Below are 57,017 nucleotides of genomic sequence, written 5' to 3' on the forward strand. Positions count from 1 at the left end.
CAAAAATAAAACCTCCTGGTTGTAAAGTGAAAAACAAGACCGCTTTGGTTGCTTTGAGTTTTCACATGTTAATGAGGTGTTTGGTGACATGAAACCTGCAAGAAAAATGAGTCTATCCAAAAAGCTACCGCTTTTTATTACATTGCCGGCCTTATGTTTCATTGCATTGGCAGGCTTAGTTCAATTCTGGCAGTTTTCAAAAGTTTTGAATGCCCAGAATCAGGAAACCTACACCACGGTTATCAAGGAACGCACAGCGGCACTCTCGCATTGGATGAAAACAATTGAAGACGATGTCTCTGCACTCGCGGCCAATGTTGCGATCAGAGACGCCATTACCGACTTCACTTCGGCCTGGGTTGAGCTGGGAAATGGCGGCGCAGATCGTCTAAGAGATCTCTACATTCACAGCAACCCACATCCAAATGGCGAGAAGGATGAACTGGTCATTGCTGGTGATGGCTCAAACTGGAGCAGGGTTCACCAAGAGCATCATGAGGGGTTGAGGGCCTTTCAGCGCGTGCATGGATACTATGACCTGTTCCTTTTTGATACGGCAGGGAACCTCATCTATTCGGTCTTCAAAGAAGATGACTTTGGGCTAAACTTTTTCTCCGGACAATATGCCACTTCTGGTCTTGGAGAGGTGTTTCAAAAAGGCGTCGAACTCAGCATCGACGAAGTATATGTGACCGGGATTTCCCCCTATGCGCCCAGCGCAGGGGCACCGGCCATGTTTCTGTCAAAGCCTGTCTTCAAAGACGGCACCCGTATAGGCGTTGTCGCGCTGCAGGTGCCATTTGGTGTTATAAGCGAGATCCTTTCGGATTCCATACTTCTGGGGGAAACCGGGCGCGTCATTCTTGTCGGCGAGGATGGCCGCATCCTGTCTCAGTCTGCGACAGACACAAATGTCGCCAGCGAACTAGCGGCAAATGAAACGCAACACTTCCAGGCCGCACAGGCCGGCGAAGACCGGTTCTTCACTGATGTCCCAGGACTTAATGGACCTGAGGTTGTGGCAGCCACCAGCTCGGTGATGACGCCTAGCGGCGAACGCTGGGGGCTTGTTCTGGAGAAGTCCGCACAGGAGGCCCTAGCCGAGAAGCGCGACCTACAATTCGGAGCCGCCCTTGGCCTTGTCCTGACTGCTCTTGCGCTCTGTGCGACCTGTTGGATCGTTGGGAAATGGATTGCAAAACGGTTTGTGCAGCTTGCGCGCGATACAGGCGCCATTGCCAATGAAAACTATGACATAGTCGTAGCTGGAACCGATAGTGGTGACGAAATTGGCGAGATGGCACAAACCTTGGAAGCCTTCAAAAGCCGTTTGCAGGAAGGCGCAGAAGCCCAGCTCCGAGAGGAAGAAACGCAAAAGGGAAATCGACGGGTTGTGGAATTGTTGAGCGACGCGCTTATGAGCCTAGCTCAGGGGGATTTTCGCAATCAGATAACAGAGTTTTTCCCGTTCGAGCATAAAAAGCTTCGCTATAGCATCAATGATGCCATGACCGGGTTGAATAAAGTTGTCATTGAAGTTGGAGATGCCGCATTTAGCATCCAAAAGGGGGCTGGAGAGATTTATAGCGCCGCAGAGGAGCTTTCTTCTCGGACAGAAAGTCAGGCAGCAACCTTGGAGCAAACTGCAGCTGCCATTGAGCAAATCACCGTAAGTGTGCGTTCCGCGACAGATAATGTACGCACCGTAGAAGCCGCCGCAGCGGATGCCAAAGAAGATGCAGAGGCAAGCGGTAAAGTGGTCAGTGAAACAATTGCCGCGATGCATGAGATAGAGGCCTCTTCCAAGCATATTGAACAAATTATCGGCGTCATTGATGATATCGCGTTTCAGACCAATCTTTTGGCATTGAACGCAGGTGTGGAAGCGGCCCGCGCAGGAGAAGCAGGCAAAGGGTTTGCAGTTGTGGCTTCCGAAGTGCGCGCCCTGGCGCAACGCGCTTCTGATGCGGCCCTTGAGATCAAAACACTGATCGGACAAAGCTCTCACCAGGTAGATCGTGGCGTTGATTTGGTAGATCGCACGGGTCAGGCGCTCCAGGCTATTGTCGAGCGTGTGACCAATATCTCAGACCTTGTCACACAGATTGCCCGTTCCTCCGAAGAGCAGGCCTCAGCGCTGAGCGAAATCAATACCGGTGTAACGCAGCTCGACAACGTCACCCAAGACAATGCTGCAATGGTGGAAGAAACAACAGCTTCCAGCCACCTACTCAGTACCGACGCTCTAAAGCTCAACCAGCTTGTGAGTGCTTTCAAGACTGACAATACCACTGCTGAAACAGGAGCACCGCCCAATGCCCAATTCTCGAACCCCGTATCGCCGCTCGAAGGCCTGCCAGTAGAGCCAGAACTAGACTATGCCGAGCCTGAGATGAAATTGGTCAGCAATGAAAAATGGCAAGATTTTTGATCCGCTAAATCCTCTCGCTGACGCGTAACCCTGAGCAACCGATATTGACCTAAACCTGTGGGCCGGGTCCATCGGTTGCTCAGGCTCAAGTTGGACCTAAGCGCAATCCAAACTGCCGTTTTGGGCGCGGCAGCTACGCTCAGTTCGCAGTCTCCCACGAGAGAGGACCGGCAACGCCAAGAGCGGATTAGCAAGGCTGGGCTCACAAACTGGCGAGCAACGGCAGTTCCCGCCCCGCCAGTCTTGCTTGCCCGCAGGCTTCATGCTGATATCCGGCGCAGGTGTTTCTGACAGGTTTTACAAAGGGCCGATCATGCGGGATTCAATAGAGCTATTTTACTGGCCCACGCCAAATGGCTGGAAAATCTCCATCGCGCTGGAGGAAATGGGACTGCCCTATGAGGTCACTCTGATTGATATCTCTGCAGGTGATCAATTTGCCCCGGAGTTTCTGAAGATCGCCCCCAACAACCGGATGCCTGCCATCACCGACCCCGATGGTCCGGCTGGGCAACCCGTCTCGTTGTTTGAAAGCGGTGCGATCCTGCAATATCTGGCGCGCAAGACCGGGCAGTTCTACGGGACCGATGCGCGCCAACGTCTGAGCGTCGATCAATGGCTGATGTGGCAGATGGGGGGCCTGGGCCCGATGGCCGGTCAGGCGCATCACTTTCTGAAATACGCGCCAGATCCAATCCCCTATGCCAAGGACCGTTACCGCAACGAGGTGGCGCGACTATACGGGATCTTGGACCGACAATTGGCAGAAAACGAATTTGTGGCTGGCGACAGCTTCACCATTGCCGATATGGCGATCTGGCCCTGGGCCTCGCTCTGGGAAGGTCAGGAGCAGAGCCTGGAGGACAAGCCCCATATGGCGCGCTGGCTGGATATGCTGTGGGACCGTCCTGGCGTGATCGCCGGGCGCAGCCTGGAAGCGGCGCGGCGCGGCGACCGATCCGACAGTCGCGCGCAAGAGGTTGTTTTTGGCAAGGGCACGACGGGGCACTAGCCCCGCCTCCCCTAAGTCTTCACTGAGACAGATTAAGCCTCATCCTCGTCCGGTAGCCCATGTTCCTGAAACACTTTGCCTTGAAACATGAAAAAGGCAAACATCGCCACCGGCAGGCCAAAGGTCTTGAAATAGACCCATGTATCGGTGCTCAGCAGGCGCCAGATCAGCTCATTTGCCAGCGCCAGGCCAAGGAAAAACAGGCAGATGCGCCGCGTCAGGATCATCCAGCCCTCATGCTCCAGCGGCATCAGCTCTTCCATCACCAGTTTCAGGTAGCTCTGGCCACGTATCAGTCCAACCGCCAGCGCGCCACCAAAGAGCAGATAGATCAGCGTCGGCTTCATCTTGAAAAACCGCTCATCATTGAGCCAAACAGACAGCCCCCCCATAAAGACCACCAGCACCAGCGTCGCCAGTTGCATCTTGGACAGATGGCCGGTGAGCTTCCACAGCACCAAGGTGGAGAGAACCATCAAAGGAATGAAGGCAGCGGTGATGATAATGAAGCCTTTGTATTCCTGCCCGGCGATCAGAAAGACCTCTTCACGCAGCTTGAGGTAGCCGATAAAAAACAGAACAACGGGGCCAAGCTCCAGGACCATTTTCAGGGTTGGATTGATCTTCTTGGCTGCACTTGCGTCGCGCGTCATGGGGTCTCCTGTAGATCTGTGCCGCATTGGGCGCATGGGGGGGGCGGGCTTCAGCCGCCCATCTCCACTATCACGGCGCCCAGCGCGATCAAAGCCATCAAGATGATACGTCGGGGGCCAACGGTCTCTTTCAGCACCAGCCAACCGATCAGAGCAGCAAAGACGGTGGAGGTCTCGCGCAGTACCGCGGCCTCGCCCACCTTATCGAGCCGAGTGGCCAGCATCACAGCGCCAAAGGAGGCAAAAGCAACCAGCCCGCCAAAGAGGCCCTTGAGCATCAGGGGACCCAGGTCCGGCTTTTCCGCCATGCGGCGCCAGCGCAAGTAAGCATAGGGCGGCATCGCCAACCCATCGATCATGAAGAACCAGGCAAGAAAGGTGAAGGGATCGGCGGTGGCGCGGATGCCATAGGCATCATAGGTGGTGTAAAGCGCCACAAAGAGCCCGGTGATTAGCGCCAGAAACATTGCCAGCCCCAGGGTCTCGCGGTGGGTTTCCAGGTAGCGATAGTTATAGGCAGCCAGACCAAAGATCCCGGCCATCAGCACCCCCACCCCGGCCCATTGCGCTAGCGAGAAGGTCTCGCCAAATAGGTAGTAGGATCCGATCACCGTAAACAGTGGCCCGGTGCCGCGCACCACGGGATAGACCACTGTGTAGCTGCCTTTGGTATAGGCCAGCGCCTGCAACACCTTATAGGCCACGTGAATGACCCAGACCACGGCAAAGATGACCCACATATGGGGTTCGGGCCAGGGCACCACAAAGAGCGCAATAGGCGCCGCCATCAGACCGTAGGAGGCGTCAATCGCGCCGCGTGACAGCCAGGGGTCGTGGCGCCCCTTTTGCAGCGCGCCAAAGATCGCATGCAAAAAGGCGGCCATCAGGGCCAGAACCAGGGCCGCCTGATGGCCTGCCTCCGTGCCTTCCAAGGAAATCAGCCAATCGCTCATCAGGGTTGCTCGATTCGGTTTTGAGGACAGGGCATTGGGGGTTTTCCACCCCCAAACCCCCGGAGGATATTTTTTGCCAAATGAAAGCGGGACGGCTGCCCAATCAGGATTGGTCGAGACCTGTCAGAGCAGCGGCAAATTCTTCTGGGTCAAAGGGCGCCAGATCGTCGATCTGTTCGCCGATACCGATGGCATGAATTGGCAGAGCAAATTTATCGGCCAGTGCCACCAGCACACCGCCTTTGGCCGTGCCGTCCAGCTTGGTCATCACCAAGCCAGAGACATCGGCCAGTTTCTGGAAGGTTTCAACCTGGCTGAGCGCGTTCTGACCCGTGGTGGCATCCAGCACCAACAGGGTGTTATGCGGGGCTGTTTCGTCCTTTTTACGAATGACGCGAATAATCTTGGAGAGTTCTTCCATCAGGTCAGCCCGATTTTGCAACCGGCCCGCCGTGTCGATCATCAACAGATCAGCCCCCTCTTCCTGGGCGCGGGTCATCGCGTCATAGGCCAGGCTGGCGGGGTCGGAGCCTTCAGGAGCGGTCAGCACCGGCACCCCGGCACGGTCCCCCCAAACCTGAAGCTGTTCGACGGCGGCAGCGCGAAAGGTGTCGCCGGCAGCAATCACCACGTTTTTCCCGGCCGCCTTGAACTGACTGGCCAGTTTTCCGATGGTGGTGGTCTTGCCCGAACCATTGACGCCGACCACCAGAACCACCTGCGGACGATGGGTATAGAGAGGAAGAGGTTTGGCCACGTTTTCCATCACCCGGGCAATCTCAGCAGCAAGCAACGCCTTGATTTCGCGGGCCGAGAGCTTCTTACCCAGACGTCCTTCGGCCATATTGGAGGTGACGCGCAGGGCCGTATCAACGCCCATATCCGCCGCAATCAGCAGCTCTTCGAGCTGCTCCAGCATATCGTCATCCAAGGTCCGGCGCTGTTCAGACCCGTTGCCTCGCCCCACGAGACGCCCCAGAATGCCTGCGGGTTTTGCCGTCTCAGCGCCCGGAGCGGTTTCACTGTCGGCAGGCGCGGGTGCTGAATTCGGGGTGGGTGTTTGAGCAACTTCAGGCTCCGCCGCGCCACCCTCATCAACAATTGCCTCCAGCCCCTCGTCCAGTTTTGACGAGGATTTGAACAAGCGCTCCTTGAGCTTTGAGAAAAACGCCATCAGGGCCTCCGCAACAGGGTTTCCCCTTCACCTAATGCGGATTGCACCGGGTTGCAAAGTAGATGAGGCGCCGCAGTCAGGAAAAAGACAGATAGAAGCCCGCCTGCGCCCCCCAATAGAGCGGCCAGACCAGATAGGGGGTGATGCGACGCATTGGGTGATCCTCGGGCAGGACAAAAGTTTCAAAGGCCAGGATCACATCGGAGGTCATGAAGGCCAGGGCTGCAGGCAACACCCAGAGCAACGCTGGGCTGGTCAGGCTGACGGCCGCGAGCCCCATGGCCAGGATGATCGGGATATAGAGCAGCACCGGGATTTTGAGCTCTCCGGCGCGTGGGGCCAACACATAGACCATCATTGCGCCCAGAACCGCAAAGGCACAGGCCAGGACCAGCCCCGGCATTTCCCAGATCTGCCCCAGTTCGCTGCTGAAATGTCCTAGAAACAGAACCACATAGGCCAGATGCCCCAGGGCAAAAGCACCGACACCGCCCATAAATGCCGTCTCGCCGTCCCGCGACAAACAGAAGTCACCCAAGGCGCAGAGTGCCAACCCCACAACCAGCCAGATCGGCGCGCCCTGCAGAAGCGCAGCAAGCGCCAGGAACGCCACAGATGCGGTCTTGAGCAGGCTGCGCAGGGCGCTGGGAGGGCGCGCCGTGAACCCGAGATAGGCCAAAGCGGCGAGACAGGCCAGGACCTGCAAAATGGCTACTACTGTCAACTTCCTATCTCCTGTTTTCCGCACACAAAGGCACAGCCCTGCCTATGCATGCCTCTATTGGTTGGCCCCGTCAAAGGTGACCCCAGGGGAGGTTGGATCGGGAGACGAGCCCCAGAGCGTGAAGTTCTTTGCCCACTGGCCCGGCTCTGTCACACTGCCTGACATGCGACTGGTTATGATTCTCTTTGCTATGGTGATGTCTTTGCCCCTGATAGGCCGGACGGCAGAGCCTCTGGGGGCCGAGGCCTTTGATCAATACACCAGGGGCAAAACCCTGTTCTATGGCTTTGATGGCACCGCCTATGGGGTCGAGCGCTATCTGCCCGGTCGCCGGGTCATCTGGTCCTTTCTGGATGGACAGTGTCAGGAGGGCCGCTGGTATGAGGATGCAGGGCAGATCTGTTTTGTCTATGAGGGCAACAGCACACCGCAATGCTGGAGCTTTCTGCTCAGCCCCGAGGGGCTGACGGCACGGTTTCAGAACGACCCTCAAGCCACCGAACTGTATGAATCGGGCGACATTGACGAAGAAATGCTCTGCCTCGGACCCGAGGTCGGAGTTTAGGCCCCGGATGTCCCGTCACTTGCTGCCGCCAGCAAATCCAGATCTGCAACCCCATCAGCAAATTCGATGCTAAGCGAGGATGCCTCGGCAGCCTGAACAGTGTTTGTGACGATCTTTTTGCCACTACGCACCACGGCATAGCCGCGTGCCAGTGTGGCCTTGTAGCTCAGAATGTCCAATTGACGCCCCCTCGCCTCCAGCTGCTGACGCTGGCGTTCAACCCGGAGGCCCTGAGCTGCATCTAGTCGCTGAGACAGCTGGGCCAACCGGTCCCGCTGCCGGTTTGCTTCTTGACCAATTGGTCGCAGGCTGAGCCGTGACGCAAGATTGCGCAGCCGGTCTCGACGGGTCTCAACCATTTGCCGCAGGGTGGCGGGTCGCAGGGCTGCCGAAGCCCGGCTCAGCGCGACATGGCGGTTCTGCACACCAGCAATCAACGCGCGTGGGAGGCGGTCAGCCACATGGTCCAGACGCTGACGGGGCGTGTCCAACAAGCTCTCGGCTCGCGGCATGGCGCGTGAAAGATCGTTCAGCCGTTGGCGACGTTGCTGAACCGCCTGGCCGGTGCCGCGCAGCAACCGACTGCTCTGATCCTCGATCCAGGCCATCAGCTCCAAACGCACCGGCACCGCCAATTCCGCGGCCGCCGTTGGTGTTGGGGCCCGCCGGTCCGAGACAAAATCAATCAGCGTGGTATCCGTCTCATGACCCACAGCCGAGATCAGCGGAATATCCGAGGCCGCAGCTGCGCGGGCCACGATCTCTTCATTGAAACCCCAGAGATCTTCGATCGCGCCGCCGCCCCGGGCAACAATGATCAGATCAGGACGCGGCAGCGCACCACCGGGGGTCATCCTGTTGAAGCCCTCGATGGCCCGGGCCACCTCTGGCGCGCAATTGGTGCCCTGTACCGCCACTGGCCAGACCAAAACCTTGCGCGGGAAACGCTCCCGCAGGCGGTGCAGAATATCGCGGATCACCGCCCCCGAAGGCGAGGTCACCACGCCGATGATATGCGGCAGATAGGGCAGCGCTTTCTTGCGTTCCGGCGCAAACAGACCTTCAGCTTCGAGCTGTTTCTTGCGCTTTTCCAGCAACGCCATCAAAGCGCCCTGCCCCGCGACTGCGACCTCATCCACGTTCATGTTGTATTTCGACTGCGCCCCAAAGGCCGTCAGGCGCCCGGTGACAACCACCTCCAAACCCTCTTCGGGGACCACAGACAGGCTGGAAACCTGCCCCTTCCAAGTGGTACAGGCCAGCACCGAACGATCATCCTTGATATCGTAGTACAAATGACCAGAGCGCGCCTTGAACACCCGCCCTACTTCACCGCGTACCCGGATGCGTCCAAAGGTGCCTTCCAGCGTGCGCTTCACCTCGCCTGAGATCTCAGAGACGCTGAATTCCGGCGCGTTCTGTCCCTGTGTTGCTGCGGGGGTGGGATCGTCAAAAAGGTCGGACACGTGGGCGGCTCTCCTGCGGCAAAGTTGGCGTTCTGAGCCTGCATTGAGCGCAGGTTCTTGTTTTGCGGGCTCGCGCAGCATAGAACCCGCCGCAAGCAAGGCAAGCCCCGGCGTTATGGCTTTGGGGTCCATGGGCGTATCTGATCCATTGTCCTGAGCAGCAGGCCGGATCAGCAGATCGGAGATGACGCGATGAATATTCTTATCCTTGGCAGCGGCGGGCGCGAACATGCCCTGGCCTGGGCCGTGATGCAGAACCCTAAATGTGACAAGCTGATCGTCGCTCCTGGCAATGCAGGCATTGCTCAGATCGCCGAATGCGCTGATCTGGACATTATGGATGGGGCTGCGGTCACCATCTTTGTCGAAGAAAATGCCATCGGCTTTGTCATCATTGGCCCCGAGGCCCCCCTGGCAGCAGGCGTGGCGGACCGGCTGCGCGATGCCGGAGTTCTGGTCTTTGGCCCCTCCGAAGCGGCGGCGCGGCTGGAGGCCTCCAAAAGCTTTACCAAAGAGGTCTGCGATGCGGCGCAGGCCCCCACCGCAAGCTATGGCCACTTCACAGAGGCCGAGGCCGCCAAGGCGCATATCCGCCAGCATGGTGCCCCGACAGTGGTCAAGGCCGATGGCCTGGCCGCAGGCAAGGGCGTGATCATCGCCATGACCGAAGACGAAGCCCTCGCGGCCATTGACGATATGTTTGGCGGCGCCTTTGGTGGTGCGGGCGCCGAGGTGGTCATTGAGGAGTTCATGGAAGGCGAAGAAGCCTCGCTCTTTGTACTGGTCGATGGAGAAGAGGTGCTCTCAATCGGATCCGCTCAGGATCACAAACGTGTAGGCGAGGGCGATACCGGACCAAATACCGGCGGTATGGGGGCCTATTCCCCTGCGCCTGTCCTCACCGCCGAGATCGAGACCAAGGCAATGATGGAAATCGTCAAGCCTACCATGAAGGTCATGGCAGAGCGTGGCATGCCCTATCAGGGCGTGCTCTATGCCGGATTGATGATCAAGGACGGCCAGCCTCGCCTAGTGGAATACAACGTGCGTTTTGGCGACCCAGAATGTCAGGTGCTGATGATGCGACTCGGCGCCCAGGCATTGGATCTGATGCAGGCCGCTGTAGAAGGTCGCCTGGCAGAAACACAGGTAAACTGGGCAGATGACCATGCCATCACTGTCGTTATGGCTGCCAATGGGTATCCTGGCTCCTACGAAAAGGGCACCGTGATTAACGGTTTGGAAACTCTCACCGAAGATAGCTCCAACATGGTCTTTCATGCAGGCACCACAGAACAGGGCGGCAAAATTCTGGCCACCGGGGGACGTGTTCTCAATGTGACGGCTCGGGGGAACAGCCTGAAAGAAGCCCGGGACCGCGCCTATGCTGCGGCCGATTACATCGATTGGCCCGAGGGGTTCCTGCGCCGCGACATCGGCTGGCGTGCACTGGATTAAACCACATCCAGATGTAAAACTCAAAGGGGGGGGGGCTCTGCCCCCGCCGCCTCCGGCGACTCCCCCGGGATACTTTTGGCCAAATGAAAAGGTCAGGCAGGAGCCTAATTTCATTTGGCCAAAAATATCCTGGGGGTGAGCGCTTTGCGCGAGGGGGCAAAGCCCCCTACTGACGGGTTTGCCTCTCAATTGGCCGCCTTTCGCTAGGGCAAGAACAATTTTCGAGATTTAACTCAGAAAAAAGGCAATTGCGAATAGGTAAGATATGATCATCCGCGAAAAAACCGGTTTCTTTGAATTGCTCTTCGCCACCAAGGGCTCCGTTCTTCCCCGCATCCTGCCGCGTATCACTGCTATTTCACTGCTGGCCCTGCTCATTGTTTGGATTGACAGACTTGTCATTTCCCTCCCCCATTTGGATACGGCGCCCTTTGCTGTTTTTGGTATCGCGCTCTCCTTGTTTCTCGGGTTTCGCAACAATGCCGCCTATGAACGCTGGTGGGAGGGGCGCAAGCTTTGGGGGCAATTGGTGGCAGATATGCGTGCCTTGGCAAGAGAATGTGCCGTCTTTCTGCCCAAGGCCTCCCAACGGCAAGAGGTTCTGCGAAAATCTCTCGATTTCTTACATTTACACCGGGCCAATCTGCGCAGAATCCCCCCAGCAAAGGCAATGCGGGATTCGTCCGGCGATGACTTCAGTCAAGCCCCCCACCCCCCCTGTGCGGCCCTTAATGCGGTCAGCGAAACGATCGCACAGGCGGCGCCCGACGGTTTTGCTCGCAAAGCCCTCACGGAACGTCTGAGTTCGATTGCCCTGGCACAAGCCGGTTGTGAACGCATTGCCACCACCCCGCTTCCCTACGTGTATTCGCTCTTGGTGTTTCGAACCACATATCTGTATTGCCTTCTCATTCCCTTTGCTTTGCTGGAGGATGCAGCCTGGATGACGCCGCTCTTTGTGGCCATCATCGCCTATGTTTTCTTTGGGTTGGCCGAGGTTACAGAAGAACTGGCGCATCCCTTTGGAGAAACGGTAAACGGCCTGCCGCTGGATGCGATGTGCCGCACCGTAGAGATCTCCCTAGCACCGCATCTAGGCATCTCCCCGCCGCCGCCGTTGCAGCCTCAGGACTTTTATCTGAGCTAACGCCCCGTAACATCCCCCTTTTCCACAACCCGCTGCCTGCCAAGGCTGTTTTCATGCGCGGTTTCCAAAGCTACAGTCTTCTCAAGATCTTGGAGGACCCATGGAACAACAGCCCTGTTCGGAGAGGCTAGAACAGCTTTTTGAGGCGCGGGATCTGGCCAGCTTGGCCTTTGATTTTGCACCTGTTGGCATTGTGGTCACGGAAAATCGGGTCCTGCGTGAATGCAATCAGCGATTTTGTCAGATGTTTGGCTATGCGCGCGAGGAGCTCCTGGATCAGCTCTTCGCCTTTCTCTATCCTTCGCAGGAAGAATTTCAAAATCTGCGCACCCGCGGCGACAAAATCTTAGGCCAGGGCGACCCCTATTGGGATGAACGGGTGATGCGCCGTAAGAATGGCGCGCTATTCTGGGTCAGGGTGCGTGGCCACAGCTTTACCCCGGACACACCGCTTGGGCGCGCGGTCTGGAGCTTTGCCGACCTATCGGAGCTGCGCCCCTATCTGCCCCTGACCCGACGCGAGCGGGAGGTCTATTCCCTACTGGGCGAGGGCCAGACCAGCAAGGAGATCGCCCGATCGCTGAGTCTAAGCTACCGCACGGTAGAGGTGCATCGCGCCCGGCTGCTGAAAAAGATGGGGGTGAACAACACCGCCAGCCTGTTTTCTTCGCTGGGGGATATTGGCGGCGATCATGTTGTGCGCAGCGACACACCCTAGAGCGTCGGGCTGCCTCTCTTGACGAAACTGTCTTGGCTTTCGGTTGCTGCAGAGCAGCCCTTCCTGCAGTCACCGCACCGAACCCACTGTAAAACGAAGAGCTCCCGCGCGTTTTGGCCTTCTTAGAAGACCACACCCTTGGGCCTGGCACCGCGCTCCCGCGCGGCGCGATTGCAGCTACCGCATCGCTGACAGGAGGTGCAACCTACCGACAGTCCAATGCGGCCTTCAGGCTGCCCAGTCCGGCAAAGGGGCCAACGTCATACTGGCTGATCTTTTCGTTAGCCAGGCGCACGGCGACCAGCCTTTGCCAGCGGGCATCGACCAAGATCAGCTCTGGAGTTCCCGCGCAGCGACGCAGGCCCGAGGTGATGAAATCCTCGCCAATGCGGTGATTGGTCACTCCGGACAGAGAGGTGACTTCCCTGAGCTCCCCAGCTTTGAATCGCCAGATCCGCAGGGTCTTTGCCAGATGTGGTCGGTCAACATAGGCAAGCTCAATCTGCCCATCTCCATCAAGATCAGCTGCCGCAATCGGTGCCAACCAACGAAAGCGCGTTCCTATCGGGGGAGTGGCAGCAATCTTTTCCCCACGCTGATCGTAGATCGCCAATTGTGCACCCAGAGATGTGTCACTCTCAACCACCATAATCTCGCGTTGCCCGTCGCCATCAAGATCTATCAAGCGCGGCGCCAAATCTTCAAAGACACGCGATTGCGGCAGCTGCACAACAACAGTGCCATGCCGTTCAACCGCGTCCTGGCTTAACTGTTTCTGGGCCGTATTTTTCCAGTGGATGAGAAGGCTGCCATACTCAATCTCATCCCCCAGCACACCATGTGGATAGCGGCTGGTCGGATCGGAGAATTCCGCAGCTGTGATCTCGGCCATCAGAGGTGACGCACCTGCAACCGCAGCTACAATCAACCCGCATCTCCACGCGCGGCGAGGCAGACCGAACCACAGGCGCGACATCAGACGCCGCGCCATGGTTCGCAATACCATCAGATCTGCTTTTCAGGCATCTGGACGATCAGACCATCCAATGCATCTGTCACCTTCACCTGACAAGTCAGACGCGAGCGCGCGGGATCCGGCTCAAAGGCAAAGTCCAACATGTCTTCTTCCATATCGTCCTTGGCCGGGAGTTTCTCCACCCAATCCGGATGAATATAGACATGACAGGTGGAGCAGGCACAGGCGCCGCCACAATCGGCTTCGATGCCCGGCACATTGTTGTCACGGGCGCCTTCCATCACGGTGAGGCCATTGGCTACTTCCACAACATGCTCTGTGCCGTTGTGCTCGACATAGGTAATCTTTGCCATCGTTTGCTCTTTCCCCTTCTCGGTACTTAGCTGAATGTGTAGCCAAGCCCCTGCGCCTGCACCAGCCCAATTTGCACAGATCTATGACAGGCTGGATCTCCACGCCAAATGTTCCGCATTTGTTTCAACACAGTCTCCCCTTACCCTGGCCTCACCAGTGAAAATTAAAGATGGTTCATCCCAAAACCCAAGGCCCGCCCAAGCGGGCCCGACTCACTGTCGCAGGGAACCCTCTCCCAAGGAGCAGCCCGAGGCCTGCCTCACGGCAGAGCAGCGGCTAATGCCGCCCCAAAAAGCTGGCGCCACCCAGGCCGAGTTGGTGATTCTGCGCCGCCGTCCTGGTATCGCCAAAGGGTGGTTCTTGTCAGGTCCGAGGATAAAATCGGCACCGTGAACATCATCGCCTGGCGCTAGACATACGAGCGCTTTCGCCCAGCCCTCCTTCTCGGGTGCTTAACGCGCGCGCCTAGAAGGCTGCAACATACACATTCCGTGACCCATGTGATTGCAAACTGGGTTGAAGACATCTCCCCGATGCTCGATCTTTTGGCTTTAGAACAGGAGCACGTCGGCGAAGCGCCCTTTGCGCCCGCACCGGATCTGGTCTAGTCTGCCGCCAATTGGCGGCCCTGGGGGCGGCCGCATGGATCGCAAAAGAGATCGAGCATCACAAGGCATGACCAGACCATACGCCCCTTTTGTTGCGCGCCTCTCGCTTTGTTTGAGTCTGGGGCTTGGCGCCTGCGTCGAACAGGCCCCCCTGCGCGGGCCTGACCCAACCAGGCCAGAGGCCCCTCCCGGCGCGCCACCCGGCAGCTGTTGGCATCGAAACACCAGCCCGGCCGTCATTCAGACCGTCACCGACCAGCTCCTCGTCACGCCAGCGGTGGTTGATGAGACAGGTCAGATCACCCAGCCCGCAGTGTTTCGCACGGTCACACGTCAGGAAATCGTCCAACCCCGGCGCGATACCTGGATCGAAACCCCCTGCCCCGCGCAAATGACACCAGAGTTCATTGCCTCGCTACAACGCGCCCTGGCGGCCCGCGGTCAATATCGTGGCCCGGTGACCGGCCATATCGATCGCGCGACCCGCCTGGCCATACGCCGCTACCAAAAAGAAACCGGTCAGGACAGCAGCACCCTCTCGCTGGAAACCGCGCGTCGCCTAGGGCTGATTGCCATTGCCCATTAATTCGGCGGCCCAAGGAGCGCTAAATTCAACCTCCCCTTGGAACAATTGGGGGCAATCCCCACTCCACCCCGGTTAGAGCAAAGCGCTGCGCTCCCCTTTTTTCTGCTCAAACTCCGCCCAATCGCATTCAGGGCAAGCCGCAAATGAAGTCAATTCGGCCCGCGAACTGGCCAGAAGCAGGCCAGAGTTTCACAAAGCCGCGGGCTCTGCTAAACCCTAAAACAGAGCCGGACCCATTCTGAGGTCCCCTCACACGGTGCTCTCATCTGGCACAAAACTGACGGAGACCAGAGACATCATGCGAAATGATCGCCTGCCAGAAACCGGATTTTTATCCGCAGCCTCGGCCCCGCTGCGGGACATGCTGGAAAGCCAGGCCAGCGAAGTGCGTCTCTCCAACGGAGAGGTTCTGTTTGAACAGGGCGATACGGGGGATGCCTTTTACGCCATTATCGCAGGCTCCTTGGAATTCTCTATCCTCTCGGCTTCGGGCCGCAAGCTCTCGCTGGACCTGATGCGCCCCGGCGCGGTCTTTGGTGAAATCGTTCTGTTTGATCCAGGCCCCCGTACCGCGACGGCCACAGCTGCAGAGCCCAGTCGGCTCCTGCGCCTGCGCAACCGGGACATCCTGACCCAGATCCAGAAACATCCGGAACTGGCCGGGGACCTGTTGCGTCTGGCCGGGCAACGCATGCGCTGGATGAATATGCAGCTGAACGAGCAGGTTTTTCTGCCGATGCCAGTGCGCCTGGCCCGTAAGCTGCTGTATCTGACCCCGGACAATGGCAACGGCAAACTTGCCTTGTCGCAGGCAGAACTGGCGGAATATGTCGGCGCCACCCGCGAAGCCGTCTCCAAGACCCTGTCCAATTGGAAACGCAGCCAATTGATTGAAATCAGCAGGGGCGGTTTGCAAATTCTGGACCGCACCGCCCTGGGACTGTTGGCGGAACCAGAATCAATCTGACCCCAAGCTGCTTCCCTATTCCGGAATTGCGCGGGAACCCGGCACAGCCATCAGCCAGCCGGGCGCCGCTGTTCTAGCTAGTTATGGTCCTTGCGCCACTCTGAGGGCGTCGGAGTCTCGGCCTGCCAAATGCCGCGGCTTGCGGCCTGGGCCTGGGCTGCTTCCGACAGATAGTGGCCCTGGCCCTCATCTGGCCAAGCCAGACCCTCTGCCACCAACAGCCCCCCTACATCCAGACCATCTGCCTTGCAGGAGGCCAGGTAGTGTCCATAGCTGTCTTGTTCATTGCTGAAACATTCGACCCGCTCGGCCGAGGCGAGCATATCGCGAATCCGGTCCTCTGCCTCTGCAGCGCATTCCCAGTGACCGCCCCCGGCGGAATTGCACTGCTGAGCAACCTCCGGCGCATCAATGCCTACCAAACGGATGCGCAAATTGCCCAGCGCCAGAAAATCACCCTCGATGATACGAAAGGAGCCACCTGGTACCGTCAGCAAAGGGTCCAAGACACCGGCGAGGCGCTGAATGCTGTGCAATTCCATGAATACCCTTGCAGAGGCGGAATCACCTTTGGGCAAATCAGCAGCTGAGGCTGTGCCGGCTGCAAAGGCAAGGACAGCACTTACAATGGTTCGTTTTATCATCATCAGGTGACCATTCTGGTTTTGGAGTAAAAGTAGCGTCAACCGCAACTCTGGACCGGAACTGGCCAATAATCTGTTAATTTCCGCCAATTTTCTTTTCCGACCCCATACAAAGTCGGTGCGCGGCCGGGCTATCAACAAAAATCTTCTTTCTTTCTTTGTCCTGTGAACCAGATCACAGAACCCAGCCGCACTGCCTGCCATAGTCCCCTCAAGGCAGACGATATCATCCCATCCCGATGACTGCCGGACCATACAAGAGCCATATGCCCGCCAGCATATGGCTCTTTCCTTTTGAAAAGCCCTCTTTTCGTGACCTTAGCCCATCTCTTTTGGGCACAAAAAAGGCCGGGGAAACCCCGGCCTTTGGTTTGGTCCAAAATCTTTGGACTTGTTTACTTGACCAGGTTCAAGGCGACAAACCTTGGGTCACCATTGCGCCGCACCAAAAGCAACAACGATTTACGGCCAGCTTCTTTGGCTTCGGAAATGCGGGCTTCCAAGCCGCTGATCGTCGCCACTTTCTGCTGTCCCGCTTCGGTGATGACATCGCCAGGGCGCAGACCTTTTTCCCAGGCCTCGGAAACTTCGTTGACCGAAAGCACAACCAGCCCATCAATGTCGGAAGACAGGTTCAGCTCGCCCCGGATCTTGTCTGTCAAAATTCCAACGGACAGGCCAAGCAGTTCCTTTTCAGTGACCTTTGGCTCTTCACTGTCGCCACCAGTGGCGGCACCAGCCTCACGCTCGGCGTCTTCACGACGGCCCAGGGTCACCTTCAGAGTTTCGGTCTTGCCCTCACGGTACACAACAACCCGAACTGTCTTGCCCACTTCGGTATTGCCGACGGTCCGCACCAGGCTGCGCGTGTTCTTCACGTCTTCACCATCAAAGCTGAGGATCACATCCCCCGCCTGCAGACCGGCCTCCTTAGAAGGACCATCCGGTACATCTGTGATCAGCGCGCCCTTGGCGTCTTCCAAACCCATGGCTTCGGCAACGTCATCGCTGACATCCTGAATACGCACGCCCAGCCAGCCACGACGAGTCTCGCCAAATTCTTTCAGCTGAACCACGACCTTGCTCACCACATTGGAAGCCATGGAAAAGCCAATGCCGATCGAGCCACCATTGGGCGACAGGATTGCGGTATTCACCCCAACCACATCGCCATCCATATTGAACAGAGGCCCGCCGGAGTTGCCCCGGTTGATCGCCGCATCGGTCTGGATGTAATCGTCATAGGATCCTGACAGCTCCCGATTGCGGGCGGAGACAATCCCGGCAGAGAGCGAAAACCCCTGGCCAAGCGGATTGCCCATGGCCACGACCCAATCCCCGACACGGGCTGTGTCGCTATCGCCAAAGGTGACAAACTTCAGCGGCGCCGAGGCCTCGACCTTGAGCAGGGCAATATCCGTATTGGGATCGGTGCCAATCACCTTGGCGGGCAACAGCTCTTTGGGCTGACCATCACCGGGAAAGAATTCGATTTGAATTTCATCCGCATCCGCGATCACGTGGTTATTGGTGACGATATAGCCATCTTCGGAGATCACAAATCCCGAGCCAAGCGCCGAAGAACGCTGCGGACGGTTGCCGTTGCCACCATTGTTGCCGCCGTTGCGGTCCTGAAACTCGCGGAAGAAATCTTCAAAGGGAGAGCCTTCGGGCACTATGCCCTGCGGACCAGTGCGACCTTCGATTACTGTTGTAGTCGTGATATTCACCACTGCCGGACTGATCTCATCCGCCAAGGGTGCCAGGCTTTCGGGGCGGGCCTGGGCCGATAGCATCTGCGCCATGACCATCACCAGGCTAAGCACCCCCAGCCAAAGCACGCGCCACAGGGTGGCCTGTCCGTTGTGTTCCTTTGAAACTGCAATCGCCTTGGGCTGCACCGAGCTTCTCCTTGTCATCACCATTCCTGTTTTCGTCACGTTTCTATTCTACCCTCACCGTCAATACTGACCATCAAGAGCCGCAGGTTACCGGCCAGCTCCAAACACAGGCTTTATCCTACAGTAGCTTAGTTTCAATGTAGGGGGAGAATTTCCTTTCACAACACCTGCATGCGCCAATCAATTCGTTGTGAAAAATTTGCACGGTTTTCCGCTCATCCCTGCCCCGACCTCCCGATCGCAAGAATAGCAACATTTTGGACAAGCACAGTCTAAAACCACAACTCAACCATTAAATCGCTTGAGCACAGGCCTGGACATTCCCCTGTGTCACGGCTGACCGCACGGTCCCGGGCAAAACGAAAAGGGGCCAACCCTTAGGTCAGCCCCTTTTATGTTCCAACAAGCCATAGCCGCTAGATTTGTTACTCAGCGGGTGTCCCGCGCGAGGATCTTAGATAGTTGAAGAACTCAGAGTCTGGTGACAGCACCAGCGAAGAGTTGCTGCCCTTCAACGCGCCTTCATAGGCATTCAGGCTGCGATAGAATTCAAAGAACTCAGGGTCGCGGCCATAGGCCTCGGCAAAGATGGCGTTCCGTTCGGCATCTGCCTCACCACGAATGATCTCGGCTTCGCGTTCTGCTTCAGAGACCAGCTCGACCACGGTACGATCGGCCTGAGCGCGAATGCGCTGCGCTGCCTCATTACCACGGGCGCGCTCGTCAGTGGCTTCACGCACACGTTCGGCCCGCATCCGCTCGAAGGTTGCTTCCAGGTTTTCAGAGGGCAGATCGGTACGCTTCAAACGCACGTCAATGATCGCAATCCCGAGTGATTCCGCATCCAGGCTGGCGCCATTGCGGATCCGCAGCATCAGCGCGGCGCGATCCGAGGACAGGATGTCATTGGAGCTCACTGAGCCGAGGATTTCACGGGTTTGAGCCCGCAGGATCGAATCCAGACGGTTTTCAGCGGTGGCAATACCACCGGCACCAACCGCTTGGCGGAACCGATTCACATCTACAACGCGGTAGCGCGCAAAGGCATCAACCACCAAACGGCGATCATCCGATGGAGTGATTTCCAGCGGGTCAATATCCCGGCTCAGGATCCGGTCATCATATCGAACGACTTCCTGAATAAGCGGGATTTTGAAAGCTAGACCGGGATCTTCCTTGACCGAGACCACACGACCAAATTGCAGCACCAATGCCTTTTCGCGTTCATCCACGATGAAAACGGAGGACAGGATGCCAACGAGTGCCAATACGAGAACCGGCAGGAGGAAAGTTGTCTTTTTCATCAGTTGTTTCCTCCCGAACGGCGCAGCTCATTGAGCGGCAGATATGGGACAACGCCCTGCCCACCTTCACCGGTTGACTGGTCCAGGATGACCTTGTTCACATTGCCCAGAACCTGCTCCATCGTTTCCAGATAAAGACGCTTGCGCGTCACTTCTGGTGCCTTTTGGTACTCGGTCAGAACCGCGCTAAAGCGGCTCGCCTCACCCTGGGCCTCGTTAACCACCTGGGCACGATAGCCTTCTGAGCGCTCCAGCAGTTCAGCTGCTTGCCCACGGGCCTGCGCCAGAGCGTTGTTGGCATAGGCATCAGCTTCGTTCTGACGCTGGTCGCGCTCCTGCTCAGCTGCCTGAACATCCAGGAAAGCTGCAATAACCGAGGCAGGTGGATCCGCCTTGTCAAAGTTGACCCGGATGATGTTGATACCACTGTCGTAGTCATCCAGGGTCGCCTGGATCAAGTCCTGCAAACGTGCTGTAATCGCGCCACGATCCCGGTTTAGGATCGGTGCCAGTTCAGACTGCGCAATGATTTCACGCATGGCTGATTCTGACACGGCCCGGATGGTGGGGCGCGCATCCCGCAGATTGAACAGGAACTTCGCCGGATCACTGATGTTCCAGACCACCTGGAAATCAATATCAACGATGTTTTCATCACCGGTCAGCATCAAACCAGCGTCAGAGCCACGGCCACCAACACCGATATCTTCGGTCTGTTCGCGGGTGACCGGCAGGATTTCCTTGGTCACCAGCGGCCAGGGTGCAAAGTTCAGACCCGGATTACCGGTATCCATATACTCACCAAGGAACAGTTCAATCGACTGCTCTTCTGGTTTGACCGTATAGAAACTGTTCATGCCCCAGAGCACAGCGCCAACAACCGCTGCAATCGCCAGGGTGCCCTTGGTGAACAGAGGCGAGCCGCCGCCGCCCTGACCACCGCCAGTGCCGCCGCCTTGACCATTGCCGCCACGACCGCCCATCAGAACGCGCAGCTGCTCCTGGCCTTTTTTGACCAGCTCATCAATTTCAGGGATCTGGGGGTCTTCGGGACGACGGCCACCGCCGCCTCCGCCATTGTTACCACCACCGTTGTTTCCCCGGTTACCTCCGCCGCCAGAAGAGCCTCCGCCCCCCCAGGGGCCACCGCTATTGCCCGCCATGTGTCTCCTATCCCTTTTCTGCCGCCTGTTGCGGCATCTGCACCACATTTGTGGTGGTAATCTTGTGAATTCAAGTCGTTCGACTTGGCTGCTTCATTGTGACCAATTCTTCCGACATGGTGGGGTGAACCGCAACCGTCCGATCGAAATCTTCCTTGGTTGCCCCCATTTTTATCGCAATACCGGCCAATTGGATCATCTCACCCGCGCCAGGAGCCACGATGTGGCAGCCCAGAACCTTTCGGTTTGCCTTGCTGACGATCAGTTTCATCAGCACTTTCTGAGCCCGCCCCGCAAAGCTTTGCTGCATCGGTTTAAAGCTGGCCGAATAAACCTCGATCGCTTCCTGCGCGGCCGCCTCTTCTTCAGACAGGCCCACAGTGCCCATTTCCGGCTGGGTAAAGATCGCCGTCGGGATCAGCTCGTGATCCGGGCTGGTGGGATTGCCTTTGAACACGGTCTCGACAAAGGCCATGCCTTCGCGGATCGCCACTGGCGTCAGATTGGCACGATCCGTGACATCGCCAATGGCATAGATCGAAGGCACGCCTGTCTGGCTGTATTGGTCCACCAGGATCTCCCCCTTCTTGCCGCGCTCAACGCCCAGCGCTTCCAGCCCCAGGTTATCTGCATTAGGGTGACGGCCAGTGGCATACATCACCTGATCAAACAGGGTCTCATTGCCCTTGGTGTCGGTGACGCGGATCTTGTCGCCCTCTTTCACCATCGAGACCACATTAGTCTCCAGCTGCAGATCAACGCCATTGGCCACCATGCCTTCGGCCACCACATTGCGGGCCTCTTCGTCAAAGCCGCGCAGGATCTGGGTGCCGCGATAGAACTGGGTGGTTTTGACGCCCAACCCATTCATGATGCCGGCAAATTCCGAGGCGATATAGCCGCCGCCGACGATCAGGATACTCTCGGGCAGCTTGTCCAGGTGGAACATCTCGTTCGAGGTGATCGCCAGCTCCGAGCCGGGGAACTCCGGTACGGTAGGCCAGCCACCAGTGGCAATCAGAATATGCTTGGCCGTCTTTTGCGTGCCATCTGCCAGCGCCACTGTATGGGCATCCACCAGCGTCGCGCGGCTGTCGTAATTGCTGACCGAGTTATTTTTCAGGATACCGCGATAGATACCTTCCAGACGATCCAACTCGGCATGCAGTTTGGCCTTGAAACTGTCCCAGTCAAAGGCACCGCCCTTGATATCCCAGCCATAAGCCTGGGCATCGCCCACCATGGCAGAATATTCAGATGCAAAAACCATCAACTTTTTAGGCACACAGCCGCGAATGACGCAGGTGCCGCCATAGCGATCCTCTTCGGCCAGAGCCACCTTGGCGCCCTCTTGCGCCGCCACACGTGCCGCACGCACGCCGCCGGAACCGCCGCCAATAACAAAAAGATCGTAGTCAAAGCTCATTTTCGTCCTGCCTTTTAGTCAGAGAGATCGGAAAACAGATTGTCGCTTTCGACAAAATCCAACTTTTCCCGCTCTACTGTGCCTTCGTTGATATCCCGCACTTCTGCAGTGCCATCGCCGTAGCCGATGATGACGGTGTCACAGATATCAATGAACAAGCCGTTTTCAACCACACCGGGGATCTGGTTGATCACCAGCGCCAGTTGCCGTGCATTGCCAATCCGGTTCAAGTGCAGGTCGAGAATATGGTTCCCCTCATCGGTCACAAAGGCCCGGTCCCCATTCATCCGCAAGGTCGCGGAACGCCCCAGAACATCCATGGAAACAAGGGTTTCCTCAATCAGCGCCTGGCTGGTTTGCCAGCCAAAGGGAATGACCTCCACCGGCAGGGGAAACGCCCCCAGGGTTTCGACCTCTTTTCCGGCATCTGCGATCACTACCATTTGATCAGAGGCGGTGGCGACGATCTTTTCCTGCAACAGCGCCCCGCCGCCACCCTTAATCAGGTTGAGATCATTGTCGAACTCATCCGCGCCATCAATGGTCAGGTCCAACCATTTGGCCGCATCCAGTGACGTCACCGGAATACCAACCTCCCGCGCCAGCTCTGCCGTGCGGGTCGAGGTGGGCACGGCGGTGAACTTCAGCCCCTCTTCGCGCACCATCTCGCCAAGGCAGCGCACCAGCCAGGCCGCGGTTGATCCCGTGCCAAGCCCAACCCGCATACCGTCTTCCACCAGCCCCGCCGCCTGTTTGGCCGCGACAAACTTTGCCTTGTCGATGGGGGACAGATCTCCGGTCATGGGCTTGGGCTCCGCAATAGGTCGTTGACAGCCTTATAAGCAATGCCCCGCCCAAGGGCGAGCAGCAAATCAGCGACATAGGCCCCGCAGGACCGCCCTCGCCCATAAACATGTCACTGAAAGGCGTGTTTCCTATTGGAAACGCCGGAAACGGGCACTATTTGCAGTTCTGCGCCATTTAGAACGGTTCCATGACACATAGCTATCGCCTTCACTACGCCCCCGACAACGCCTCGCTGGTGATCCGCCTGGCGCTGGAAGAGCTTGGCCTTTCATATGAGACCGCCCTGGTCGACCGAAGAGCCGGGGCACAAAACACCAAAGCCTATCGCGCGATCAACCCAAATGGGCTGATTCCCGTATTGGAAACACCGGATGGCGCGATTTTTGAAACCGCCGCCATTCTGCTCTGGCTCGCGGACCGGCATGGGGCGCTGGCCCCGGCCCCGGACAGCCCCGAGCGTGCGGCCTTCCTGAAATGGCTGTTCTTTGCTTCCAATACCCTGCATGCGGATCTCAGGATCTGCTTCTACCCTCAAAAATACATCGGCTCGGACACCGCTGATCAGGCCGCCCTGAGCAAGGTGATCAAACAGCGCTTAACAGTGCACCTTGGCCACCTAAACGACCTAGCCGCCACAAGCCGCGCTTGGTTCGGTGCATCGCAACCCTCGGTTCTGGACTTCTATCTGGCCTGCATGATGCGCTGGATGGCGCTTTATCCGGCCCAGAGTGACCGCAGCTGGTTTAATCTCCGCCAATATCCCCACCTGTTCGCCCTGTTGCAGCGCCTGCAATCTCGCCCCGCTGTTGTGGCCGCTCAAGCCGCCGAAGGTCTCGGCCCGACGCCTTTCACCCAGCCCAGTCCCGCAAATCCCCCAGAAGGATCAGCCACCTGATGTTCCTCTCCGTTTTTGACATGTTCAAAGTGGGCATTGGCCCCTCCTCCTCGCATACCATGGGCCCGATGGTGGCTGCTGCGCGCTTCCTCGACATGATGCGCGCGTCACCGTTTGAATTCCACGGGCTGCGGGCCTCATTGCATGGCTCGCTGGCCTTTACCGGTGTGGGCCATGCCACCGACCGGGCCACCATTCTGGGTCTGGGCGGCTTTGTTGCTCACGACTATGATGATGGAAAGGCTGAGGCCTTTCTGGCCGATCTGGCCAAGACCCATAGCATGCAGCCCGAAGGCCTGCCCGCGCTGCACTTTGATCCCAAAGCAGATATGATCTTTGATTATGATCACGCGCTGGAGGGCCATGCCAACGGCATGGTTCTGATGGCCACCGATGCCCAGGGCGATGTGATCCTGCGGCAGGTGTTTTATTCCATCGGCGGTGGCTTTGTCGTTACCGAAGAGGAACTGGCCCAGGGCAAGGCTACCGATGAGGGCGATCCGGTGCCTTTCCCGTTCAAATCAGCCGCCGAAATGCTGACCATGGCCAAATCCAGCGGCAAAAGCATTGCCGAAATGAAACGCTCGAATGAGATCGCCCGGGGCTGTTCAGAGAGCCTGTCAAAGGGCACGGCCCGGCTCTGGCAAGTGATGAACGATTGCATCAATCGCGGGCTGGAGCGCGACGGTATCTTGCCCGGCGGTCTGAATGTACGCCGCCGCGCCAAGGGCATCCATGATGCCCTGCAGGCCGAGCGTGGCATGAACCTGACCGCGCCCCATACCATCAATGACTGGATGAGCGTCTATGCCATGGCGGTGAACGAGGAAAACGCCGCCGGAGGTCAGGTGGTGACCGCCCCCACCAATGGTGCTGCCGGGACGATGCCTGCGGTGATCCGCTACTATCTTGACCATGTGCCCGGCGCCTCGGAAAGCCATGTCGAGGACTTCCTGCTCACCGCTGCCGCCATTGCCGGTCTGGTCAAATACAATGCCTCCATTTCCGGCGCCGAGGCCGGCTGTCAGGCAGAGGTGGGTTCGGCTTCTGCCATGTCCGCCGCGGGTCTCTGCGCGGTCATGGGCGGCACCCCCGAACAGGTGGAAAACGCCGCCGAGATCGCGCTGGAACATCACCTTGGCATGACCTGCGATCCTGTCAAAGGCCTGGTGCAGGTGCCCTGTATCGAGCGAAACGGTCTGGCAGCGATCAAAGCGGTCTCGGCAGCCTCGCTGGCGCTGCGCGGTGACGGGCAGCATTTTGTGCCACTGGATGCTTGTATTGAAACCATGCGCCAGACTGGTGCCGATATGCATGACAAATACAAAGAGACCTCGCTGGGAGGTTTGGCTGTCAATGTCCCCAATTGCTAAGGCGCGTTAACGCGGGGACAGAAAGGCAACCACAGCTTGCACCTTTTGAGCGCCACGCCTAGCGTGGCGCCATGACACAAAGCACCTCTCATGACCGGCCCCTGCTTGGCATCTCTCTGATGCTGGGTTTTTGCATTCTGATCCCGCTGGGCGACGCTATCGCCAAGCTTCTGGCCAGCCATGTCCCAGTTGGGCAGATCGTGCTGGTGCGCTTTGCCGCCCAGGCGCTGATTCTGGTGCCTGTGTCCTGGATGCTGGGTCAAAGCCTGCGCATTCCGCGCCACCTACTGCCGCCTGTCCTGCTGCGCACCATCCTGCAAATGGCCGGGATCACCGCCATGTTCAACGCCCTGCGCTATCTGCCCCTGGCAGATGCTGTTGCCATTGCCTTTGTGATGCCCTTCATCATGCTGATCCTGGGCAAGTACTTTCTGGGCGAGTCCGTCGGCTGGCATCGGTTGGGCGCCTGCATCATTGGCTTTCTGGGCACTCTATTGGTCATCCAACCCAGCTTTGCTGTGGTTGGGCTTAACGCGCTGTGGCCTCTGGCCGTGGCCTTTATCTTTGCCTTTTTTATGCTGGTCACCCGCAAGATCGCCAAACATACCCAGCCGATCCCGTTGCAGGCCGTCTCTGGCCTCATTGCATCGGGGCTGATGCTGCCCCTGTTTTGGCTGGGGGACATGGCTGGGATCAAGGATCTCAGCGCAGCCCTGCCCCCCCAGAATGTCTGGGGATTGTTGGCCGCAGCCGGAGTCGTTGGCACGCTGGCACATCTGATGATGACCTGGAGCTTGCGCTATGCGCCGGCATCGACGCTGGCAAGCATGCAATACCTGGAAATTCCTATTGCCACTCTGGTTGGCTGGATGGTTTTCAACGAGCTGCCAAACACCCTGGCCAGCCTGGGGATTTGCCTCACGGTCGCCGCCGGGCTTTATGCGATCCTGCGCGAACGCCGCGCCGCCGCCCAAGCAGCCCCAGCGTAATCCCGCTAGTCCTGCAAGGCTTGCAGGACTGCCGGCAGGTGATAGCGCGGCACCATTGCCAACAGCCCCGGCCCGTCCACGCAGATTGAGACCGGGCCCAGCGCCCGGTTGGAGGTGCCGATTTGCCCGCCCGGTTCCATCACCAGCCCCTCCAATTGCCACTGCAACCCGGTGGAGTGAGCCCTCACTCTGCGCATCGGAAACAAGGAAACGGTCTCCTGCGCTGCAAGTGGCAGGGTGACCTGCTGTGGCAGGTGAAAGATCACCTCCTGCTCGCCCAGCACGATACAAGGGGGGCCGATATCCTGCACCAAGGTATTGAGCACAGCCAATTGGTGATCGACCCGCCCGCCCAGAAACCCCACCGCAATCACCACAGGTGCCCGGATCGAGCGCAGAGCCTTTTCGAAATCGGTGCTGTCCTGTTCCGATACCCGAAACTGGCGTTCTGGCGGGATCTGCGCCATAATCTGCGGAGAAATTGAGTCAAAGTCTCCGATCACAGCCTTTGGCAGGTGATTCTGTGCAAGGGCATGGGCTGCCCCCCCATCCGCAGCGACCAGACAATCTGTCATGGACAACGCCCACTGCAGGTCATCTTTGCACAGGTCCCCGCCACCAACCAGCGTGACTGGCTCCATTTCATCTACAATAAGCTTGTTCATGCCGAGATTATTCGCAGATCTAGAAACCGGCCACAATCTAAACACAAAATGATACGATCAATTGCACGGATTCGAGCAGAATTTGACGAGCTAGCCCATATTGTAAATTGCAATTACTTTGGTGAGGACGAGCAAACCGATGGTACATAACAACAAAGTTCTGACGGTTTCCTATGGAACCTTTTCCTGCACGCTTGAGGGATTTGAAGATTCCTTTGGCACGATGAAGGCCATTGCCGAGTATTTCCGGGATCTGGCGTCAGATGACCGCTATTTTGGCGCAGAGCCGCCCCAGCCAGATGCCGATATGCTGGCCCGCATTGCCCAGCGCGAGGTTGCCCGTCAGGTCGAAGCCCGCACCAGCAGCGAAGGTATCCATCTGCGCACCTCTGCCCCGGAAGATGCAACAGCGCCGTCTGTCTCTTCAGCCACGGACCGCGCGGCCACAGCGGCCCCCGCAACCGCACCAGCACCCGCAGTGATCGAGGCCGAGGCTCCCGCAGAAGAGAAACCCGAAGACAATCCCCAGCTGCAGCAGCTGTCTGAGGACACAACAGAGGTAGATCCCAGCGAGGTTGAGCTGTTTGACCACCCGGCGGAACGGCCCGAACCAGCAGGCCTCGACAAGCCACAGGAGCCTGTCGGCGAGGAAGCGGAACAAGAGGACGAGTCCATCGCCGCAAACCCTGCCGCGACAGTTGATCTGGACACCATTGCTGCCATTTCCGCAGCCGTCTCCAAAGTGCCGGTTGCTGAGCACACAGCGGCTGATGACAGCGATGCTGTCAATGTAGAGTTCTTTGAAGCAGAGGAGGCCGAAGCCTCTCTGATTGCCGACCGCGGCACAGACAGCACACCAGCCGCCGACAGTATTGCTGCCAAACTGCAACGCATTCGCGCTGTGGTGTCGCAGACGTCGGAAGAGGAATTCTCCGAGGACCAACACGCCGAAGCCTTTGTCGAATCCGCCCGCGCCGAAATGGTACAGGAGGACGACCTTGATGGCCTCTCTGTGGATATGGAAGTGGATGCCGAGGACGATGAAATCTCGCGCGTACTGGATCGTCTTGACCTGACCGCAGATCTGGCCGTTGCAGAGCCCGAGGCGCAGGAGGACATCGCAGCCGAAGGTGGAGACGACCAAGACGCCGCCTCCAGCGATTCGCTGATTTCCTCGATCCTGCAAGTGCCTGGCACGCAGCAGGAAGAGGCCGACACTGTCGCTGATGCCTCCGCGGTTGCGGTGGAAGACACAGAGGAGGCGCATGCCCGCCCCAGACGTGGAATTCGCCTGAGCCGCCGCAACAAACCGGCCGCCGCCGAACCTGCGATCACAGAGCCGACTGCTCAATCTCCCGTAGCGGCACGCCAGGCTCCGGTAGATGACGCTCCTGATGAGCAGGACAAGATCGCGGCCGAAGACACCCCCCCTGCTCCGGAGACCACAGGTACCGCTCAGCCATTGCGCGCCCGTATCATCAAGATGAAACGGGAAGATCTGGCAAAGGCCATGGCCTCCGGAACTTTGGAAGAGGTTACCGAAGACGACAGCGCACAAGAAAATGCAGAGGATAACGTCTTTTCCGCCGACAGTTCGCTGAACGCGGAAGAAGAGGCCGAGCTGCTGCGTGAATTGGCAGAAGTTGAAGCTGAGCTTTTGGCCAGCAATCAAACAAAAACAGAGGCGCAGCCCGCCACTTCGTCCCCCGCCGAGGACAGCGCCGCGCAAGATGCCCCTACGTCTTCCGAAGTCAAGCCGCCCCCCAGCGCGGCGCAGGCGGTGTCTTCTCCCGATAGCGACGTGACACGGCTGATGGAGGCTGCGGAAAGCAAGCTTGGCGACCCCGACAATGCCACCTCTCGCGAGACCTACAGTCATCTGCGCGCGGCCGTTGCAGCGGCCGAGGCGGACCGCTCAGCCGGGGATAACAGCGCCCAGGCCGATGAGGCCGAACCCTACCGCGAAGATCTGGCCAATGTGGTACGCCCCCGTCGCCCAGGCGCGGATGGTGCCGCCAAGGGGCAGCGCCCGCGTGGCAAGGGCAGCCGCCCTGCACCTTTGAAGCTGGTCGCCGAGCAACGTATCGACCCGCAGCCCGCCGCTCCGGAAAAACCCGTGCGTCCGCGCCGCATTGCGCGCCCCACGGAAGAAACCTCTCCGGCCCAGACCCAGGCCGTGGGCAGCTTTACGGATTATGTTCAGGATGTGGGGGCTGCAGAATTGCACGAGCTGCTGGAGGCTGCCGCCTCCTACCTCAGCTTTGTCGAAGAGCGGGATCATTTCTCGCGTCCTCAGTTGATGAACAAGGTGCGCAGCGTCGGGCATGATGACTTCAACCGCGAAAACGGGTTGCGCTCCATTGGCCAGCTGCTGCGCGAGGGCAAGATCGAGCGCTCGGAAAATGGCCATTTTTCGGCCACAGACGACATCGGCTTTCGTCCCCGCAAACGCGCTGCGGGCTAAGCCCAGCCAGTGCTTCCGGGTCACAGAGGTCGCAGAGGCCACAGCCAAAAAACAAAAGCCCGACAGGAGAACATTCCTGTCGGGCTTTTGTTTTGGATCTAACGACCTGCAGCTTTATTCTTCGGCATCCGGGTCTTCTTTGCCAACACCGCGAAAGACAAACTTGAAGGGCAGAACCCAAAGCACCCCCAAAACGGCGTAGACCAAAAGCTCTACCAGGATCGAAGGGCGCTCAAACCAGCTTACCACATTCACCGCGACACCAATATAAAGCGGCATGCCGATCAACAGGATCACCAGCGCCCAACGGCGGCGCGCCTTGTAGCTCAGGCCGGGCTTATCCGACATCAGTCAGCAAAGGGGTCGGTCACCAGAATGGTGTCGTCCCGCTCCGGGCTGGTGGAAAGCAATGCCACGGGGCATTCGATCAGCTCTTCCACACGTTTCACATATTTGATGGCATTGGCAGGCAGATCGTTCCAGCTGCGCGCGCCCTCAGTTGATTCACTCCAGCCAGGCATTTCTTCATAGATCGGAGTGCAGCGAGCCTGCTGATCGGCGGCGGTCGGCAGATAGTCCAGACGCTCGCCGTCCAATTCATAGCCGGTACAGATCTTCAGGGTTTCAAAGCCATCCAGCACGTCCAGTTTGGTCAGGGAAATGCCGGTGATGCCGGAGGTAGCGCAGGTCTGGCGTACCAGGCAGGCATCAAACCAGCCACAGCGGCGCTGACGACCAGTGGTGGTGCCAAACTCATGGCCACGGGTGCCCAGACGGTCGCCATCGGCGTCAGGCTTGCCATCCGCATCCAGCAGTTCGGTTGGGAAGGGGCCTTCGCCAACGCGGGTGGTATAGGCTTTGACGATCCCCAGCACATAATCAATGGAGCCCGGCCCAATACCCACACCGGTGGCAGCCTGGCCGGCAATCACATTCGACGAGGTGACAAAGGGATAGGTGCCAAAGTCGATATCCAGCAACGCGCCCTGAGCGCCTTCAAACAGGATCCGTTTGCCGGCTTTGCGCTTTTCATTCAGCACTTTCCAAACCGGCGCGGCATATTTCAGAATCGCAGGGGCGATCTCACGCAGCTGTGCAATCAGCGCATCCCGATCGACAGGCTCAAAGCCCAGACCTTTGCGCAGCGGGTCATGGTGCTGCAGTGCCCGGTCGACGCGCGCCTCAAGCGTGGCCTCATCCGCCAGATCAGCAACCCGGATGGCGCGGCGGCCAACCTTGTCTTCATAGGCGGGGCCAATGCCGCGACCGGTGGTGCCGATCTTGGTGCCCTTGGAGGCGGCCTCTTCGCGGGCGCGGTCCAATTCGCCATGAATCGGCAGGATCAGCGGCGTGTTTTCCGCGATCATCAGGGTCTCAGGGCTGATATCAACGCCCTGAGCCTGCACGGTTTCGATCTCTTTCAGCAGGTGCCATGGGTCCAGAACCACACCATTGCCGATCACGCTCAGCTTGCCACCGCGCACAACGCCCGACGGCAGCGCGTGCAGCTTGTAGACTTTGCTGTCAATGACCAGCGTATGGCCGGCATTGTGACCGCCCTGAAAACGCGCAATCACATCGGCGCGTTCGCTGAGCCAGTCAACGATCTTGCCTTTTCCTTCATCGCCCCACTGGGCGCCGACTACCACGACATTGGCCATCTCAGGTCCTTTGTATGCTGGTTAGAATGTATGCTGGTGGAAACCAGAGCCCCGTATAGCGATGCCGCGCCCGCGAGGGAACCGCTAAATCGACGCAGAAGCGTTACATTCGAACAAGCCCCCGCCCAACAAGCGATCCAATCAGCCTGCCAGGTGCACCGGGTCGCCATGTGGGGTGCTCAGATAGGCCTCTTCCCAGTCGCGGCGTACCAAAGCCACCTCCTGCGGGCTGGCATTTCCCGCCTCGGCGAGAATCGCCTCCAGCGTTTCAAGCCAGGCATCAAAGTAGTCAGCCCCACCATCCAGCTCACGGCTCAACCCATTGCGGCGCAGCGTCTGCGAGAATCGCGCCACCCAGTCCGCCCAGCTAAAACGGCCCCCCTCGTTCAGAGAAACCGTGAGCGCAAAGACCTGAGCATGCCAGGGCTCCTGGAAAACCGGCTCGGGGGCGCTGAGATCAATACAGTCGCTCATGCTTGCGCCTCCGGCTCCAGATAGCTTTGCCACAGATCCAGAACCACCTGATCATTAGGGTGTTCCGGATGGGCCCAGAGCTCTGACGCATTAAAGGCAACAGCATAGAGCGGCTCTGGCGCCTCGCCCAATCCATGGGCATTGCTGTCCGGCAGGACATGGGCGCCGTGCAGCAAATGCACCCGCCCTCGAGCACCCGCAGCATAGTCAGGCAAACGGGTATGGCCGCCATTCATCAGTGCAGATCCCCCGGGATGGCGAGTCTTCACCCAGTCCCCTGGCGCAAAGCGGGCCGAAACGTCGCTGTCGCGATTGGCCGGGCCACCCTTGGCCAGCACCGCCGCGACGGCCTCCGCCTTGAGCGCCTTGGAGGCCAGCGCGTGTAGCTCATCTTCGCCCAGACCCATTTCGCCCTGCCCCTCCAGATCTTTGCGAGTCAGCACCCCGGTCTCAACCAGCAGATCTGCCAGAGCTGAGATCCATTTCTCATAATAGGAGTACCGGGTGTAATCCTTTGGCGACAGACGCTCGCGGGCGTGGCGCGACACATCGATATTCCATTTCCCCAGGGCGCCACAGGCCAGGGTAACGGCCAGAGCGCGGGCATGCCAATCGGTCGCAAAGACCGGCGCATCAGGGGCATCAGGCACCACAGCGCCATCTCCGAATCGCCCGCCCATATCGTGTAGCCGGCTCATGATGGGTCTCCCCCGCCAAGGGGCTTTGAGGCCAGCGCGGTGCCAATCATCGAATCGCGTGAGACCAGCGCCGCCAGTGCATCCGCATCCAGCCCGTCGCTGCCTTCGGGGCGCATGGGCAGAACCAGATAGCGCACCTCGGCGGTGGAGTCCCAAACCCTGACGGCGGTCTCAGAGGGCAGGGTCACGCCAAAATCGGCCAGCACCTTGCGGGGTTCACGCACCGCGCGGGCACGATAGGCGTCGGATTTATACCAGCCCGGCGGGATGCCCAACAGGGGCCAAGGGTAGCAGCTGCACAGGGTGCAGACGACCATGTTGTGCTGCTGCGCTGTGTTCTCGACCACAACCATATGCTCGCCCTGACGCCCATAGTAGCCGAGCTCAGCCAGGACGGGATCTGCATCCGCCAGCAGTGCCGCCTTAAAGTCCGGGTCGGCCCAGGCGCGAGCGACAACGCGGGCACCGTTTTGGGGGCCGATCTTGTTTTGATATGTATCTATGATCTCATCCAGCGCGGCCGGATCTATCAGGCCTTTACGGGTGAGAATCGTTTCCAGAGCCTTGACCCGCAGAGCAGGGTCAGAAGGCAAAACGGCATGCGGGTGGTCAGAATGATCATGAGGCATGGGCGTAGCCTGCCCCAGCCCTGCGGTCTGCGTCCAGTCACTTTTCCTGTGTTTCCCGGCGGTTTTACCCGGCTTGGCCCAATCTGCAGCTGCCTGGCTTCAAGTCTGTGCCAACAATCGAAACTGAGCCCTTGCCCCTGTCGGCATTCTTGCCTATTTACCGCCCGATAGTTTAGCCAACAGCCGCAGGAACCTATGGAAAACGTTGTTCTCATCATCCATCTTCTCTTGGCTCTTGGCCTGATTGCCGTCGTGCTCATGCAGCGCTCCGAAGGCGGAGGTCTGGGCATGGGCAGTGGCGGCGGTGGTGGCGGTGCCATGTCTGGCCGCTCCGCAGCAACCGCGCTTGGCAAGGTCACATGGATCTTGGCGATCTGCTTTATCTGCACCTCGATCACCCTGACCATTCTGGCGGCTCAAAAATCCGCGGGTTCTTCGGTTGCCGATGGGATCGTCCCTGGCGCCGTGGACAGCGGCGAAACTGCTGACGCGCCGATCGCGCCTCTGGGCAGCGATCTGTTGCCCCCAGCCGAAGGCGACAATGCGCCGCTGGTCCCAAGCGTCGACTAATACCTACAAGACCTAGAATTAAGGTAGAGAACCGTAACAGCATCTTGCGGTTCTCTTGCGCATGCTGCGCGAATCCTCTATATGTGTAGCCCCGTGGTGCAGCGGTTTTTCACAACTGCCGGGCAGCTATTTTCTGACTTCTCACGGGGGCAGCCGAACACTCATGGCGCGTTTCATCTTTATCACTGGTGGTGTGGTTTCATCGCTTGGCAAGGGCCTGGCGTCTGCCGCTCTTGGGGCTCTTTTGCAGGCGCGTGGCTATTCCGTCCGTCTGCGCAAACTTGATCCCTATCTGAACGTCGACCCCGGCACCATGAGCCCCTTTGAACATGGTGAGGTCTTTGTCACCGACGATGGCGCCGAGACCGATCTGGATCTGGGCCATTACGAACGCTTCACTGGCGTCCCCGCCCGCAAGACCGACTCGATCTCGTCCGGGCGCGTCTACACCAATGTCTTGGAAAAAGAGCGCCGTGGCGATTACCTGGGCAAGACCATCCAGGTGATTCCGCATGTGACAAACGAGATCAAGGACTTCATCTCGATTGGTGAGGATGAAGTTGATTTCATGCTCTGCGAGATCGGCGGCACCGTTGGCGACATCGAGGGTCTGCCTTTCTTTGAAGCCATCCGCCAGTTCAGCCAGGACAAGCCGCGCGGCCAGTGCCTGTTTATGCACCTGACGCTGCTGCCCTATATCAAGGCCTCCGGCGAGCTGAAGACCAAGCCAACCCAACACTCGGTCAAGGAGCTGCGCTCCATTGGCCTGGCCCCCGATATTCTGGTCTGCCGCTCGGAAGGCCCTATCCCCAAGAAAGAACGCGATAAGCTGGCGCTATTCTGCAATGTGCGCCCTGACAGCGTGATTGCCGCCCAGGATCTGAAATCCATCTATGAGGCCCCCCTGGCCTACCACCGCGAAGGTATGGATCAGGCGGTTCTGGATGCCTTTGGCATCGCCCCCGCCCCCAAGCCCAATCTGGCGCGCTGGGAAGATGTGGCCGACCGCATCTACAACCCAGAAGGCGAAGTGCGGGTGGCCATCGTTGGCAAATACACCCAGCTGGAAGACGCCTATAAATCCATCGCCGAGGCCCTGACACATGGTGGCATGTCCAACCGGGTGAAGGTGCGGATCGAATGGGTCGATGCTGAGCTGTTTGACCGCGAGGATGCCACTCCGCATCTGCAGGGTTTCCACGCCATTCTGGTGCCCGGCGGCTTTGGCGAGCGCGGCACCGAAGGTAAGATCAAAGCAGCGCAATATGCCCGCGAGCATAAAGTGCCCTATTTGGGCATCTGCCTTGGCATGCAGATGGCCGTCATTGAGGCCGCCCGCAACGTCGCGGGCATCACCGAGGCGGGTTCCGAAGAATTCGACCACGAGGCCGGTAAGAAACGCTTTGAGCCCGTTGTCTATCACCTCAAGGAATGGGTGCAGGGCAATCACAAGGTTCAGCGCAAGGCCGATGACGACAAGGGCGGCACCATGCGCCTGGGTGCCTATGACGCCACCCTGGCAGAGGGCTCCAACGTTGCCCGCGTCTATGGCAGCACCCATATCGAGGAGCGTCACCGCCATCGCTATGAGGTGGACACCAAATACAAAGACAAGCTCGAGGCCTGCGGGCTCACCTTTTCGGGCATGTCCCCGGATGGTCGCCTGCCCGAGATCGTGGAATGGCAGGATCATCCCTGGTTCATCGGCGTCCAGTTCCACCCGGAGCTGAAGTCGAAACCCTTTGCGCCGCATCCGCTGTTTGATGACTTCATCCGCGCCGCCAAGGATGCCTCGCGGCTGGTCTGATACGATCCAGAGATTTAATGAGATAGAACCGGCAGGGCCTCCTTGCCGGTTTTTCTTTTGCCGGCCGCGCCAAAATCGTGCCGCTGCTGTTCCCAGAGCCCGCCCCCCCTTTACTTGCAATCAGGTCTTGTGCTTTTGCGTAAGCCGTGGCCTGCTGCCAGCCATTGAATGACCGTTGATTGGAGCGCCAATGCTAAAGATTCTTGTTGCCCTGTCCCTGCTCGCCGCCTCTCCCGCCTTTGCTCTGGACATTGTTGATGTCGAAAGGTCCAACCTCTTGTTGCAATTGATCCGCGACAATGGCTGCTCCATGACAGAGGAACTGGCAGAGACACTCCTTCCGGAAAACGGATTTACCAAGAAAGAGGTTGGGGCGATCCTCAGGGCCTGGGAAACCGCCGATTGGATCGCGGAAATGAGCGATCGAGGCATCACTTTAAGAGAAAAATCCTGCACGGCGGGCTGAGCCCGTGCCACGGTTTTGTCCGCTGGTTTCCTTGCGGGCTTGGCCTGGACATAGCGGGATGACCAGAACCCGGCAGCAAAAAGACGCGCCGCAGCCTGCAGTGCAGCGCAATTCCTCTCCCCGTTAGCGCAAGCGTCTTCTGCCACAGCTTGTTTCTTGTGACAGGGGCGCTATAGACGGGGCCAGATATAGCAACGACATTTCGCGGAGAGACCGGATCATGGCGCAAGAGATCAACCAGGAACAGTTTGACCGTATCGCAAACGGTGGCGGCTTCATTGCAGCACTGGATCAGTCCGGCGGTTCGACCCCCAAGGCACTGGGTCTGTATGGCGTCACCGAAGACGCCTATTCCAACGATGACGAGATGTTCGGCGAAATCCAAAAGATGCGCGCCCGTATCATCTGCGCGCCTGATTTCAGCTCGGGCAAGATCCTGGGTGCGATCCTGTTTGAAAAGACCATGGACAATGCAATCGACGGCACCCCCGTTCCCAGCTACCTGTGGGAAAAATGCGGCGTTGTGCCTTTCCTGAAAGTGGACAAGGGTCTGGCCGATGAGGTGGACGGCGTTCAGATGATGAAGCCGATGCCTGAGCTCGACGCTTTGCTGTCGCGCGCCGTTGAAAAAGGCATCTTTGGCACCAAAATGCGCTCGGTGGTGAAAGAGGCCAATCCGCAGGGCATCAAAAATGTTGTGGCGCAGCAGTTCGAAGTGGGTAAACAGATCGCCGCGGCTGGTCTGGTGCCAATCATCGAACCAGAGGTCGACATCAACTCCCCCACCAAGGCAGAGGCCGAGATCTTCCTCAAGGCCGAGCTGAAAGATCAGCTGGACGCGCTGGAAGAGGGCACCAAGGTCTCGCTGAAGCTGACCATCCCAAATGAGGCCGGTCTGTACGACTCCCTGGCAGATCACCCCGCCGTGGTCCGCGTGGTCGCCCTGTCTGGCGGTTACAGCACCGATGACGCCTGCGAAAAACTGTCCAAGAACAGCAAGATGATCGCCTCTTTCAGCCGCGCGCTGACCGAAGGCCTGAATGTCGCCATGTCTGACGACGAATACAACGGTGCTCTGGGCTCCAACATCGAGAAAATCTACCAAGCTTCGCTCTAAGCAAGGCCTTAGAAACGGTAAAGCTTTCAGACCGTCCCAGTGGGGCGGTCTTTTTTCATCCTCCCCTTCGTTCTACTATAATTCGGACCAACCAACGGGGGAAACCGGATGTCATCCAAAAAAGAGCTGCTTCAAACCTTTCTCAAGGGGATCGAAACAGGCGACGCTATGGCCGCGGCTGTGGTGAACGAAGCCAAATACATCCAGCATAACCCTCAGACCCATGAAGGCAGCGAAGGCATCGCCAGCCTCTTTGCGCGGCTCTCCAAGACGGATCCCAAAGTGACTTTTCACCGGGTCTTTGAAGATGGCCATTTTGCCTTTGCCCATATCGAATATGATTTCTCCAGCCTGCGCACCGCCTTTGAGGTCTTTCGCTTTGAAGGGAGCCAAGCGGTTGAGCACTGGGACAATATCCAGCCCAGCCAGCCGCCAAACCCTTCGGGGCGGAGCATGCTGGATGGCAGCCGCGAGATCTGCGATCTCGACAAAACCGAAGCGAACCGCGCGCGGGTACGTGACTTTGTGCAAGAGGTCTGCGTCAAGCAACAGTTTGACCTGCTCCCCAGCTATGTCGCACCCGAGCTACACCAACATCACCCAGGAATTGAGGACGGCGCCGCAGCCCTAAGCCACGCCCTCCAGGATGCAGATCTGGCGCTGCGCTATAGTCAGATCCACCGGGTCCTGGCCGAGGGCAACTTTGTGCTCTGCGTCTCAGAGGGTTGGCGCGGTGAGGCGCATTCCAGCTTCTACGATCTGTTCCGCCTGTCGCAGGGCCAGATCATAGAGCAGTGGAACACCACAGAAACCGTGCCGCCGCGTGCGGAATGGAAAAACGACAACGGCAAGTTCTGAGCTACTCCCCGGTGGCCGAGCCATCAAAGATCTCGGCCAGCCAGGTTTCAAACAACTGCACCTCAGGCCGCAATGGCCCGCGTCCCTGGCGCCGGATCAGATAGTGGGACTGAGCAAAGGGCATCGGCGGCCCTGCAATCTCGAGCCCCATACCGCGCTCGATCGACAGTTCGGCAAAGCGGGTCAGGACTGTGGCATAGCCGCCGCCCCCTGCCACCAGCTGCAGCGCAGCCACCGTGGTATCCACAGAAAACCGAGCATGTTCATTGGCATAGGGCAGATCATGCGCCGCAAAATAGCGCGCCCAGTGGTCCTCGTAGCCCAGTATATGAATGAGCGGCCCCTGCAACAGCTCTGCCACTTTTTGCGGCCTGGGGGCCGTGGCGGCGCAGACCGGCACGATGGTCTCTTGCGACAGACGAACCGAGGTCACGTCCTGCCAGTCGCCATGGCCCAACCGGACCTCAACATCCGCATCCACATCGTCGCGCGGCTCGGGCTCGGTCCAGATATTGGAAACCAGGCGAATGTTGATATCGGGATGGCGTGCGGCAAACCCCGGCAGCAAATGCGCCAGCCACAAGGCCGAGGTGGAGACCGGCACCCGCACGGTCAGGGTTCGCGCCGTTTCAGCCCCAAACAGCCGGGTTGTCGAGAGCGCAATATCGCCCAGAGCCTGCCGCACCGTCAGCGCATAGGCCTGGCCGATCTCGGTCAGCTCCAGCCGCCGGGCTTGGCGGTAAAACAGCTTGCTGCCCAGCCGCGCTTCCAGCGAGCGGATATGCAGGCTGACGGCGGTCTGGGTCAGCCCAAGCTCCTGCGCAGTCTCGGTGAAATTCAGCAGCCGTGCGGCAGCCTCAAAGCTGCGCAGCCAGGTCAGATTGGCCAAGCGGTCATCCATATTACCACCAATTATTTTTGGTCATTTTTGGCAATAATTATCATTTTACTTTCCCCATGTCCCGGAGTTTCTTCGGTTTCAGAACAGATGCTCCCGCGCGCCTGCCGCCGGGAGACCAAACAGGAGGAGACTTGGCATGAAAGTTGGATTTATTGGCCTTGGCAATGTGGGCCACAAACTGTCGGGATCGCTGCTGCGTAATGGCGTTGACCTGACCGTCTATGACCTCAACCCCGACCTGGTGGAGACTTTTGTCGCCAAGGGAGCCAAGGCGGGCGACGGTCCCGCCCAGCTGATGCGCGACTGCGATGCGGTGATCACCTGCCTGCCCTCGCCTGCGGCTTCGGATGCGGTGATGCAGGACATGCTGCCCGAGGTCACGCAGGGCAAGATCTGGATGGAGATGTCCACCACCGACGAAGCCGAGGCAAAGCGTCTGGGGGGCATGGTCATCGAAGCCGGTGGTGCCGCAGTGGATTGCCCGGTCTCCGGTGGCTGTCACCGCGCGGACACCGGCAATATTGCCATCTTTGCCGGTTGTGACCGGGCCACCTTTGAGCGCATCCTGCCCTTCCTCACCACTATGGGCCGGCGCATCCTGCACACCGGCGAACTTGGCTCGGCTTCGGTCTTGAAGGTGCTGACCAACTATCTGGCCACGGTGCATCTGGTGGCCAATGCCGAAGCCCTGGTCACCGCCAAGGCCGCGGGCATGGATCTCAACACGGCCTATGAGGCGATCAAGATCAGCTCGGGCAATTCCTTTAGCCATGTCACCGAAAGCCAGGTGATCCTGAACGGCAGCCGCGATATTTCCTTTACCATGGATCTGGTGAAAAAGGACGTCGGCCTGTTCCAGGAAATTGCCGAACGCAATAATGTGCCCTTGGAGATCAGTCCGATGATGGTGCAGATCTTTGAAGATGGCATTGCCAAATACGGCGAGCGCGAGCTGTCGCCCAATATCATCCGCCGCCTCGAAGATGCCACCGGCCTGTCAATCCTGGCCCCCGGATTCCCGCCTGAAATGACCGATGACGAGCCAGAGGAGCCCGGATATGAGGTCATTCCCCAGGGCAAACTGGCGGCTGAATAGTTCGGCAAGAGCTCGGAAAATTTGTGGCGGCACCAGGGATCTGATGCCGCCAATGGCATGCTCAACCCATTGAAGGAATTGAGAAAGCGAGAGCAGCCAGGGAGGGATGGCTGCTCTAAATCATATAGGAAGCAGAAATCCTATTTAAAGACCGCCGGACGTTTTTGCATCTGGGCAGCAATCACTTCCATCTGCTCGGGCTTGCCGATCAGCTTTACCTGTTCAGCACTTTCGCGCAGCAGCACCTCAGATTGCGAGGCCCCGGATTCGGCAAATTCAATCATCCGTTTTGCGGCCTTGATGGCATTGGGACCTTTGCCCGCGATCTCCGCCGCCAGCGCCTGTGCTGCCGCCAATGGATCCTCGGCCAGCGATGTCACCAGCCCCCAGCCTTCCGCCTGTTCTGCCCCAATCGGCGTGGCGGTATAGGTGAGCTGACGCAGCACATCCGAACGCAGCAGTTTTGGCAACAGCACCATGCCGCCCATATCCGGGATGATGCCCCATTTCATCTCCATCACCGCCAGTTTGGTATCAGGTGCTGCAATGCGGATATCAGCGCCCAGCGCCAATTGCAGACCACCGCCATAGGTAGCCCCCTGCAACGCCGCAATCACCGGGATCTCTAGTCGGCGCCAAGCCATCGAGACTTCCTGCATCTCATTGGCGTCATGATGGCTGCGTTCCATGAGCCAGGACTCGGCATCGACCTTGCCCATCGCCATAAAGCTCATCAGATCCAGCCCGGCGCAAAAGCTCTGACCCTCCCCCGACAAAACCACCACTCGAGCCGCCGATGCCGCAACCTCTTGTGCGGCGCCCAGAATGCCCTTGACCATGGCGTCGTCCAAGGCGTTCATCTTATCGCCCCGTGTCAGCGTGACATGAGCAATATGGTCTTTGATCTCAACGCAAACCCGCGCCATTGTGGCACCTCCAGCCTGTTTCATTTGCCAACAGACTGCCCCGGTTGCCCCGCATGATCCAGCATAACGCCGGGGCAAATGCCCCGGCGTCCCGCCTCCTGATTGGGCTATCAAACCTCACCCAGAGCTGCCCTCACTGCCGGGTCGGCAGATCGGCAACCCGGCCGCGACCAAAGCCGGGCCCATCCAGCGACATGACATAGAAGTGCGCGCCCACCTCCAACGCACTGGTGGTGACACCAAACCGCCCCGATGGATCTTGCAAATTGCGCAGGATCCTACCGCTTTCATCGAACTGGATCACCATACCCCGATGCACCGGAGCCGGGCGCGCCAGTGCTCCCAAGCGCCAGATGACCCGGCGCAGGAATGGATAGGGCATCAGCTTCTCCGCTGGGAGGCGCGGGCTGGCAAAAGCCAGCCAGAACGTGCCATCACCCTGCGCCTCCAGATTGTCCGGATAGCCGGGGAGATTGCCCAAAAACAGCTCGGTCTCTCCGGCCTGCTCGCCAGTCAACCAATGCTTATGAACACGCGCCCGGCCGGTTTCAGCAATCAACAGGAAATCCTCCGCCTGCGACAGGGCGATCCCATTGGTATAGACAAAACCGTTGGCAATCTTTTCCACCCGCCCATCCGGCAGGCGGCGCGCCACATAGCCGCTGTTTGATTGCTCCCAAACCGCCATGACAGAGGTGGGTTTGGTGCCTCCAAGAACCTCCGGGTCAAACCGATCGGTCGAGTTGGAGAAATAGATCGTCCCGTCGCGGGCCACCTCAAGCTGATTGGCATAGATCAGCGGCGCCCCCTCGACCTCTGTTACCAGGGTCTCCAGACTGCCCGGACCAGTCCAGCGCAGAATGCCCCGATAGCTGTCGGCAATGTAAAGCGCTCCATCCGGTCCCACCTTGAGCCCCAGCGGACGCCCCCCCAGATCCTCGATGAATTCGGGAACCGCGCCGTCAATGCGATAGAGTTTGCCCGCAAGGTCGGTGGTATAGACGCGGCCATCTGGCATTACCGCCAGATCCTCCGGGCCGCGGGCTCCCTCGGGCATCAAAACCTGCTCCAGCGCAGCCATGGCATCGTTGCTTTCAAAATCACCGGTAAACCCAGGTGCCTGAAGAGGTTCATAGACCTCTGGGCGCAGGGGGATTGGCCAAAAGGCCAGATAGCCCAGCCCCAGCACAATCGCCGCCAACAAGATCTTTTTCATCACGCCCCTCCAATGGTTCGCCGCATTCTGCTTTAGGTTGCGACGACACGCAAGTCTTGCTGCAACAGGGCAAACTGCGGTATCTGCGCCGCATGAAAACGCCTCGCTACACCCCGCTTGCCCAATCCCTGCCCTCCACCGTGCCCTTTGTGGGGCCAGAAACCCAGGAGCGCAGCCGTGGCAAAGCCTATGCCGCCCGGCTGGGTGCCAATGAGAACATCTTTGGCCCCTCTCCACTGGCGATCAAAGCCATGCAGCAGGCCGCTGAGCAAATTTGGAAATATGGCGATGCCCAGAGCTATGATCTGATCCAGGCTCTGGCCGCGCATCACAATGTTCCGGCGCAAAACATCATGGTCGGCGAAGGCATCGACGGGCTGCTGGGCTATCTGGTGCGGCTGCTGGTTGGTTCCGGTGACGCGGTTGTCACCTCACAGGGGGCCTACCCCACTTTTAACTATCATGTGGCCGGATTTGGCGGTGAGCTGCATATGGTCCCCTATCGGGACGACCATGAAGACATTCAGGCGCTCATGGCCAAGGCAGGCGCGGTCAATGCCAAACTGGTCTATCTGGCCAATCCCGACAACCCAATGGGCAGCTGGCACCGAGGACAAGACATCGTTGATGCTCTGGAGGCGTTGCCCGAAGGCTGCTTGCTGTTATTGGACGAAGCCTATGTGGAATGCGCGCCCAAAGGCACCGCAGCACCGGTGGATATCCATGACCCACGCGTGATCCGCATGCGCACCTTTTCCAAAGCCTATGGCATGGCCGGGGCCCGCGTCGGTTATGCGCTGGCCCAGCAGGATCTGATCCAGGCCTTCAACAAAGTGCGCAACCATTTTGGTATGAACCGCGCAGCCCAGGCCGGGGCGCTGGCCGCTCTGACAGATCAGAAATGGCTGGCCCATGTGCAGGTTGAAATCACCACCGCGCGCAATCGCATCTCACAGATTGCGGCGGACAATGGGCTTACCGCCCTGCCCTCAGCCACCAATTTTGTGGCCATTGACTGTGGCTGCGATGGCGCCTTTGCCAAAGCGGTCCTGGACTCGCTTCTGGAGCAGAATATCTTTGTCCGCATGCCCTTTGCCGCGCCCCAAAACCGCTGCATCCGGGTGAGCTGTGGTCCCGAGGCCGATCTCGCCCTTTTTGCCAAAGCTCTGCCTGTTGCCCTTGCAGCAGCCCGCAAGACCCACAGCTAAAGCCCCTGGCACCGCCTCCGCCGACTGCAGCCGCTGACACGGGCCCCCTCCTTAGCCTCAGGAGAATTTTTGGTAGTTTTACCGGACTTTCACCATTTTCGCGCTAGGTTTTACCGGGAGTTATCCAGGAGGACAGGCCATGGACCATCAAAAGGACAACAGGAATTCCCCACAGCCCCAAGCAGCCCAATCGCAGGCGCCGATTGATCTCTTTGCCGCCGCGCTTTCCTTTGTGGGCCTGAACCTGATGTGGGTGTTCTTTGCAGGGTGGATGCTGTTTGGAATGGTCCCGGTGCTGATCTTTGCGCTGTTTCTCAACCACCTCATTGATCGTCTCGAAGACCACCTGCAACACCGCGAATCGTAAAGACTCATCCGGCAATAAGCGCTGCGCGCCCTGGCCTCTACACATCCAGAGCAGGGCTAGTAACCATTCTCGGCCTTGGGGTGCCCCTGGGAATGGGCCGCCACATAAAGGCGCGCAGTTAAATTGGCTTGTCGGGTTTAGGCGGGTGTAGTCTCGGCCAGCACCTGTGCAGCAGCCGCAAGCGCGCCTTCCCCATGCGGGATTTCCAGCGCCTGCAGCCCTGTCTCTATACCGCCCAACAGCCCCATGATCATATGACCATTCACGTGGCCCATATGGCCCAGGCGGAAATGACCGTGCCACTCCGGGCTATCCGGCGGCGCCAAGCCCAGCCCGATCCCAAGCGTCAAGCCGAGGTGTTGCTCCAACCACTGGCGCAGATCACTGGCCCGTGGCGCTGGCAGGCGCAGCGCGGTCACCGCATGCGAGCGCAGCGCGGGCTCCGCTACATTCATTTGCAGCCCCTGCTCGGGCACATCAATATGCCCCCAGGCCGCGCAGGCCGCCCAGATTGTCCTGGCCAGACGCGCGTGACGGGCCCAGACCTGCTCCAGCCCTTCCCCATGGATCAGATCCAAGGCCGCGCGCAGCCCATATAGGTGATGGGTTGGCGCGGTGCCGCCAAAATACTGATAGAACTCCTGCGGATTGGCGCGCGGGCTCCAATCCCAATAGCGGCTGATCCGCGGCAACCTGGCACGCGCCGCTGCCGCCTTGTCATTGAAAAAGACAAAGCTCACACCAGCCGGGGTCATCAGCCCCTTCTGGCTGGCCGAAACCATGACATCCACGCCCCAGGCATCCATCTCAAACCGGTCGCAGCCCAGGGAGGCAATGCAATCCGCCATCAGCAGGGCCGGATGCTGCGCCTCATTCAGCACAGCCCGCAAAGCTGCAACATCATTACGAATGGAGCTGGAGGTGTCGACATGCACGCCAAGAACGGCTTTGATCTCATGCGCGCGATCCGCCGACAAACGCTCTGACACCCGGGATAGCTCCCACCCCGCTGCGGTGCCAAAATCGATCAGTTCGACCTCAATGCCCAGAGCCTCGGCCATTTCCGACCAGCCGATGGCAAAACGCCCCGAGACCGGCACTAGCACCCTGTCCCCCGGCTGCAGGGTGTTCATCAGCGCCGCTTCCCAGGCACCATGGCCATTGGCAATATAAATCGCCACGTGATGCGCGGTTCCGGCCACCGCCTTGAGATCCGGAACCAGACTGTCCGTGAGGGTCAACAGCTCCCCGGCATAGATATTGGGCGAGGGGCGATGCATCGCCTGCAGGACCGGGTCCGGGATCACAGAAGGGCCCGGAATTGCCAGATAGGGCCGCCCGCCCGATGGGTTTGCTGGTGCACGCATCTTTTCTATCCCACATGGGATCGGGGCCGCCGCTCGCCTCTGGCAGCCCACAATCAGGTTGATCTTGCCGCAACCCTAGCCAGAGTGCAGCCGAGGTCAATTGCGGAAAATCCCCCCGCGCAACCCGGCGCCCCCTCTCAGCGCCGGGGGAATGCCCGCCATGAGGAGCAGCAGAACGCTTGCACCCCGGCCATGAGCTGCTTAAATGGCGCGATCAAGTGACGAGAAGGCGCCAGATGACAATTAAGTTTCGACGCTCTCCAGGCGAGCAATCCCACCATGAGCACTGAACATACCCCCTCTGACGCGCAACAAGAGCACACCTCCTCCCGCGAGCTGCTCGGCTGGCTTTGGCACGGCTATCTGCGCCACTATATGGGTCTATTGGGGGTCGCGGTGATCTTCATGCTCATCGAAGGTGCCACCATGGGCGCACTTGGCTACATGATGCAGCCAATGTTTGATCTGGTCTTTGTCGCAGGCAATACGAGTGCCCTGTTCTGGGTCAGTCTGGCCTTTTTGGGCATCTTCTCTATGCGTGGCATTTCCAGCGTCACCCAAAAGGTCCTGCTGAGCAAGGTTTCGCAGAGCTCAGCTGCGCGGCTGCGCAAGGACATGCTGGCGCGGCTGATCCGGCAGGATCCCTCGTTTCACCAGTCCCATGCACCTGGGCTCTTGCTGCAACGGGTGCAAACCGATGTGGGTGCCATCAATGCTGTCTGGCAGGCGATGATCACTGGCGCGGGCCGCGATCTGGTGGCTCTGGTGGCCGTGCTCAGCGTCGCCGTCAGCATTGACTGGCGCTGGACCCTGATCCTGCTCATTGGGGTGCCGGGACTGCTGCTGCCCATTTCGCTGCTACAAAAATACGTCCGCCGTAAAGCCTCTGAAGCGCGCGATCTTGGTGCTGCTCTGGCCACGCGTCTGGACGAGATCTTTCACGGCATTGTGCCAATCAAATTGAACAAGCTCGAAGACTATCAGCTGGGTCGGTTTTCCAATCATACCGACAGCTTTGTCAAGGCGGAGGTCAAAGCCGCCTTTGGCACCTCAGCGATTTCCGGCATGACCGATATCATGGCCGGCGTCGGTTTTATGGCCGTGCTGCTCTATGGTGGCTCTGAAATCATTTCAGGAGAGAAAACCGTCGGCCAGTTCATGAGCTTTTTCACCTCGATTGGCCTCTCCTTTGAACCGATGCGCCGCTTGGCCAATATCTCGGGGGTTTGGCAGGCCGCTGCTGCGGCATTGGAGCGGATCAAGGCGCTGATGGATGCGCCGATCCTGCTGACCTCGCCGCAAAACCCCCAAGCCGCCCCCAAAGGTCTGCCCAGTATTCACCTAAACGCAGTAAACCTGAACTACGGGGAGGCTGAGATCCTGCGCAGTTTGACGCTGGAAGCTGAGGCCGGGAAAACCACCGCTCTGGTTGGCGCTTCTGGCGCTGGTAAATCCACGATCTTCAACCTGCTAACCCGCATGGTCGACCCTCAATCCGGCGCGGTACAGATCAACGATACCAATGTTGCTGACCTTGATACGGACGATCTGCGCGGGTTGTTTTCTGTGGTGACCCAAGAGGGTCTTCTGTTTGATGAAACCCTGCGTGAAAACATAGTCCTAGGGCGTCAGGACGTCAGCGAAGAGGCGCTGCAAAAGGCGCTGGACGCCTCGCATGTGGCGGATTTTCTGGAAAAACTACCCCATGGGCTGGATACGCTGGTGGGTCCTCGTGGCTCCGCCCTGTCGGGCGGTCAACGCCAGCGGGTGGTCATTGCCCGCGCGCTCCTGCGTAACACGCCTATTTTGTTACTTGATGAGGCCACTTCGGCCCTGGATGCCCAATCCGAAAAGGTGGTGCAACAGGCGCTGGACAGCCTCTCAGGCGGGCGCACCACTCTGGTGATTGCCCACCGCCTCTCCACTGTCCGCAATGCCGATAAGATCATCGTCATGGAGCGGGGCCAAGTGGCGGATCAGGGCACCCACGACGAGCTGTTGGAACGTGGCGGCATCTACGCCGATCTCTACCGCCTGCAGTTTCAAGACGGCAAAACCCTGCTGGATCCCAAAGGCATCGCAGCCCAGATCCCTGCGACTATGGCCTCCGAGAAAACGGCCCCAACAGGGTGGGTCCGGCGGCTGATCACACGGCTCCTGGGTTGATCCAACACACTCGGTTCAGCCCAGCTTTCCAAGCCATCGGCCGGGGCTATTTCTGATAGTCCCGCGCCAGTTTTTGCGGATCGACGCCAAGAAAATAGCGCGCCAGAGTCCAGAGGTTGCGCACACCCCGGCGCAGCCAGCCGTCACGCTGATAGCGCACAGCGCTGGTCAGGGCGATCACCGGCAGGGATTTCAAGGGCCGCAGCCGTCGCACCAGAGCTACATCCTCCATCAGCGGCTGATCCGGGTATTCACCTGCCGCCAGATAGGCGGCGCGCGACACCAGCAACCCTTGATCCCCGTAGGGCAAACCAAAGAGGCGCGCCCGCAGATTGGCCCAGCCCGCCACCAGCGCAGGTTGGCCACCTCTCGCGCGAAATTTTAACTGAAAATAGGCAGGCTCAGCCTGCTCTTGCTGGATGTGATCTGCCACCACCGAGGCCCAGCCTGGGGCCAGCACCGTATCTGCGTGCAGCACCAATAGCCACCCACCACGCGCCGCGGCACAGCCCCGCCGCAGCTGCCCGCCGCGTGAGGCCGCTCCACAGATCACCTCCGCTCCGACCTCGTCGACCAATTTCAGTGTTGCGTCCTGTGAGCCTCCATCGCTGATCACCACCTCCCGGATCAACCCCTCGGAGAGCCCCTCCATCAGTGCTGCCAGACTGTCCGGCAGCTCAGTAGCCGCATTCAAGGTTGGGATCACAACTGAAATCGGCGCGGGCATGGTGTTTTCCTGGTTCAACTCGGGCTTCATTCCTATATCACTGAAACCGGACTTGGCCATGCCCGTGCGGCAGAGCCACATTCAGATTTCTGTCACCGCCCGCACATTCCTCAGCCGGGCCCCCTCTGGAGACCACGCCATGCGCGCGCGCAAGATCCTTCGCCTGACCGGGCCTGATACCCGCGATTTTCTGCAGGGGCTGATTACCAATGACATCACCAAGATCGATCAAGGACTGGTCTATGCTGCACTGCTGACACCCCAGGGGAAATACATCGCTGATTTCTTTCTGGCCGCCGATGGAGATGACGTGCTGCTGGATGCGGATGGGGAACAGGCCGACGCTCTGCTGAAACGTCTGACCATGTACCGCCTGCGCGCCAAGGTCGAAATCACCGAGACCGACCTCCAGATCAAACGCGGCACCGGCCCGGCCCCGGCAGGTGCACTGACAGATCCACGTCATGCCGATCTGGGCTGGCGGTTGATCGGACCCGAGGCCGGTGAGGACGGCAGCGACTGGGAGGCCCTGCATGTCGCCCACTGCATTCCCCGTAGTGGCATCGAACTGGGACCGGACAGCTACATTCTGGAAGCCGGCTTCGAGACCCTGAACGGAGTGGATTTCCGTAAGGGCTGTTATGTCGGCCAGGAGGTCACCGCCCGGATGAAGCACAAAACCGAGCTGCGCAAAGGGTTGCGCCAGGTCGAGATCACAGGCCAGGCACCCGTCGGCAGCGACATCTTGGCCGGTGACAAAGTGGTTGGCACAGTGTTTTCCCAAACCGGTGGCCGGGCGATCGCCTATCTGCGATTTGATCGCGCCAAGGGAGAAATGAGCGCCGGTGAAGCACAGATCAACTGGATGCCTGCCCCATCCTGATCCTTGCTAAGGTCTCGGTTCCTTTTGCATTTTTTCTCCGAGCTGTTATCTCTTTGTTTCCACTTTGCGGCGAAGCCTATGCCAGGTTTCGCCCTCTCCGTCACCTCGGCGGCGGCGGGAGCCCCTATCTGGACCATTCACTTCGGAGAGCCCATGCACCGTTCCTGTCTCACCCTTGCCCTGACCTTTCTGTTGCCTCTTCCCGCTGCTGCCCAATATTGGGAGTTCGGCAATTGGCGCGTTTTTGTTGAGACCCAGGAAACCAGCGAGCATAGCAGCCAGACCTGCACCGCGCTAACAGGCGGCGACGGCATCCCGTCGCTGAGCCTTTCGGTCTATAGTCTGGATGGCGGACCACCAGATGACTATCCAAAGCCAACCCTGCGCGAATCCGCCATTCGCGGCCATCCGACTTTGGCCCAGAATGGTCAGGCAGTGGGCTTTGTCTTTGATCAACAGGCTGCCTTCTATGGCATTGCCAATGGCTATTTTGATGCAGATGGCTTTGCCCATTCCGAGACCGCGCCCCGCTGGCAGGACACCGTCAATATGCTGCTGTGGATGAAGGCCGGCCAGAGCATCGACATCCGCACGGTGCAACCCTATGGCCCCGGTGTGCCGATCATGCAGGCCTCCCTGCGTGGCTTCACGGCCGCCTATGGCAAGATGATGGATGAATGCGGATTTAGTATCGAGCTTCCAAGCCCGAAACAGTAGTGCTCAACCTTTTTTGCCGCCCCTTCCTGCAGGGCAGGCAGGATATGCGGAACCACCTGTTGCGGGGTTTTGCGAGGTTTCACGCACCATAAACCAGACAAACAAAAGCCCCCGCAGGCTGCAAAGACCTGCGGGGGCTGAATTCTCGGCAAGGGTCCGGTTTAGGCGCGCTCGGAGTAGTCCATGGTATCGGTATTGACCACGATCATCTCATCCTGGCCCACAAAGGGGGGCACCATGACCTTGACGCCATTGTCCAGGATCGCCGGCTTAAAGGAGTTGGCGGCGGTTTGACCCTTCACCACCGGCTCAGTCTCAACGATCTTGCAGACCACTTTTTGTGGCACCGTGGCGTTCAGGGCCTCTTCGTCGTAAAACTCGACGACAATTGTCATCCCATCCTGCAAGAAGGGGCGGCGATCCCCCAAGAGCTCGGCGGGAAGTTCGATCTGCTCGTAGGTTTCGGTATCCATAAAGACCAACATGCCGTCGCTCTCATAGAGAAACTGCTGGTCTTTTTGCTCCAAACGCACGCGCTCAACCTTGTCGGCGCTGCGGAAACGTTCGTTCAGTTTGGAACCATTGCGCAGGTTGCGCATTTCAACCTGGGCAAAAGCACCACCTTTACCGGGCTTTACGTGATCGACCTTGACTGCGGCCCAAAGACCGTCGTTATGCTCCAGAACATTGCCGGGGCGGATCTCGTTACCATTGATCTTGGGCATCTGAAAAATCCATCTGGGAAGGTTGATGATATATTAAGCCTCCCTATATCTGTCGTACTCCCGGCTGGCAAGACAACGATATCTCGTGGATGTACCGACAAAGCTATGCATTTTTTGCATGGAAGTTATGCAGATACAGGCTACCCGAATCGTCACAGTTCCGTCATAAGGAACGCCACGCCGAGAATTGCAATAGCAAGAACAATAAAGGAAACGGGATGCGAGATTTCGTTGACGGCACCGCGTACAATAATGAGCAGGGCAACAGAGCACGCAAGCTCTTTGCTGCTGTTGTGCTGGCCGCGTTGGATGATGCCATTGCCGATGATAAAAAATATGGCAATGGTCCCGAACAGATTGCCCGCTGGGCACGCTCGCGCGATGGGCGCGAAGTGCTGAGCTGTGCTGGCATTGACCCCAATGAGCGGGTTGTTGGTGGGCTGATGGATTTTGTTGGTCGGGGTGTCCGGACCTCCGTTGCTCTGTCGCGCGAAGAAAGCGAACGTCGCAACGCAGCCCAGGCTGAAGCGGCCTGAAGCTGACCAGGCCCAAAGGGCCGGACAAAATGATCACTGATCGAAAGAAAAGCGCGTCCTGGGGGGCGCGTTTTTCTTTTGCCCCCACCTCACGAGCCTCCCCCCATAGACTGTCGCTCATAGCACGCTCAGGGGCGGATTTTGCCACGCCCTGCCCGGCGATTTTATTAGCCTGATCCAGAAAGTGCTTTTCCTCTGGACTGCAATCGGCAATCACACGGAGAAGACGTAAGCACCACGGGGAGAAGGTCATGACAGCACGCGCACTGATGATACAGGGCACTGGCAGCAATGTCGGAAAATCGCTGCTTGTGGCCGGGTTGGCACGGGCCTTTTCCCGCCGCGGGTTAAAGGTGGCGCCATTCAAGTCCCAGAACATGTCCAACAATGCGGCCGTCACCCCCCAGGGCGGCGAAATCGGCCGGGCGCAGGCGCTTCAGGCCCGCGCTGCCGGATTAGATCCGCATGTGGACATGAACCCGGTGCTGTTGAAACCCGAAACCGATACCGGCGCTCAGGTGATTGTTCAGGGCAAGCGTCGTGGCACCCAGGCGGCGGGGTCCTTTATGCGTGACAAGACCGGACTGATGGAGGCCGCGCTGGAGAGCTACCACCGGCTGGCACAGGGCATGGATCTGATCTTGATCGAAGGCGCAGGCTCTCCGGCAGAGACCAACCTGCGCAAAGGCGATATTGCCAATATGGGCTTTGCCTGCGCTGTGCAGGCCCCGGTTGTTCTGGTGGGCGACATCCATCGTGGCGGCGTCATTGCCCAGGTTGTCGGCACCAGGGAGGTGCTCGAGCAGGCAGATCTAGACCGTATTGTCGGCTTTGCCGTGAACCGGTTTCGCGGTGACGTCAGCCTGTTTGATGCTGGCCGAGATGATATCGCTCAGCGTACCGGCTGGCCCTCGCTGGGGGTGATCCCCTGGTTCTGGGAGGCCTGGAAACTGCCCGCCGAAGACATGATGGATATCGCCTCGCGCAGGGGCGGCGCCTGCAAGGTCGTGGTGCCCCAGCTGGAGCGTATGGCCAATTTTGACGACCTGGACCCGCTGGCCGCCGAACCCGAGGTCACCGTTGAAATCATCCCTCCGGGGCGCGCCCTGCCGGGAGATGCGGATCTGGTACTGATCCCGGGCAGCAAGTCCACCATTGGCGACCTTGCCTATCTGCGGGCCCAGGGTTGGGACATTGACATCCTGGCCCATCACCGGCGCGGCGGCCATGTGATGGGGCTCTGTGGGGGCTATCAGATGCTGGGCAAAACAATTGATGACCCAATGGGGGTGGAAGGGGCCGCAACCAAGGTGGCTGGCCTGGGACTGCTGGATGTGCACACCGTGATGTCCGAGGAAAAGCAGGTCACCCTGACCGATGCCACAAGCCTTGCGGATGACCTGCCGGTTCGCGGCTATGAAATCCACATGGGGCGCACAACAGGCCCGGATTGCGCCCGTGGGTGGCTCAAGATTGGCGACCGGTTGGAAGGTGCGGCCTCCGCGGATGGGCGTGTGCAGGGCTCCTATCTGCACGGGCTGTTCAGCGCAGATGCCTTTCGCGCGCAGTTTCTGTCCGGGCTAGGCTATGACAGTGCCACCCAATATGACAACAGCGTCGAAGACACTCTGGATGCGCTGGCGGATCATCTGGAACAACATATGGACCTGGATCAGCTCCTGTCCCTTGCCACCCCAATCCCTGCCAGTTCCTGACCTCTCCGCCCCGCAAACAGCGCACGTCGCCATTCGCCCTGGCATTGGCCTCCCCACTGGTCTTGCAGGACCTCGAGCCGCGCCGCGCGTCAGCGCGGCGCGGCTCCCGCCCAAATCGGTTGAAGGTCGATCTTCCCCTTTCCCCGGACGGACTTATCCTACGGGCTCTGTGATGGGTGTGCCAATAGCGGTGTAGCGATTGAGCACGTCAATGCGGATCTGGATCTCTGCGACCTGCCTATCGAAGTCTCGCGACATCAAGGATTGGCCGAGTAATTTCACACAGTGCATCCGCTGCCCGGCAGGGTTATGCAAAGCATGATCCCGAGAGGGTGGTTTCGACGCGACTTCGGCGGTGGTCGCCGCTCCACTTTCTCCAGATGGCGCGACCAAGGTATCGCGACGCATTGACTGCTTCATTCCGGGCAACGGCTCCCGCGCTGGTAGGCTGCAAATGTTGGGCATTCTTGCGTGGCGGAATGACGGCACGAGCACCACGCTTGGCAATTGCATCGTGACATTTGCGCGTATCGTACGCTCCGTCTGCGGTGACGGACCCGATGTCTTGATCGGACGGGATTTGGTTCAGCAACTCGGGCATCATGGGCGCGTCGCCGACATTACTGGTTGTCACTTCAACCGCGCGAACCTCCAGCGTTTCCTCATCGATCCCGATATGTATCTTGCGCCAAATGCGTCGCTTGGGTCCGCCATGCTTGCGGGCGTTCCACTCGCCTTCACCTTCGGTCTTGATGCCGGTGCTATCAATCAACAGGTTCAGCGGGCCGTTTCCACCGCGATAGGCCAAGTTCACATTTAACGCCTTCTGGCGGCGGCAAAGGGTTCTGAAATCGGGCACCGCCCAATCTAACCCGACCAACTTCAGCAAGCTCTCAACAAAGCCTGTCGCCTGACGGAGCGGCTGGCCAAACAACACTTTTATCGTCAGGCAAGTCTGGATTGCAGCGTCGCTGAATAGGCACTGCCGCCCGCGTTTGCCGCTTGGCGGCGGGGGCCACGTCATCTCAGGATCAAACCAGATTGAAAGGGATCCGCGGCGCTTCAATGCTTCATTGTAAGCCGACCAGTTCGTGGTCTTGTACTTTGTAGGGGCCCAACTGCTCATGGTCTCCAGCTATCATGCTGGATTCACAAAATGAATCCCCTCAGGCGATTTGTGCAACAAAGCCTCGGGAGCCCCCGCTTTCAATTGCTCAAAGGCACTGGCACTGGCACTGGCGACTTCGTCAGATCAGGTCCTGAGCCGCAAGTGCGCGGTGAATTTCACGCCGGACCAGTTTGCGCACATTGCGGGTGATGCGCTCTCCCAGAGCTCCCTGCAATTCGCTGCGGACAATGTCGGCCACCAACTCGCGCAGGCTGTCTTCATCAAGATAGCTATCCTCGCCAGTCGAGGCGCCCAGAGCCTCCAGGGCCGCATCAGTTGCGGCCTCCTGTGACACAGACTCCGCGTCCAATCCAGCATCTGAGCGGTCCTGATCCTGCTGCAACGGCGCGTCGTCGACGGCTTCAGCATCGTCATGGTCCTGCCATTCCAGGGTTTCGATATTGGTTCCAGCATAGGGATCCCTGGAATCGCCATCCGGCTCCCACTGCCCCTCCGAACGGGCCACCTTGGCCTCCAGCTCGGCCAGTTTCTGCACCACAGCCGACACTCTTTGGCTGCCCTCCAACTCCTCAGGCCCCTCGTCATGCCATTCAGGCTCAAGATCCGCCTCGACCGTCTTGGCAGCGGTATGTGACGCGTCCTCAACCAGTGCTTCTGCGGTGTTTTCTGCATCTTCCTGGGGCGGCGTGTCCACGGCGCCAAATAGGGTAGCCTCTGGATCACGCCAGGGGGCAGATTCCACCCGTTCTGCGCCCACATCCTCCGGCACGGGCACAGCCGCAGGCTCGTCAAGTGCATCCTCATGATCGCCAAGCGCGGGCGCCGTTGCGACTTCGGCGGCCTCATGGCGGCGAAAGGCCAAGACTTCAGCCGGATCCTCTGCAGGATCGACATCAAGGTCCATATTCGCTTCATCCTGAGGGTCGTACCCAGCCCCAGCGTCAAAGGAGTCTGGGTCCATATCCATTCCGACATCCTGGCCTGCGGGCTCTGCCTCAGCCAAGCTCCCCTCCGAGGTCTCATCCGCCACCCGCAAGGCAGGGGTCAGGACCAGGCGTGACGTCGACTGTGACATCACCTGCTGCGAGGCGGATGCCCCCGAAACCAGCTGTTTGTCGGGTTCACCCCCGTCCCGCGCAGCGCCAGAGCCAGGCTCTGAACGCCCGTCTTCACTCACCAAACGGCGGATGGAGGACAGCACATCTTCGATTTCAGCCTGTGTGACAGGATCGGACATTGTATTTCAACCACTCTAGCCTTTGCGGCAAGTGTAGCTCTCCCGCCGCAATCGCACAACATTTAGGAACAGTTTTAGTTTTTTATCCGACATTGTTTCCACCAGGGGCCCTGCCAGTTTCCCACCGGGCCCCTGCGGAGATTGGCTCGCGCGGATCAGTTCTTGCCCAGAGCCCGCAGAACCCGGTCAAGATCCCGGCTTTGGCGGCTGACCTGCGCAGGCGCATCCTTAACCAGATTGTAGTAGAGTGTCGGGTCATAAATTTCCACCGCAAGCCCCAGATGCTCGGCCGTCAACAGCCCCTGAGACTGCAACAGGGAATAGGCGGCAGTGGCCTGACTGGCCCGCGCCTGAACCCGCGCGGTCAGCGCATTCAACAGGTCCTGCTCGGCTTGCAATACATCCAGCGTGGTGCGGGCCCCCAAAGTTGCTTCTTCGCGAATGCCATCGAAGGCCACCTGCGCGGCCCGCACACTCTCATTTGAGGAGACAAGGCTTGCAGTTGCGGCCTCCAAAGTGACATAGGCCTCGGCGACATCCTGGGCCACTGTGCGCTGCGCCGTAATCAGCTTGCCACGCTCCACATCTCTGAGAGCCATGCTGGAGCGCAGCGCAGAGGCGAGACCGCCACCTGCATAGATTGGTTGAGAATAAGTGATGCTGCCGCCGGAGGTATCGCTATCAAGACCGCCGCTCAGATTTGCCGTGGCACTGATATCCGCCGACAGAGTCACACTTGGACCAAGCCCTTTGCGCGCTGCGTCGACACTATAATCTGCGGCTTTGACAGCATGCTGTTGCCCCAGAAGGCTAGGATGATTGCGCACTGCAATGTTTTCGGCAGATTGCAAAGAAGCCACGCGCTTGGGCAGGGGAGGCTGCCCGGCGGTTGCACCAATGGGATGACCAACGGCCTCTACATAGGAGGCTTGCGCGGCCAGGAGGTCGCCGCGGCTTTGGATCAAGGTCGCCCGAGCAGAAGCCAGGCGGCTCTGGGCCAGGGCCACATCCGTACGGGTGACCTCACCGACTTCGAAACGGTCCTGCGAGGCCTTGAGCTCTTCCTGCAGCAAACGCAGGTTGTTGCCCTGCAGTCGCACGGTCTCTTGTTGCAGCAAGACGTTCACATAGGCCTGTACCGCACCAAACAGCACCTGCTGCTCGACATTCAACAAACTTTGGCGTGTGGCCAAAACGGTTTGCTGAGCCGCAAGCTGCTTGAGACGCGTTGCGCCACCATCATAAAGCAGGAGGCTAAGCGCCAAACCTGTTTGCAACTGATCGGTGGTTGTTGTCGCCGATGCCGAGGTATCACTGTTGCGGTTCGAAGCCGTGATGGTCCAATTGATGATGGGGCGCAGACCGGCAACAGCCGCCGCCACACTTTCATCCTGAACCCGCAGCAGGGCCCGGTTCTGTTCCAGCAGGCCGCTGCTCTTATATGCGCCAATCAGCGCGTCAGACAGATTGTCTGCGCTTGCAGATTTTGGCAGCGCAAAAGCAAATGCGGCAGCACCTGCAAACACAAACGTCTTCAACAAACTTGCCGAATTCTTCTTCAACATCGGTCGCCCTATTCGTTTGCCGCGCCGCCAGCCGCGGATGATTTAGCTTTGGTTTCACCCATACCTGCTGCATGGGTCGTCAGTCTCGCTTTTCCCAACGTCACAAAGCCGTTTTCAGTCAGCAATACGAACCTCGGAAAAGTCTAGCCTGCCCCATCTGATACGGGGCAAACAGTAGTCACTCTACAGGGCTGATCTATGCAGACTATGCCCCATGGCCAAGCTTCAGAAGGTAAAAGATGCAGCCCGTTCAAAACCGGGCATGACCTCCGCACCGGCATTAAATTCAAAGCGCCAAGAGATCTGCCCGGCCTGCTTGTAGCCGATCTTCACCTCCCCCAGCGAGCCCGTCATGAAGAGAACAGCGATCCGCCCCCCATCCTTGAGCTGCGCCAGCAGAGCCTCAGGCAACGCCTCTACACCGCCCTGCACCATGATCACATCATAGGGGCCGTGTTCCGCCGCCCCCTCTGCCAGAGGGCCCACATGGACAATTGCATTGTCAGCACCCGCTTCGGAGAGCTGTGCCTGGGCATCCGCCGACATCGCCTCGTCTTCTTCGACACCGATCACCATTTCGGCCATCCGCGCGGTCACAGCCGTGGAATAGCCCAGACCACAGCCCACATCCAGCACCAGCTCATCGCGCTGAATATCCAGCGCATCCAGCATCTTTGCCAGGGTCCGCGCCTCCAGCAGAGTACGCTGCCCCCCCAGATCCATATTGCGATCGGCATAGGCGCCTTCGCGCTGCGCAACTGGGACAAAATCCTCGCGGGCAACAGCCAGCAGGGCCTCGATGATCGGATATTTGGTGACGTCCGAAGGACGCA

Annotated in this window: 53 protein-coding genes and 1 pseudogene (1 of these 54 only partly in view); 25 read left to right on the forward strand and 29 right to left on the reverse strand. The window is 59.0% G+C overall.

Features of this window, described 5'->3' with window-relative positions; all coding sequences use genetic code 11:
• The first annotated feature begins 88 nt into the window (after nt 1-88).
• A complete protein-coding gene (locus tag AN476_RS03210) occupies nt 89-2,431 on the forward strand; it encodes a methyl-accepting chemotaxis protein (protein ID WP_083464219.1) in 2,343 nt (780 codons plus the stop codon).
• A 313-nt stretch (nt 2,432-2,744) separates the two neighbouring features.
• Nucleotides 2,745-3,443 carry a glutathione S-transferase N-terminal domain-containing protein gene (locus tag AN476_RS03215; RefSeq protein ID WP_054459716.1) on the forward strand — a complete coding sequence of 233 codons (699 nt, stop codon included), beginning with the start codon at nt 2,745-2,747 and terminating at the stop codon, nt 3,441-3,443.
• A gap of 32 nt (nt 3,444-3,475) precedes the next feature.
• Here the strand turns inward: AN476_RS03215 and AN476_RS03220 are convergent, their stop codons facing one another.
• The 4 genes from AN476_RS03220 to AN476_RS03235 all read right to left on the reverse strand — a co-directional run bounded on the left by AN476_RS03220 (nt 3,476) and on the right by AN476_RS03235 (nt 6,947).
• Nucleotides 3,476-4,096: an inner membrane-spanning protein YciB gene (locus AN476_RS03220; protein WP_054459539.1), complete on the reverse strand. Its 621-nt coding sequence runs from the start codon at nt 4,094-4,096 to the stop codon at nt 3,476-3,478.
• 50 nt (nt 4,097-4,146) lie between these two features.
• Entirely contained in the window at nt 4,147-5,049 is a 903-nt protein-coding gene (locus tag AN476_RS03225; RefSeq protein WP_054459540.1) for a DMT family transporter, read from the reverse strand.
• Nucleotides 5,050-5,152: 103 nt separating this feature from the next.
• Complete coding sequence (ftsY, locus tag AN476_RS03230; protein WP_054459541.1) at nt 5,153-6,223, reverse strand: signal recognition particle-docking protein FtsY; 1,071 nt, start codon at nt 6,221-6,223, stop codon at nt 5,153-5,155.
• A gap of 76 nt (nt 6,224-6,299) precedes the next feature.
• Entirely contained in the window at nt 6,300-6,947 is a 648-nt protein-coding gene (locus tag AN476_RS03235) for a lysoplasmalogenase (RefSeq protein WP_054459542.1), read from the reverse strand.
• 163 nt (nt 6,948-7,110) lie between these two features.
• On the opposite strand from AN476_RS03235, the gene AN476_RS03240 reads away from it, so the two are divergent.
• Nucleotides 7,111-7,512 carry a hypothetical protein gene (locus AN476_RS03240; RefSeq protein ID WP_054459717.1) on the forward strand — a complete coding sequence of 134 codons (402 nt, stop codon included), beginning with the start codon at nt 7,111-7,113 and terminating at the stop codon, nt 7,510-7,512.
• Here the strand turns inward: AN476_RS03240 and xseA are convergent.
• Nucleotides 7,509-8,978, reverse strand: a complete 1,470-nt coding sequence (gene xseA, locus AN476_RS03245) for an exodeoxyribonuclease VII large subunit (RefSeq protein WP_054459718.1) — start codon at nt 8,976-8,978, stop codon at nt 7,509-7,511. The genes AN476_RS03240 and xseA overlap by 4 nt on opposite strands.
• A gap of 192 nt (nt 8,979-9,170) precedes the next feature.
• On the opposite strand from xseA, the gene purD reads away from it, so the two are divergent.
• From purD to AN476_RS03260, 3 genes are all read left to right on the forward strand, one after another.
• Entirely contained in the window at nt 9,171-10,436 is a 1,266-nt protein-coding gene (purD, locus tag AN476_RS03250; protein WP_054459543.1) for a phosphoribosylamine--glycine ligase, read from the forward strand.
• Between the two features lie 265 nt (nt 10,437-10,701).
• Nucleotides 10,702-11,583 (forward strand): bestrophin family protein, encoded by an 882-nt coding sequence (locus tag AN476_RS03255; protein ID WP_054459544.1) that lies wholly within the window; start codon nt 10,702-10,704, stop codon nt 11,581-11,583.
• 100 nt (nt 11,584-11,683) lie between these two features.
• Nucleotides 11,684-12,301 carry a LuxR C-terminal-related transcriptional regulator gene (locus tag AN476_RS03260; RefSeq protein WP_054459545.1) on the forward strand — a complete coding sequence of 206 codons (618 nt, stop codon included), beginning with the start codon at nt 11,684-11,686 and terminating at the stop codon, nt 12,299-12,301.
• A 205-nt stretch (nt 12,302-12,506) separates the two neighbouring features.
• Here AN476_RS03260 and AN476_RS03265 read toward each other — a convergent pair whose 3' ends face one another.
• Both AN476_RS03265 and AN476_RS03270 read right to left on the reverse strand, forming a co-directional pair.
• Nucleotides 12,507-13,307: a VCBS repeat-containing protein gene (locus AN476_RS03265; RefSeq protein WP_054459546.1), complete on the reverse strand. Its 801-nt coding sequence runs from the start codon at nt 13,305-13,307 to the stop codon at nt 12,507-12,509.
• Nucleotides 13,307-13,630, reverse strand: coding sequence for a 2Fe-2S iron-sulfur cluster-binding protein (locus AN476_RS03270; protein WP_054459547.1), 324 nt, complete (start codon nt 13,628-13,630; stop codon nt 13,307-13,309). The genes AN476_RS03265 and AN476_RS03270 overlap by 1 nt, the downstream gene beginning before the upstream one ends.
• A 676-nt stretch (nt 13,631-14,306) precedes the next feature.
• On the opposite strand from AN476_RS03270, the gene AN476_RS03275 reads away from it, so the two are divergent.
• Nucleotides 14,307-14,825 (forward strand): peptidoglycan-binding domain-containing protein, encoded by a 519-nt coding sequence (locus tag AN476_RS03275; protein WP_054459548.1) that lies wholly within the window; start codon nt 14,307-14,309, stop codon nt 14,823-14,825.
• A gap of 298 nt (nt 14,826-15,123) precedes the next feature.
• Complete coding sequence (locus tag AN476_RS03280) at nt 15,124-15,792, forward strand: Crp/Fnr family transcriptional regulator (RefSeq protein WP_054459549.1); 669 nt, start codon at nt 15,124-15,126, stop codon at nt 15,790-15,792.
• Nucleotides 15,793-15,869: 77 nt separating this feature from the next.
• Here the strand turns inward: AN476_RS03280 and AN476_RS23035 are convergent, their stop codons facing one another.
• From AN476_RS23035 to rpiA, 6 genes are all read right to left on the reverse strand, one after another.
• Nucleotides 15,870-16,334, reverse strand: coding sequence for a thermonuclease family protein (locus tag AN476_RS23035; RefSeq protein WP_172684786.1), 465 nt, complete (start codon nt 16,332-16,334; stop codon nt 15,870-15,872).
• Between the two features lie 497 nt (nt 16,335-16,831).
• A complete protein-coding gene (locus AN476_RS03290; protein WP_253279825.1) occupies nt 16,832-18,355 on the reverse strand; it encodes a Do family serine endopeptidase in 1,524 nt (507 codons plus the stop codon).
• Nucleotides 18,356-18,762: 407 nt separating this feature from the next.
• Complete coding sequence (gene hflC / locus AN476_RS03295; protein ID WP_054459552.1) at nt 18,763-19,641, reverse strand: protease modulator HflC; 879 nt, start codon at nt 19,639-19,641, stop codon at nt 18,763-18,765.
• Nucleotides 19,641-20,804: an FtsH protease activity modulator HflK gene (gene hflK, locus AN476_RS03300; protein ID WP_054459553.1), complete on the reverse strand. Its 1,164-nt coding sequence runs from the start codon at nt 20,802-20,804 to the stop codon at nt 19,641-19,643. The genes hflC and hflK overlap by 1 nt, the downstream gene beginning before the upstream one ends.
• 70 nt (nt 20,805-20,874) lie before the next feature.
• A complete protein-coding gene (gene gor / locus AN476_RS03305; protein WP_054459554.1) occupies nt 20,875-22,230 on the reverse strand; it encodes a glutathione-disulfide reductase in 1,356 nt (451 codons plus the stop codon).
• A 14-nt stretch (nt 22,231-22,244) separates the two neighbouring features.
• Nucleotides 22,245-23,033 (reverse strand): ribose-5-phosphate isomerase RpiA, encoded by a 789-nt coding sequence (rpiA, locus tag AN476_RS03310; RefSeq protein WP_054459555.1) that lies wholly within the window; start codon nt 23,031-23,033, stop codon nt 22,245-22,247.
• Between the two features lie 191 nt (nt 23,034-23,224).
• Here rpiA and AN476_RS03315 point away from each other — a divergent pair, with 191 nt between their 5' ends.
• From AN476_RS03315 to AN476_RS03325, 3 genes are all read left to right on the forward strand, one after another.
• Complete coding sequence (locus tag AN476_RS03315) at nt 23,225-23,932, forward strand: glutathione S-transferase family protein (RefSeq protein WP_054459556.1); 708 nt, start codon at nt 23,225-23,227, stop codon at nt 23,930-23,932.
• On the forward strand, nt 23,932-25,305 hold the full coding sequence (locus tag AN476_RS03320; protein ID WP_054459557.1) for an L-serine ammonia-lyase: 1,374 nt from the start codon (nt 23,932-23,934) through the stop codon (nt 25,303-25,305). Before AN476_RS03315 ends, AN476_RS03320 begins: the two co-directional genes overlap by 1 nt.
• A gap of 71 nt (nt 25,306-25,376) precedes the next feature.
• Nucleotides 25,377-26,294, forward strand: a complete 918-nt coding sequence (locus AN476_RS03325; RefSeq protein ID WP_054459558.1) for a DMT family transporter — start codon at nt 25,377-25,379, stop codon at nt 26,292-26,294.
• Between the two features lie 5 nt (nt 26,295-26,299).
• Here AN476_RS03325 and AN476_RS03330 read toward each other — a convergent pair whose 3' ends face one another.
• Nucleotides 26,300-26,959, reverse strand: a complete 660-nt coding sequence (locus tag AN476_RS03330; RefSeq protein WP_054459559.1) for a thiamine diphosphokinase — start codon at nt 26,957-26,959, stop codon at nt 26,300-26,302.
• A 139-nt stretch (nt 26,960-27,098) separates the two neighbouring features.
• Here AN476_RS03330 and AN476_RS03335 point away from each other — a divergent pair, with 139 nt between their 5' ends.
• On the forward strand, nt 27,099-29,423 hold the full coding sequence (locus AN476_RS03335; RefSeq protein WP_054459560.1) for a hypothetical protein: 2,325 nt from the start codon (nt 27,099-27,101) through the stop codon (nt 29,421-29,423).
• A gap of 114 nt (nt 29,424-29,537) precedes the next feature.
• On the opposite strand, the gene AN476_RS03340 is transcribed toward AN476_RS03335, so the two are convergent.
• The 5 genes from AN476_RS03340 to nthA form a co-directional block, all read right to left on the reverse strand.
• Nucleotides 29,538-29,771: a DUF2842 domain-containing protein gene (locus tag AN476_RS03340; RefSeq protein ID WP_054459561.1), complete on the reverse strand. Its 234-nt coding sequence runs from the start codon at nt 29,769-29,771 to the stop codon at nt 29,538-29,540.
• Entirely contained in the window at nt 29,771-31,084 is a 1,314-nt protein-coding gene (locus AN476_RS03345) for an adenylosuccinate synthase (protein ID WP_054459562.1), read from the reverse strand. The genes AN476_RS03340 and AN476_RS03345 overlap by 1 nt, the downstream gene beginning before the upstream one ends.
• A 141-nt stretch (nt 31,085-31,225) precedes the next feature.
• Complete coding sequence (locus tag AN476_RS03350; protein ID WP_054459563.1) at nt 31,226-31,558, reverse strand: nitrile hydratase accessory protein; 333 nt, start codon at nt 31,556-31,558, stop codon at nt 31,226-31,228.
• Nucleotides 31,555-32,256, reverse strand: a complete 702-nt coding sequence (gene nthB, locus AN476_RS03355) for a nitrile hydratase subunit beta (RefSeq protein ID WP_054459564.1) — start codon at nt 32,254-32,256, stop codon at nt 31,555-31,557. The genes AN476_RS03350 and nthB overlap by 4 nt, the downstream gene beginning before the upstream one ends.
• Entirely contained in the window at nt 32,253-32,885 is a 633-nt protein-coding gene (gene nthA / locus AN476_RS03360; protein ID WP_054459565.1) for a nitrile hydratase subunit alpha, read from the reverse strand. Before nthA ends, nthB begins: the two co-directional genes overlap by 4 nt.
• A 195-nt stretch (nt 32,886-33,080) precedes the next feature.
• Between nthA and secG the strand changes: the two genes are divergently transcribed.
• From secG to AN476_RS03385, 5 genes are all read left to right on the forward strand, one after another.
• Nucleotides 33,081-33,455, forward strand: a complete 375-nt coding sequence (gene secG, locus AN476_RS03365; protein ID WP_054459566.1) for a preprotein translocase subunit SecG — start codon at nt 33,081-33,083, stop codon at nt 33,453-33,455.
• 163 nt (nt 33,456-33,618) lie between these two features.
• Nucleotides 33,619-35,262, forward strand: coding sequence for a CTP synthase (locus AN476_RS03370; protein ID WP_054459567.1), 1,644 nt, complete (start codon nt 33,619-33,621; stop codon nt 35,260-35,262).
• 190 nt (nt 35,263-35,452) lie between these two features.
• Complete coding sequence (locus tag AN476_RS03375) at nt 35,453-35,728, forward strand: hypothetical protein (RefSeq protein WP_054459568.1); 276 nt, start codon at nt 35,453-35,455, stop codon at nt 35,726-35,728.
• A gap of 220 nt (nt 35,729-35,948) precedes the next feature.
• Nucleotides 35,949-36,845: a fructose bisphosphate aldolase gene (locus AN476_RS03380; protein WP_054459569.1), complete on the forward strand. Its 897-nt coding sequence runs from the start codon at nt 35,949-35,951 to the stop codon at nt 36,843-36,845.
• A gap of 108 nt (nt 36,846-36,953) precedes the next feature.
• Nucleotides 36,954-37,703: a nuclear transport factor 2 family protein gene (locus AN476_RS03385; RefSeq protein ID WP_054459570.1), complete on the forward strand. Its 750-nt coding sequence runs from the start codon at nt 36,954-36,956 to the stop codon at nt 37,701-37,703.
• Between the two features lies 1 nt (nt 37,704).
• Here AN476_RS03385 and AN476_RS03390 read toward each other — a convergent pair whose 3' ends face one another.
• Nucleotides 37,705-38,604: a LysR substrate-binding domain-containing protein gene (locus AN476_RS03390; RefSeq protein WP_054459571.1), complete on the reverse strand. Its 900-nt coding sequence runs from the start codon at nt 38,602-38,604 to the stop codon at nt 37,705-37,707.
• Nucleotides 38,605-38,740: 136 nt separating this feature from the next.
• On the opposite strand from AN476_RS03390, the gene AN476_RS03395 reads away from it, so the two are divergent.
• Nucleotides 38,741-39,700, forward strand: coding sequence for an NAD(P)-dependent oxidoreductase (locus AN476_RS03395; protein WP_054459572.1), 960 nt, complete (start codon nt 38,741-38,743; stop codon nt 39,698-39,700).
• Nucleotides 39,701-39,840: 140 nt separating this feature from the next.
• Here the strand turns inward: AN476_RS03395 and AN476_RS03400 are convergent, their stop codons facing one another.
• Together AN476_RS03400 and AN476_RS03405 are read right to left on the reverse strand one after the other, a co-directional pair.
• Complete coding sequence (locus AN476_RS03400) at nt 39,841-40,626, reverse strand: crotonase/enoyl-CoA hydratase family protein (protein ID WP_054459573.1); 786 nt, start codon at nt 40,624-40,626, stop codon at nt 39,841-39,843.
• 133 nt (nt 40,627-40,759) lie between these two features.
• The gene (locus tag AN476_RS03405) at nt 40,760-41,842 is read right to left on the reverse strand and encodes an SMP-30/gluconolactonase/LRE family protein (RefSeq protein WP_054459574.1); all 1,083 of its coding nucleotides are present in this window, start codon (nt 41,840-41,842) and stop codon (nt 40,760-40,762) included.
• A 92-nt stretch (nt 41,843-41,934) separates the two neighbouring features.
• Here AN476_RS03405 and AN476_RS03410 point away from each other — a divergent pair, with 92 nt between their 5' ends.
• Together AN476_RS03410 and AN476_RS03415 are read left to right on the forward strand one after the other, a co-directional pair.
• Nucleotides 41,935-43,050 (forward strand): pyridoxal phosphate-dependent aminotransferase, encoded by a 1,116-nt coding sequence (locus AN476_RS03410; RefSeq protein ID WP_054459719.1) that lies wholly within the window; start codon nt 41,935-41,937, stop codon nt 43,048-43,050.
• A 139-nt stretch (nt 43,051-43,189) separates the two neighbouring features.
• Nucleotides 43,190-43,417, forward strand: a complete 228-nt coding sequence (locus tag AN476_RS03415; RefSeq protein ID WP_054459575.1) for a hypothetical protein — start codon at nt 43,190-43,192, stop codon at nt 43,415-43,417.
• 137 nt (nt 43,418-43,554) lie between these two features.
• Here AN476_RS03415 and AN476_RS03420 read toward each other — a convergent pair whose 3' ends face one another.
• On the reverse strand, nt 43,555-44,784 hold the full coding sequence (locus AN476_RS03420; protein ID WP_054459576.1) for an alanine--glyoxylate aminotransferase family protein: 1,230 nt from the start codon (nt 44,782-44,784) through the stop codon (nt 43,555-43,557).
• 279 nt (nt 44,785-45,063) lie between these two features.
• On the opposite strand from AN476_RS03420, the gene AN476_RS03425 reads away from it, so the two are divergent.
• Nucleotides 45,064-46,950, forward strand: coding sequence for an ABC transporter ATP-binding protein (locus AN476_RS03425; RefSeq protein WP_054459577.1), 1,887 nt, complete (start codon nt 45,064-45,066; stop codon nt 46,948-46,950).
• Between the two features lie 46 nt (nt 46,951-46,996).
• Here AN476_RS03425 and AN476_RS03430 read toward each other — a convergent pair whose 3' ends face one another.
• Nucleotides 46,997-47,677, reverse strand: coding sequence for a TIGR04283 family arsenosugar biosynthesis glycosyltransferase (locus AN476_RS03430; RefSeq protein WP_054459578.1), 681 nt, complete (start codon nt 47,675-47,677; stop codon nt 46,997-46,999).
• A 139-nt stretch (nt 47,678-47,816) separates the two neighbouring features.
• Between AN476_RS03430 and AN476_RS03435 the strand changes: the two genes are divergently transcribed.
• Both AN476_RS03435 and AN476_RS03440 read left to right on the forward strand, forming a co-directional pair.
• Nucleotides 47,817-48,560, forward strand: a complete 744-nt coding sequence (locus AN476_RS03435) for a folate-binding protein YgfZ (protein ID WP_054459720.1) — start codon at nt 47,817-47,819, stop codon at nt 48,558-48,560.
• Nucleotides 48,561-48,713: 153 nt separating this feature from the next.
• Nucleotides 48,714-49,277 (forward strand): hypothetical protein, encoded by a 564-nt coding sequence (locus AN476_RS03440; protein WP_054459579.1) that lies wholly within the window; start codon nt 48,714-48,716, stop codon nt 49,275-49,277.
• Nucleotides 49,278-49,438: 161 nt separating this feature from the next.
• Here AN476_RS03440 and efp read toward each other — a convergent pair whose 3' ends face one another.
• Nucleotides 49,439-50,002 (reverse strand): elongation factor P, encoded by a 564-nt coding sequence (gene efp / locus AN476_RS03445; protein WP_054459580.1) that lies wholly within the window; start codon nt 50,000-50,002, stop codon nt 49,439-49,441.
• A 218-nt stretch (nt 50,003-50,220) separates the two neighbouring features.
• On the opposite strand from efp, the gene AN476_RS03450 reads away from it, so the two are divergent.
• Together AN476_RS03450 and AN476_RS03455 are read left to right on the forward strand one after the other, a co-directional pair.
• Nucleotides 50,221-50,538, forward strand: coding sequence for a DUF6280 family protein (locus tag AN476_RS03450; RefSeq protein WP_009811619.1), 318 nt, complete (start codon nt 50,221-50,223; stop codon nt 50,536-50,538).
• Between the two features lie 251 nt (nt 50,539-50,789).
• Nucleotides 50,790-52,253, forward strand: a complete 1,464-nt coding sequence (locus tag AN476_RS03455) for a cobyric acid synthase (RefSeq protein WP_054459581.1) — start codon at nt 50,790-50,792, stop codon at nt 52,251-52,253.
• Nucleotides 52,254-52,406: 153 nt separating this feature from the next.
• Here AN476_RS03455 and AN476_RS03460 read toward each other — a convergent pair.
• From AN476_RS03460 to AN476_RS03475, 4 genes and pseudogenes are all read right to left on the reverse strand, one after another.
• Nucleotides 52,407-53,379: pseudogene (locus tag AN476_RS03460) on the reverse strand (IS5 family transposase).
• 121 nt (nt 53,380-53,500) lie between these two features.
• Nucleotides 53,501-54,619: a hypothetical protein gene (locus tag AN476_RS03465; protein ID WP_054459582.1), complete on the reverse strand. Its 1,119-nt coding sequence runs from the start codon at nt 54,617-54,619 to the stop codon at nt 53,501-53,503.
• A gap of 155 nt (nt 54,620-54,774) precedes the next feature.
• Nucleotides 54,775-56,184, reverse strand: coding sequence for a TolC family outer membrane protein (locus AN476_RS03470; RefSeq protein WP_054459583.1), 1,410 nt, complete (start codon nt 56,182-56,184; stop codon nt 54,775-54,777).
• 225 nt (nt 56,185-56,409) lie between these two features.
• Nucleotides 56,410-57,017, reverse strand: partial view of a protein-L-isoaspartate O-methyltransferase gene (locus tag AN476_RS03475; RefSeq protein ID WP_054459584.1) — the 3' portion only. 46 nt of this gene lie beyond the right edge of the window; 608 of the gene's 654 nt are visible here — the last part of the coding sequence; the start codon falls outside the window, past its right edge — the gene reads right to left on this strand; its stop codon occupies nt 56,410-56,412.

This window comes from Phaeobacter sp. 11ANDIMAR09 (assembly GCF_001294455.1).
Lineage (GTDB): Bacteria > Pseudomonadota > Alphaproteobacteria > Rhodobacterales > Rhodobacteraceae > Pseudophaeobacter.

Coding starts and splice junctions, on each gene's coding strand:
- nthB (WP_054459564.1), bottom strand. CDS start 32,256: ATGAGCCGGCTACACGATATGGGCGGGCGATTCGGAGATGGCGCTGTG.
- AN476_RS03395 (WP_054459572.1), top strand. CDS start 38,741: ATGAAAGTTGGATTTATTGGCCTTGGCAATGTGGGCCACAAACTGTCG.
- AN476_RS03210 (WP_083464219.1), top strand. CDS start 89: ATGAAACCTGCAAGAAAAATGAGTCTATCCAAAAAGCTACCGCTTTTT.
- AN476_RS03260 (WP_054459545.1), top strand. CDS start 11,684: ATGGAACAACAGCCCTGTTCGGAGAGGCTAGAACAGCTTTTTGAGGCG.
- AN476_RS03385 (WP_054459570.1), top strand. CDS start 36,954: ATGTCATCCAAAAAAGAGCTGCTTCAAACCTTTCTCAAGGGGATCGAA.
- AN476_RS03345 (WP_054459562.1), bottom strand. CDS start 31,084: ATGGCCAATGTCGTGGTAGTCGGCGCCCAGTGGGGCGATGAAGGAAAA.
- AN476_RS03340 (WP_054459561.1), bottom strand. CDS start 29,771: ATGTCGGATAAGCCCGGCCTGAGCTACAAGGCGCGCCGCCGTTGGGCG.
- AN476_RS03415 (WP_054459575.1), top strand. CDS start 43,190: ATGGACCATCAAAAGGACAACAGGAATTCCCCACAGCCCCAAGCAGCC.
- AN476_RS03375 (WP_054459568.1), top strand. CDS start 35,453: ATGCTAAAGATTCTTGTTGCCCTGTCCCTGCTCGCCGCCTCTCCCGCC.
- hflK (WP_054459553.1), bottom strand. CDS start 20,804: ATGGCGGGCAATAGCGGTGGCCCCTGGGGGGGCGGAGGCTCTTCTGGC.
- AN476_RS03280 (WP_054459549.1), top strand. CDS start 15,124: ATGCGAAATGATCGCCTGCCAGAAACCGGATTTTTATCCGCAGCCTCG.
- AN476_RS03470 (WP_054459583.1), bottom strand. CDS start 56,184: ATGTTGAAGAAGAATTCGGCAAGTTTGTTGAAGACGTTTGTGTTTGCA.
- AN476_RS03435 (WP_054459720.1), top strand. CDS start 47,817: ATGCGCGCGCGCAAGATCCTTCGCCTGACCGGGCCTGATACCCGCGAT.
- AN476_RS03325 (WP_054459558.1), top strand. CDS start 25,377: ATGACACAAAGCACCTCTCATGACCGGCCCCTGCTTGGCATCTCTCTG.
- AN476_RS03320 (WP_054459557.1), top strand. CDS start 23,932: ATGTTCCTCTCCGTTTTTGACATGTTCAAAGTGGGCATTGGCCCCTCC.
- AN476_RS03450 (WP_009811619.1), top strand. CDS start 50,221: ATGCGAGATTTCGTTGACGGCACCGCGTACAATAATGAGCAGGGCAAC.
- AN476_RS03405 (WP_054459574.1), bottom strand. CDS start 41,842: ATGAAAAAGATCTTGTTGGCGGCGATTGTGCTGGGGCTGGGCTATCTG.
- AN476_RS03275 (WP_054459548.1), top strand. CDS start 14,307: ATGACCAGACCATACGCCCCTTTTGTTGCGCGCCTCTCGCTTTGTTTG.
- AN476_RS03220 (WP_054459539.1), bottom strand. CDS start 4,096: ATGACGCGCGACGCAAGTGCAGCCAAGAAGATCAATCCAACCCTGAAA.
- AN476_RS03400 (WP_054459573.1), bottom strand. CDS start 40,626: ATGGCGCGGGTTTGCGTTGAGATCAAAGACCATATTGCTCATGTCACG.
- AN476_RS03380 (WP_054459569.1), top strand. CDS start 35,949: ATGGCGCAAGAGATCAACCAGGAACAGTTTGACCGTATCGCAAACGGT.
- AN476_RS03455 (WP_054459581.1), top strand. CDS start 50,790: ATGACAGCACGCGCACTGATGATACAGGGCACTGGCAGCAATGTCGGA.
- AN476_RS03255 (WP_054459544.1), top strand. CDS start 10,702: ATGATCATCCGCGAAAAAACCGGTTTCTTTGAATTGCTCTTCGCCACC.
- hflC (WP_054459552.1), bottom strand. CDS start 19,641: ATGAAAAAGACAACTTTCCTCCTGCCGGTTCTCGTATTGGCACTCGTT.
- AN476_RS23035 (WP_172684786.1), bottom strand. CDS start 16,334: ATGGAATTGCACAGCATTCAGCGCCTCGCCGGTGTCTTGGACCCTTTG.
- gor (WP_054459554.1), bottom strand. CDS start 22,230: ATGAGCTTTGACTACGATCTTTTTGTTATTGGCGGCGGTTCCGGCGGC.
- AN476_RS03390 (WP_054459571.1), bottom strand. CDS start 38,604: ATGGATGACCGCTTGGCCAATCTGACCTGGCTGCGCAGCTTTGAGGCT.
- AN476_RS03215 (WP_054459716.1), top strand. CDS start 2,745: ATGCGGGATTCAATAGAGCTATTTTACTGGCCCACGCCAAATGGCTGG.
- AN476_RS03290 (WP_253279825.1), bottom strand. CDS start 18,355: ATGACAAGGAGAAGCTCGGTGCAGCCCAAGGCGATTGCAGTTTCAAAG.
- AN476_RS03315 (WP_054459556.1), top strand. CDS start 23,225: ATGACACATAGCTATCGCCTTCACTACGCCCCCGACAACGCCTCGCTG.
- AN476_RS03430 (WP_054459578.1), bottom strand. CDS start 47,677: ATGCCCGCGCCGATTTCAGTTGTGATCCCAACCTTGAATGCGGCTACT.
- AN476_RS03270 (WP_054459547.1), bottom strand. CDS start 13,630: ATGGCAAAGATTACCTATGTCGAGCACAACGGCACAGAGCATGTTGTG.
- AN476_RS03410 (WP_054459719.1), top strand. CDS start 41,935: ATGAAAACGCCTCGCTACACCCCGCTTGCCCAATCCCTGCCCTCCACC.
- purD (WP_054459543.1), top strand. CDS start 9,171: ATGAATATTCTTATCCTTGGCAGCGGCGGGCGCGAACATGCCCTGGCC.
- AN476_RS03425 (WP_054459577.1), top strand. CDS start 45,064: ATGAGCACTGAACATACCCCCTCTGACGCGCAACAAGAGCACACCTCC.
- AN476_RS03240 (WP_054459717.1), top strand. CDS start 7,111: ATGCGACTGGTTATGATTCTCTTTGCTATGGTGATGTCTTTGCCCCTG.
- secG (WP_054459566.1), top strand. CDS start 33,081: ATGGAAAACGTTGTTCTCATCATCCATCTTCTCTTGGCTCTTGGCCTG.
- AN476_RS03440 (WP_054459579.1), top strand. CDS start 48,714: ATGCACCGTTCCTGTCTCACCCTTGCCCTGACCTTTCTGTTGCCTCTT.
- nthA (WP_054459565.1), bottom strand. CDS start 32,885: ATGCCTCATGATCATTCTGACCACCCGCATGCCGTTTTGCCTTCTGAC.
- AN476_RS03350 (WP_054459563.1), bottom strand. CDS start 31,558: ATGAGCGACTGTATTGATCTCAGCGCCCCCGAGCCGGTTTTCCAGGAG.
- efp (WP_054459580.1), bottom strand. CDS start 50,002: ATGCCCAAGATCAATGGTAACGAGATCCGCCCCGGCAATGTTCTGGAG.
- AN476_RS03465 (WP_054459582.1), bottom strand. CDS start 54,619: ATGTCCGATCCTGTCACACAGGCTGAAATCGAAGATGTGCTGTCCTCC.
- rpiA (WP_054459555.1), bottom strand. CDS start 23,033: ATGACCGGAGATCTGTCCCCCATCGACAAGGCAAAGTTTGTCGCGGCC.
- ftsY (WP_054459541.1), bottom strand. CDS start 6,223: ATGGCGTTTTTCTCAAAGCTCAAGGAGCGCTTGTTCAAATCCTCGTCA.
- AN476_RS03225 (WP_054459540.1), bottom strand. CDS start 5,049: ATGAGCGATTGGCTGATTTCCTTGGAAGGCACGGAGGCAGGCCATCAG.
- AN476_RS03420 (WP_054459576.1), bottom strand. CDS start 44,784: ATGCGTGCACCAGCAAACCCATCGGGCGGGCGGCCCTATCTGGCAATT.
- AN476_RS03370 (WP_054459567.1), top strand. CDS start 33,619: ATGGCGCGTTTCATCTTTATCACTGGTGGTGTGGTTTCATCGCTTGGC.
- AN476_RS03265 (WP_054459546.1), bottom strand. CDS start 13,307: ATGGTATTGCGAACCATGGCGCGGCGTCTGATGTCGCGCCTGTGGTTC.
- AN476_RS03330 (WP_054459559.1), bottom strand. CDS start 26,959: ATGAACAAGCTTATTGTAGATGAAATGGAGCCAGTCACGCTGGTTGGT.
- AN476_RS03335 (WP_054459560.1), top strand. CDS start 27,099: ATGGTACATAACAACAAAGTTCTGACGGTTTCCTATGGAACCTTTTCC.